A 57671-nucleotide genomic window follows, 5' to 3' on the forward strand; every position below is an offset into this window, starting at 1 on the left:
CCGTTAACCGTATGATCGAACATGGAGTTAAAGGTGTAGAATTTATAGCTGTTAATACAGATGCACAAGCTCTTAATTTATCAAAAGCAAAGAGCAAGATACAAATCGGTGCAACATTGACAAAAGGTTTAGGATCAGGGGCAAATCCAGAGGTAGGTAAACAAGCAGTTAAAGAAAGCAAAGAGCAGATCCAAGAAGCATTAAAAGGTACAGACATGGTACTCATTACAGCCGGAATGGGCGGCGGTATAGGAACGGGTGCTGCCCCTGTCATTGCTCAAATTGCCCGTGAGCTTGACATACTAACCATTGGCGTTGTAACACTTCCGTTTGCGTTTGAGGGCAATAAGCGTGCAACACAAGCAGCAGGAGGGATCTCCTTAATGAAGAAAGCAGTGGACACATTAATTGTCATTCCAAACGATCGCTTATTGGAGATTTTACATAAAAATACACCAATGCTTGAAGCATTTCTTGAAGCGGATAATGTTATTCGCCAAAGTATCCAAGGTATATCGGATTTAATTTCTGTACCAGGTTTAATCAACATTGATTTTGCAGACGTGAAAACAATCATGTCCAATAAAGGGTCTGCCTTAATAGGCATTGGCAGAGCAACAGGTAAATATCGCGCTGCGGAAGCTGCAAAGAAAGCCATTTCCAGTCCGTTACTTAACACTTCCATCGACGGAGCCCAAGGTGTGCTAATGAAACTCACAGGCGCCAATATAAGTCTATATGAAGTACAAGAGGCAGCAAATATTGTTACTTCCGAGGCAGACTCAGAGTTAAATATGATTTTCGGTTCTGTTATTAATGAAAACTTAAAAGATGAAATTATAGTAATTATCATTGCTACTGGCTTGAATGATCAGGAGGTTCCATCATTGAAAATGCCTGCCGCCCTTCAATAACAGAAATGGAAAAACGGCTGTCACACGAGTTTTGATGCAAAATACGATTATTATAATTCACCAAGACCAAAGTTAGTGAAAGTCAAATAGTAGGTATGGAGCAAGAATTATCTGAAAGTCCAGAAGATGGGACATAAATAGTATTAAGCTCCTTTTAACCTTTTCATATCCATAAAAAAGGTATGGAACCTGAAAACAGTAATAGATTGGTTTGTTTTCCCGCATTTTCTATTAATGGACTGCTTTCTTCCACATATCATATTGAACGGAAATGAATGGTTTGGGAAACATGGGAAAGTGGATTGATATGGATTCAAACAAAATACTTTGAGCCTATTACCCCGATTTTCATGTTGTTTCACCGCTAAAATCAAATAGTATTTTTATTATATGGAAAAATCTTATTAGCACTTAAAAAAATTCACCAAAAATCATGCTTTGTAAAGTGAAAGTCCATCTCGTCTCTGTTTGAAATTTAAGAATGGGGACCTCTTTACGGAGGTCCCCATTAATGAAGGCAAGGTTTCTTGTTCAAAGGTACAATTCATTACGGAATATCATGTCCCATCGAGCTAGTAAATATGTTAAACCATTGCTCTTTTTCCATGCTTAAGTTTAGTGAATCGATGGCGCTGTCCAACCGTTCTTTCTTACCGGACCCAACGATTGGCATGATTTTTGCGGGATGCCTCAACAGCCAGGCATACATCACTTCATCCATTCCATTGGCACCGATTTCTTCTTTCACGGTTTCTAACGTTTTTCTTAAACGGACAGCCTTTTCGTTCGATTCCTCAAAGATGCTGCCTCCTGCAAGCGGTGACCATGCCATAGGCGCAACGCCCTTTTCCTGACATAAGTTCAAGGTTCCGTCTTCGAAGTTTTCAAGATTGTATGCCGAAAGCTCCAGCTGATTCGTCACAAGCGGATAGTCTAGATATGATTGGAGCATATCCCATTGCGGTTTTTTGAAGTTCGATACTCCAAAGTTCCGGACCTTTCCTGATTCCTTTAATTGATTAAACGCCTCTGCCGTTTCCGCCGGGTCCATCAGGGGATCCGGACGATGGATAAGTAATAAATCAATATAATCCGTTTTAAGATTCATAAGGGATTGTTCAACAGACTTTATGATATGGGTTTTACTAGTATCGTAATGGTGACTTTTATGGGAAGGACGGTTTTCTGATTGAAGAACGATGCCACATTTCGTAACAATCTCCATTTTATCGCGTAATGAAGGCTTTAATGAAAGTGCGTTCCCAAAAATCTCCTCACACGTATAGCTTCCATATATATCGGCGTGATCATATGTAGTGACGCCCCGATCCATTCCGTGTTCAATAAGAGATAGGATATCCTCGGCAGAAATTCTCCAATCTGCCAATCTCCACATTCCGTGTACAATGCGTGAAAGACTAAGATCTTCAGTTAGATTGACTCTTTGCATGTTTTTCTCCCCTTTTATAACATGATTGCGGTTGCTAATTAGTTGTTTGTTTTTCTATCATGACTGCCCTTCGTTAATCAGTGACAGTATCTATGGCTACTGTCATGAACCTAGTATAATTTAAATTTTCGGAGAATCCTAATCTTGAGTGACCCTTATCTGCCATATTCATTTAACTTAGGTTCATGAAGGAGGATATCTCCGCCTTCTCGTTGAAGTTCTCACGTTATGAACATAAGAAAAAGGCTGCCGCAGCAACCTCCTGAATATTGTTAGTTCTTTTGTGTTTTCTTGTGTAATTCCACGATTTCTATCGCTAAATCTTTTGTTGTCATGGAAGTCATCAAGTGATCTTGAGCATGGATCAAGAGCATTGGAATATCGAATTTCTCACCATTCACTTCTTGTTGAATCAATGCGGTTTGGATTTTATGTGCAGCAACAAACTCATTTTCCGCTTCCTTTAATTTATCCTGGGCATCGCTTGATTTACCTTGTTTTTGCAAGGCGATGGCCTCCATTGCACAACTGCGGGCATTCCCGCTATGGAGAATTAATTGAAATGATAATTCTGATAGATCCTCTTTTGTTTTTGTCATTTTACCACTCCTTTTGATAGTATTTTATTTTGAAATTAATTGGAGGGCCGTACGCAATACTTCCTTGCCATTACAAGTTCCATAATGCATTGGATTTATCGTATCTACAGGTATTCCTTTTTCATCCCCTATTTTCTTTATATCATTAAGTTGATACCGAACTTGAGGGCCTAAAAGAATAACATCCACCTCATTTATATGGTTTCTTACTTCCATAGTGGCAACAGCCTGGATTTTCACGCTCAATCCTTCTTCCACCGCCGCTTTCTCCATCTTATTAACCAAAAGACTAGTGGACATACCTGCAGAACAGCATAATAAAATATTCATCATTATTCCTCCTTATAAATTAGGGTCAGGTTATTTAATCAATCTAAATGTGCCCCATGGTTTAATATAATCCAGTAAAAAAAGTTCCTCTTTTACAACATGGGCGACTGCATTTTTACGTTCATCCAATGGCATATCCCTTAAGATGACTTGAAGTTCGCCTTTGTATTTTCCAAAAGAATCATTGCCGATGAAAACGGCCCCTTTGCGCTGTGGGATACTTTCCCGGACTGCAAAATCTTCATTCGCATATTTTTTCCGGACCTCCACTGAACGGACCATATACTCGCTGATATCACCACGGCGAAGGTGTAATTCATCCAGTACAACTTTTTGCTCAATTGGTGACGCATCCGAATGGAGTTCCACTTTCAACTCGATCATGTCACGCTGTAAGGCCCCCAGCATTCTTAGTTCCTCTTCACTAGCGTAAGCATTCCCAATGATGACATCATCAATTAAACCCGTTGCCCATAGATGCTTGGCTTGTACATCAATTGAAAGTTCACGGTGCTGTTCTAATGTGCATAATCCATCATTTATACTCCAAGGACCTATATCACCGGTCTGTGAAGTAACGAATGCAGCTGTACGAATGCCATGTTCTTTAAACCGTTTACTGCAGGCGATGAAGAAGTCGTAAGGAAGACCTGTGAATTTTTGGGGATAGAAATTATGACAGCCAATGATTTGATTTTTATTGCCCTGATGCGTCAGAATGTTCGATAAATAATCAACATCATTACTCATATTCAATTCGATTTTCAATCCATAAGGATTATAGGTCATTTTAGCTTCTTTCAAGCCATCGAATCCAAGATCCAGACGAACGCCGTCAGCTCCCATTTCTGCGAAAAAACTTAAATCATCATAGCTAATATCAAACTTATCGAAAACAGCTGGAGCAACATCAAGTATGACTTCCATATGTAGAGCTTTCGCATAAGAAATAATATTTTTATATTCTTCCATGACAATTTCATATGGTTTTGAAACCGATAATAAACACGTGAATATTCGTTCAAAACCATAACTATGGGCAAGTTTAATATATTGCTTGTCTTTATCCGGTGTAGAGTGTTCCGGATAAATTGAAATACCTAATCTTCTCATAAGCTATCATTCACTCCTTTTCTACTTTCTTTCCATTGAGCCCGCTTAGTTTGTAATCCCATTAAATAGTCACGGTAGCGGGAGGATACCATTACAGAACAAATAATCGTTGGTACAATGACAATCAAATAATAAGTCGATCCCATTGCGGTAAATAGAAAGATTGAAAAGCTAATGATTAAAATAGACAGGCCAACCGATTTCCATGGTGTTAAACTTTCACCTAGCCGAGTACGGGAAAAAATGATTTGCGCCCCGACAAATGATAGAATGGCGAATATTATTTCAGGCATATTTAATGCCCGCTTTCTTTTCTTCCGGTCCAGCTTCTATTTTATTTTCATCACGTAGATGCTGCTTCTCGAACATCTTGAAAAATGGAAAATAGATCATTAATGAGATGACAAAATTCAATAAAACGAGAACCCCGGCCATGATTGTCCAATTAGTACTGATGACAGCGGCAATTGGACTAAAGACCGTAAACGGCAGTTTAGCCATTATCATCGGTATTAACCCTAATTGAAAGAATGTATAAGAGACGATGACATTTACCAAAGGGGCAACGATGAATGGAACCATTAAAATGGGGTTCATGACAATCGGCGCTCCAAAAATGATAGGTTCGTTAATATTAAAAATCCCTGGAACAAAGGACAGCTTACCAAGCTCTTTCAAATACTTGGATTTTGAAAATAGGAATAGTACAACAAGTGATAATGTCGATCCCGCCCCGCCAATCCAGACGAACCATTGAATGAATTGTTCGGTAAATAGATTGGGCAAATTCGCCGCATTACCCGTTCTTGCAAATGCATCCATATTCTCGAGAATCGCCGAATCCCACATCGGCCGTATGATTGGACCCAATATTGCCGGTCCATGAATACCAAGAGACCAAAAGAAAACGATGAGAAAGACTGTAAGCAAACCTCCTATTAAACTATTGCCAACCAATAAATTTTTGAGAGGTGACACCAAAGTAGTGATGATCGAGTTAATGTCAAAGCCCAAACCATATCGAATGCCCCAGAAAAGAAGGACCACGACCAATGTTGGAATCAGGGCTGCAAAGGAATTCGAAACCATTGGCGGAACGCTTTCCGGTAATTTGATTTTTATATCGCGTTTAATCAAAAAATGAAAAATCTCAACTGAAATCAAGGATGTTACTATTGCACCGAATAAAGAGGCTGCGCTTAAAGAGCTGATAGGTAACCAGCGACCGGCTTCTATTACTCCTGGAACGGATTCCATGACTTGGGTAGGCACAACACATGTAATCAGAAAAGCTAAGACTGATAGAAGGCCTGCACTGAGCTGATCTAATTTATAATGTCCTGCAAGCGCTGACCCCACCCCAAAAGCTGCATATAAAGCCATTGCTCCGACCGTAAACCGAAACGGAACATCCAAAGCGGCACGATAAGGTGCAATCCATTCGTCATACCCATTGATTGGAAAATTCAACAAAATAACAAAGAATGATCCAATGATCGTCAGTGGAAGTGTTGCCAGAACACCGTGCCTGATTGCCAGCAGATGTCTTTGTGAACCAATTTTGTTTGCGACTGGAAGCACTTTCATTTCGAGTATCCCCATAAAATTATTCAATAACTTTTCCCCCTTTTGATTAAAAGTCTGAAAAAACACACAATTACAATAAATAAACATTATAACGTTATATTCATTATGTCAATATTTTTATTAAAAATATGGTTTATGTTATTAACTTTGAAATCCAAGAATACATAGTGCAGTTATAAATCCGCTGTTGATAAAAGAGGTGGAAACCCTTCTCGTGACTCCCCAAGTGCAAAAAAAAAGAAAACTGGAAAATTGATCACTGCCAATTTCCTGCTTTCTTTTTTGAAATCACTTTTCACTTCCAGAATTGAGTGCAAAGATGAACCAAAGCCTACATACATTTCCCTACACTATATTTGTTAACCCTCAATTAAAGGTATATGATAGATTAAAAGACTGAAGGTGGAACGGCCTATCAATTCTGAAACGAGAAAACCAATAAACATTACCCTCAATCCGTACTTGAATAATAGACTCGCTAATTTGGCTGAAGAAAGAGGTATCCCCATCGAAAGACTGATGGATAAAGCGGTAGACTTGCTGCTTGAATACATGGAAGATAATGATACCGTTAATCAGGTGAAATACAGTAATAACGAAGCGATTGAAAAGAATAATGAATTGATTGCAAAAAGCAGAGAGTTCATAAATAAAAAACAAGCACATAACCCCTAGGTAAAGTACTTGTTTCATACTGTAGGCAAACTTGATGAAAATCGATTTTGCCTACAGTTTTTTATGGTTTTTATAATTTGAACGTTGGATTTTCACTCCAGGCACTCGCTTTTCGCGGGCGGACAGCCCTCGGCGCCTTTAAACCTGCGCGGTCTCCCCTAGACTCTGATCTTCATGGAATGAATAAAACTAGAGTATCGAAATGATCTCAAATCATGATTCTATTCACCATCCCACTGCGGATTCCAAACGACCTCCCAAAGGTGTCCATCAGGGTCTTGAAAGTGTGCAGAGTATCCTCCCCAGAAAGTGTCATGTGCCGGATCGGTTATGATCGCTCCAGCTTTTTTTGCTTTTTCCAACACCATATCCACTTCCTCTTTACTGCCTACATTGTGACCAAGGGTAAATTCAGTAGGGCTTGCCGGAGACAAAGGAACCTTGGCCTCATGAGCTATATCCCTTCGATTCCATATGGCAAGCTTTAAGCAACCTTGCAGGTCGAAAAAGGCAACGGCTCCATGCTCAAATTCTTTGCCCACTATTCCTTTTGTTTGAAATCCCAGGCCATCCCGATAGAATTCCAGCGATTTTTCCAAATCATCCACACCTAATGTAATGACAGTAATACGTGGTTTCATGATTGCCCTCCTTCTTACTTACTTTCTCCTTCTAAATTTCATTTATTTTATCTAATTGAATCCCAATCAAGATGAGTCTTCCCTTCATATACTTGGTTAATTTTAACATCCCCCATCTTTTTTTTCATTAATTTCACTAATCCATTTTATTAGTATTTAAAGTGTAATCTATCTCTCTACTTTAACCGCTCTTTATCAATCAAATGGCCCCTCTCGATTGAGAAGGGCCTTTTATGGTTTGCACTTATTCTTCAAGCTCTTTTTTCTTGTTCAAGAGTTGGAGGTATTCCCTATCCAATTCCGCTTTTTCCTCTTCCTTCATAACACTGGACAGTTTACCAAGTGTCTCGATGATTTGCACTTCAATCATAAGAAGCTCAGCCTGTTTATCTTCAAGGCCATCCTTGCGAGTGGCTGATTTTGTTGATTCCTTATTTATAGCACATACTCTCGGGGGTTCTTTTTCAAATGAAAGTGAATGTGTTGCAAGCGATTGAATCAATGAACGATCATGAGTCACAAAAACGATCGTTCCTGGATATGCTTTTAACACTTCTGTTAAAGCCTCTTTAGTATGAATATCCAGGTAATTTGTAGGTTCATCCAAAACCAGTACATTATAGTTTCCCAAAAAAACTTTTGCTAGGGAAGCCCTGACTTTTTCCCCACCGCTTAAAAGTGATACTTGTTTGTGAACGTCATTTCCTTTAAAAGCTAATCGTGATAAAAGTGTACGAATAAAGGCTTGATTGTAGGGACTGTCCTCCAATATATTTTCGAGAACCGTTTTACTTTCATTTAAATTTTCTTGTTGTTGGGCAAAAAATCCAATCTTTGCTGGCATCGCGACATATAAATCTGGGTGCCTTTCCACTATCTTTTTCAATAAAGTCGTTTTTCCTGAACCATTTTGACCATTGATGGCGAGTCTGCAAGCTAAGGGGACATCTCCAAAAATATGTTGTTTCAGCACCCGTGACCCGACTTTCAGGGAACAGCCATTAAATCGAATGACCCTTTTGCTATGCAAAGATGGAAATTCTGAAATATCAAAGATGATGGGGGTATCTTCCCTCGGTTTTTCTTTTTTTGCTAATTTTTCGATTCGAGTTTCGATCGCTTCAGCAGAACGGTTCAATTTCGCCTTCTGTTTCCCGGAGCTCCGTTTATGCAGCCTTGCTTCTGAGTTACCCATTCGTTTAGGGGCTTTCCTAATTGAATCGGATTTGGCTTGGAGGTTTTGTGCAGCCTGTTTCAACCGGTTCTTTTCGCGGGTATACTCTTCATATTGCTTATTTTTCTTTTCTGTTTTTGCCTGCTTTTGTTCTATATACGCTTCGTAATTCCCTTCATATACCGTTACCTTGCCTTGCTCAACTTCCCATATTGTTGTACATAGATGATTCAAGAATGCTTTATCATGTGAAGTAAGCAAAATAGCGCCATTAAAAGATTTTAAATCTTTTTCCAATTGTTCAATTCCGAATATATCCAAATGGCTGGTAGGTTCATCCGCGATCAATACATCCGCATTGGAAGAAAGGGCTGCGGCGATTTTTCTTCGGGTTCGTTCACCGCCGCTTATGATTTCTTGATTCTCATCGGGCAGTTTCCATATACTCGTTAATACCCCGCTTATTTCTTGTTCAGTTTCTTCCATCTGCGGGATATAGCTGACCGTTCCATAGCTCTCGATATGACCGGAATCGGGTTCCCTCACTCCCGCTAGTATAGAAAGCAGGGTCGTTTTACCTTCTCCATTCCTGCCAACCAAACCAACACGGTCATGACTGTAAAGATGAAGTGTATCAACAGAAAGAACTTCACGGCTTCCGTAGCTTTTCTTTAAATCATTCGCTTTTAAAAATAACATAAAAAAATCCCCCTCCATTTTTCTAGAGAGAGATCGCCTGTTACTAAATTAATATACATAAACCAAATATACCTCATCTGATTGGATATCAGAAAAAGTGGTTGTATATGAATTAGTACCTATAAACGAACAGACGAATCCCATCTCTAAACATAATCATTAAAAATCTCACATGGGCATCTAAAAAGATTCTTGTTCAAATGAAAAAATAAATTCACTTTACTTACCGATAAATCCGGTAAGCAAACAAAGTGACGGCTTATTTGCATTGAACATATCTAACCGATTACACCCATTGAAATTGATTCAGATTTACTGTTTATTTGATAAGATTACTGCTTCATTGTATAAGGTACCTTTTCCTTCCAATGTAATGAATTAATGATTGCATATTATTTATATGTTTGTAAAGCAGATTTATACCTTTTTTATTCATTCATAATGAAAGAGAGAGTTAATTGGGCTCTACATGGACATGAACATCATACACTCCATGATCTTTCATCATCACTTTTTCTACATGTGTCGCTATATCATGTGCTTCTTTAATATCCAAGGTAGAATTGACAAGGATCACAACATCAATCACTTCATTGTTCCCGTAATTTCTTCCTTTAATTTCTTTTATCCCCTTGACTCCATCCACATTTGTAATTACATCTTTATATAGATGAATTTTATTTTCATCAAAACCGTCAGAAAGTTCATGTGAGGCTTGACTGAATATATCCCAGGCTGTTTTGCATATTAATAATCCAACAATGATGGCCGTAAGGGGATCAAGCCATGGCATGTTTAATTGGGATCCGAAAATCCCTATAGCTGTTCCTATACTTACCCAAGCATCGGAAATATTATCTTTCGAAGCTGCCATAACGGCTTTACTGTTAATTTTCATAGCAAGCTTTTTATTATATCGGTATACAAAATACATAGCTATTGCTGATAAAACACCTACATATCCGGCAATAATGTCGGGTGATTCCTCTCCACCTTTAAGCATGGAAGCAACAGCATCTATCAATACTTGTACACCAACGGCAAACATGATAAATGAAGCTACCATTGATGCAATCGTTTCACTCTTCCAATGACCATAACCATGATCTTTATCGGGGGGTCTTTGAGCTAGCCTTAAACCGATCAATACGGCAAGGGACGCGATAATATCAGTCGTGTTGTTCAACCCATCCGCTTTTAAAGCCGCTGAGTCGCTTATGTATCCGATAGCCAGCTTTATGATTGATAGACAAATATAAGCAATAATACTGATGATTGCACCACGTTCGCCTAATTTGAGGTCATTATATTTTTGTTCTTCCATTCAACTTCCCCCCACAATTAAGTACCTGAATATCATATCAACTTAAAAATGGGTGGGTCTATAGCAACCTTTTTGTATCGCTTTATATAAGTAAGTGATAGATAACTATGTTGCATATGGCAAACTATCTGAATAGAATAATATTAATGAACCTTTGATTATAAAGCCCAACGGGCGGTTATCACTTTTTCCGATAATTTTAAGTGTTCTTTTTACAAATTCAACTGTAAACCCCAGTTACCTTCGCTTGGAAGGTTAACTGGGGTTCTTAATTTCTACAAATGAATCACTAAGCTATTTTTGGGAGATCTACAACTTTTTGTAACAGATATTAGGTGATTGATTTAAGAAGTACCGTTCGATTTATAGTAATAGCTGACGATTGTGTAAGTTTCATGATGTTAGTGTGTCACTTGATGCGATTAGTTGCATCTTTCAATAAACAAATCTTCATGGATTGCCACCCATTGTATTACCCAAATACCTTTTAAATTTGTCATGGATAATTTCCCCCACTTATTGCAAGATAGTAATATTAACTTAAACTCCCCTGACCCGATAGTTCAAGAAATTAAAATCCAGCTACAAGACGCTCTGATTTTCAGCTAAATAAACATGTAGGATAAAAACCATCCAGACAATAATTTCTGATTAACCATGTTTAGTATCGATATTTGATAAACAGTAGCCGGGCTGCATAGACCCGTTGACTTATTAAAAAGTTATAAAGTAGTTAAGAACATTGAGAGTGCAGGAAAATAAGTAATAATTAATAAGTCACAAATCATCACAATAATGAAAGGCACAATTGATTTAATTAACTTGTCATATGATACATTAGCTATCCCTTTTACAATAAAAAGATCTAACCCTACAGGGGGAGTTATAAGCCCTATAGAAAGATTGACAACCATGATCAAACCAAAAAATATTGGATCAATCCCAACCCCCACAGCGATAGGTAGAAGTAAAGGCGTTAGTATAGTAATAGCGGCAGATGCGTTCAAAAAGCATCCAGCGATAAAGAAAATAATATTAAACATAATTAGTAAAATATATTTGTTTTCAGAAAAGCTTGTAACAAGCTGGGTGAGAAGTTGTGGGATTTGCTCTGCTGTTAACAGCCAACCAAATAAGTTGGCACCTGCTATGATAAAGACAACCATCGCTGTCATTTTCCCTGCATTAAGAAATGCAATCGGAATGTCTTTCCAGTCCATATCTTTGTAGACAAATTTATTTATTATAAAAGCATACGCTGCAGCTATAGCAGCAGCTTCAGTCGGGGTGAAAATCCCTCCACGAATTCCAAAAATAATAATTAGAGGTAAAACTAAAGCCAATATTCCTTCAAAAAAGGTTTTTTTGAAGGAGGCAAATTCAAATTTACCTACCTCTTCAGAATACCCATTCTTTTTTGTGAGCCAATAGTTTAACATCATTATAGACAATCCGATTAATATCCCCGGGATAATTCCTGCAGTAAATAAATCCCCAATAGATACTCCCGCAGTTACACCATAAACAATCATTGGTATGGAGGGTGGAATAACTACCGCAATCGTCCCTGCACTCGCAACAGTAGCAGCTGCAAAACCTTTATCATATCCTTTCTCCTCCATCATTGGAATCATCATTTTCCCAACAGCCGCTGTGTCAGCTGCCCCTGAACCAGAAATTCCAGCAAAAAACATACTGGTTAGAGTAGAAACTTGCGCCAATCCAGCTCTTACCCAACCCATGGTGGCAAATGCAAAGCCTGCTATTCTACGCCCCATGCTACCTGACATCATGAATTCACCTGTAAGCATGAAAAAAGGAATGGCTAGTAGTGGAAAGGAATCTACCGAAGTTATCAGTCTTTGAGGAATTACTTCTAATGGAATATAATAGATGCTGGACATAAATCCGGCAACTGAAGCCAAAATAAGGGAAATGGCAATGGGAACGCCGATAATCATTAAGAAGAATAATACAAAAAGGACGATAATAGCTACTGTCATTAATACTCCACCTCAATTTCATATATTGGTATTTTTATGGATTTCTTCATAAACATCTTCTTTTACATTTTTAATCGATACCAAACCAAGTAAATGAACCGAAGAGTGAACCAGACAGGACAAGGAACAGATGAGGACAGCTCCGTAAATAAAAGTCATATTTATTCCTAACGACGGTGAAATTTGTTGACTAGTAAACTTCAATATACTCCATCCATATACAATTAAAAATAGAAACAGGAACGTATTTACTATTTCAATAAACGCCAATAACTTATTTTTGAATATTTCAGGTAAATAATGGTGTAATATTTCTACTTGTGCGTGGCCCTTGCTCTTGTAAACTATCCCAATTCCTAAAAAGACAATCCAAACAAACAAATATCGAATGAGCTCCTCGATCCAGGTTAAATTAAATATAGAAAAATCGACCATAGGAAGAGCATTTTTCACCATCAAACTCTGTAAAATAAAACGTGAAATCACTTGATATACTGTTGACAAAAAGGCAATGACAAAGAAAAAAATTAGGAAGAAACGACTTATTTGATTAATTTTCCCACTCAAATTCCCCATAAATACTTTCAATATAAATCCCCCTAAACTTTATTTAAGGCTCTCAACTTTCAAATACAAGTCTTTGCCTAAAGAAGACTCAAATTCCTTATACACAGGTTTAACTGCCTCCCTAAAAGACTCTAAATCAGGGTTTTCTTCAATTTGAATTCCGCTTTTTCTTAACTCTCCCAATATCTTTTTTTCATCCTTTATCGCTACTTTTCTCTCATATTGGATAGCCTCCTGTGAAGATTCTTTTACGATTTTTTGTAGATCCAGGGGTAAAGTATCAAACGTGGTTTTACTCATGATAAAAACAGCTGCATCATAATTATGAGAAGTTAATGTTAGATATTTTTGAACTTCATTCAATTTATTCAAATAAATTTGTGCGAGTGGATTCTCCTGCCCGTCCACAACCTTTTGTTCTAATGCGGTATAAAGTTCCCCAAATGGTACAGGTACTGGGTTAGAGTCGAGAGCCTTAATAAAAGAAAGATATGGTGGAGATTCCTGAACTCTTAGTTTTAAATTGGAGGCATCTTTACTAGTTTTTATTGGCTTTTTATTGTTTGTCATATGTCTCCAACCGTTTTCCATATAACCTAAATTGATTAAACCTCTAGTTTCCAAATCGGCAGCAATTTCTTTTCCAATCTCCCCATCTAAAACTCTGAAAGCTTGTTCACGACTTTCAAATAAATAAGGTAAATTAAGTAGATTAAATTTTGGTGCAAAATTTGTAACAGGAGCTACTGAACCAATGTGGAAATGAATGGACCCTATTTGAGCTCCTTCAATCTGATCCCTTCCATTTCCTAATTGACTACTAGGAAAAATGTCAACTTTTATTCTCCCTTCAGATCTTTTTTCTACTTCCTCTTTGAACTTTAAGGCACCTTTGTGATAAGGGTGAACCTCAGTCTGTAAATGTCCTAACCTTAACACATATTCGGCACTTTTCTCCTTACTTGTTACAGCATTGGAGCAACCACCAAGAATGAAAATTAAAACAATAAGAATGGAAGCATATCTTTTCATGTAACATCCTCCTAACATTTTGTAATCCCTTTCATTAATAAAGTTGACTTGCCTAATTCCGTACATTTAAAACTAAAATATCATTTCAAATCTAAGTTGTTCGGTCACCCAACCATTAAACTTATTTTATTGATAATTTCCAAAAAAATCAATAACTTTTTAAGTTATTTATTGAATATTCAAAAAACATTACAGTTTTCACAAAACAAAAATCAATTAAAGTCAGTATTTTTAAAATATTTAATTTTTAATTTTAAAATTTCGTTGATAAAGATTGCAGAAAATGATTTAATTAAATTATTGGTTGGGTCACTGAGCCACATTGTTGCTAAATTCCAATTTAAAGTTAAAGGAGGATAAAATTTGAGTAGCTTAGCAAGGGGAAAAATAAATGAAAAGTCTATACCCCCTCCCAGTCCTAACCCCAAACCTTATTTAAAATATATAGGTTTTATAAAGGGACTTTTATTAACAGCTGCAATAGCCTTTATCGCTGGGATTGTTATAAAGATTCCCATTTTTTCGGTAATGGGGAGCATGATTATATCGATCATTTTGGGTATGGCATGGAAAGCAACAATAGATGTTCCACAAGGTTCAACAACTGGGATAACATTTAGCAGTAAAATATTACTGCGTGCAGGAATTATTTTGATGGGTTTAAGGTTAGATTTACAACAGATTATTTCAGCAGGCTTTTCCATAGTTTTGATTGATGTAATAGTAATTTCTTTTACACTGGGTTTTATGTTGTATTTAGGAAAACTGCTTTCTATTGACCGACATTTATCAGCCCTAATCGCAGTCGGAACTGCAGTATGTGGAGCAGCAGCCATTGTCGCTATCGCACCATTAATAGGAGCCAAGAAAGAAACGACGGCCATATCTGTTGCCTTTATCGCAATTCTAGGAACAGTAGTAACGATTGTATACACTTTTATATACCCTGTCCTTGATTTAAGTAGTTATAAATATGGTGTATTAGCTGGCTCAACTCTACATGAGTTAGCTCATGTAATTGCCGCTGCAGCTCCAGGTGGAGATGCAAGCAGTGATACAGCGATTCTTGTAAAGCTAGGGCGAGTAACCCTTCTAATTCCTGTAGCGATCATTTTCGGAATTTTTTTCAAAAAAAGTCACCCTGTAAATATTAAGAAAAGAGGTTTGAAGGAATTACCCATACCTTGGTTCATTTTTGGCTTTTTAGCAATGTGTATTTTGAATACATGGGGGGTTTTTTCAGAGTCCATTACAGAAGTATTAATTACATTAAGTATTTATCTATTATCCATGGCTATGGCTGGTCTTGGTTTAAGTGTCAACTTCAAAGAGTTTAAAAAGTTGAATCGCAATGTTTTGCTAACAGGCTCAATTGGCTCTCTTGCCTTAATAATTTTAGGATTTTTTCTTACCAAAATTTAATATAGGTATGAGTTGGGAACAATTCAGCTTGCAGATGATTCTTTAACAAAGAGATTTCTGCGAGCATTTTTTATATCACAACGATAAATTAATGCGTTTTCAATAATGCGAGCCGAAATATGGATTGCTTACTATATAAGGTCATGTTTAAATAAAATAAAGGTTGGGTCATGGAATCTCTTTAAATGTCCACCTTTATATAGGCAAATACTGTCTGTATCAAAAAAGATAGGAGAGATATACAATGATCGTCAACAGAAAAGGGGTCTCGGAACAGGTTGCAGATAATATAAAAAAAAGAATTCAAGATGGGGTATATAAAGAAGGTGAAAAAATCCTAGGTGAAAGGGATATGGCCTTAGAACTTCAAGTAAGTAGAAACACGGTTAGAGAAGCTTATAAAATTCTTGAAGCTTATGGGTACTTGACTGTCAAACATGGCACAGGTGTTTTTATTTCTTCACCAGAACACCAAATACAAAAAATGACAGAAGCTTTTTTTGTATCTTCCGATCAGATAAAAGATTTTTTTTCAGTTCGAAAAGTTTTAGAAGAATCCACAGTAAAGTGGTCCATTGAAAACTCTGATTTAGAACAAGTTAATCAATTAGATCGAATTATTAATGAAGCAAAAGAGGTCGCAAAAACTAACACAAACTTTGACAGGTTAGCAGAATTGGACCATAAATTCCACTTAACTCTGGCCAATAACTCTAAAAATATGGTACTTATTAGGATTATGCATTTTCTCATCGACTTATTGTCTGAATCTCGAATGAAAACGATTCAAATCCCAGGACGTGCTATACAATCCGTACAGGAACATAGCAAAATTCTTGAAGCCATTAAACAAAAAGATATCGTATTGGCACAAAGGTACATGAAAGAGCATTTAGAAAGTGTTGAGAAATCTATTACCGAGAACAATTAATTTATTTAAAAGGCTGTTCATTATAAGACACTTGATCTTTGTTATTATGACATGCACGTCATTAATAGCAAGGTAAAAGGTTTTATATGAACAGCCTTTATATTATTAAGTCAGTAGGTCTGTTTTCATGGGGCATGGAAAAGGGATGTCAAACTGTTCACCCAATCTAACCAGTTCTCCTAAAACACTGTCCGGCAATTGAATTCCTTCTTTTAAACTATTTAGAGCCTCCTGTCTTCTTCGTTCCCCAGGATATCGTATCTCACTACTTTCCAGAGCTTTAGGGACCTCTTTCATTTCTTTTAATAGCATGTTAATAGATAGAAAAAATACCTCAAGATCAATAAATTTTTCAATATCCAATAAAATAAAAAAGTGCCCGACATTTGCAGGTTCAATCTCTTTTTCATCATATAAATTTTTTACTTTTGGCCCAAAAGCAGCCCCTGATAGTACACCTGTCAAAATCTCTACAGCTAAGGCTAAAGCCGCTCCTTTAGCTCCGCCCAGAGGTAACACCGACCCCTCAAGAGCAGCTTCTGCGCTAGTAGTCGGCTGACCTTCTCTATCTATTGCCCAGCCTTCAGGTATTTCTTTTCCTTGATTAGCAGCTAAGATAATTTTCCCCCTTGCTACTATACTTGTAGATAAATCAATGATTACCGGCTTATCATCATCTGTTGGAAATCCAAAAGCGATAGGGTTTGTACCAAAGAATGCTTTTTTTCCTCCCCAAGGAGCAATGCCTGGAGGTGAATTAGTAAATCCGATACATACTAGATTTTGCTCAGCCGCTAATTTACAAAAATATGAAGCTGTACCAAAATGATTACTATTTTTAATAGCGATGGCAGCTGTACCTGTACTTTTAGCCATTTCAATACCTTTTAAAATAGAATGGTAACTGATTACGTGCCCGAGACCATTGTCTCCATCAACCACCAATACAGAAGGGCTTTTTTCTTGAAGTTGAATATTAGGTGATATATTTATTCTGTTATCTAAAAATCTTTTAGAATAAATTGGAAGTCTACTAATACCATGGCTGTCTACCCCTTCCATATTCGCTGTAACTAATGAATCTGCCACTACACCAGAATCCAATTTTGACATTCCCATTTTCCCCAATAGTTCTTCACAAAATCTCTTTAACGCTGATTCATTATACCTTTTCACTAAGATCCTCCTCTGAAATCGACTTTTATTCATCTCAATCTTCTAAAAAGAATCCCCCTACTAGAAATGTGTAGGGAGACTGCTTTTAGTTATGCACTTCGATATAGTTTTGTCATTACAAACTCTTTATGTCCAAGTGCTTCTGCACTTGTCAGTCGCCCATTCACAGTTCTGCAAATCATTTCCATCAATTGGTCACCAGCTTCTTCAAGTGAAATTTGGCGAGATAGTAAACCTTGTACATCTACATCAATATGTTCACTCATGGTACCTGCCGTAATTGGATTTGCTGTGATTTTCACTACTGGTTCAACTGGATTACCAATAATATTTCCTTGCCCGGTTGGGAAAAGATGAAGGACAGCTCCGCCAGCGGCCATTAGAGTAATACATTCAGCTGCTGCTGATGAAGTATCCATGAAATATAATCCATTTCCATTCTCAGGGTTTTCAGCTGGTTCAAGTACTCCTATTATTTGCTTTGTTCCAGTTTTAGCAATATTGCCAAGGGCTTTTTCCTCGATTGTGGATAGGCCGCCAGCGATATTTCCTTGTGTTGGCTGTGAGCCTAGAAGATCTACACCTTTTGATTCAATTTCCCCTACGTAATCTTCATAAACGGATGTGAACTTTTCTTTCAATTCAGGAGTGGCCATACGATTATAAATGATGTGCTCTCCTCCAGTTAGCTCCGATGTTTCACCGAAGAATACTGTAGCTCCGGCATCCACAAGGCGATCAACCGCTTGTGAAACTGTTGGACAAGATCCTAATCCTGTTGTGGTATCTGACTCACCGCATTTGATACTGATAGTCAAATCCTTTAATTCAACTGGTACTCTTTGAAGCTCTGAAGCCCACTGTGAATACTCTTTGGCTTTCCAAGAAGCTTTACGAATGGTCTCTAAATCTCCATTACCTTCTATAGAAAAGTATGATACAGGCTTTCCTGTTTCAGCAATACCATCTGCGATTTTCTTAGACCAATTTTCTTCGATACCAATTACTATAACTGCTGCAACATTTGGATTAGATCCGATTCCAATCATTGTTCTAAAATGCAGGTCCAAATCCGGACCATACTGCAATCTTCCATAAGCATGTGGAAGAGCTAAAGTTCCTTGAATTTGTTTTGCTACTGCTTCACAAGCTGCATTCGAAATGTCGTCTACAGGTAGAAGAATTACATGATTACGAACGCCTACTTTACCGTTTTCTCTTCGATATCCATAAATTTGTTGTTCCATCTTTACCACCTCGCCGTTTTAATATTGTGTGTATGGACGTAATCGCCCACCACCCATGATTTCGTTGTTAGACCAATTTGAACACCATATTTTAGTACAGGTTCTGCTGCATTTAGATTAACAAGAGAGATTTTGTGCCCTAAAGGGATATCATCTAGGGATTCAACTTCCACTGCCGTATTATCATCCATATAGATACCAACTACTTTCTCCCCTTTTTGAATCGGGGTTGTAGCCACACCTACATGATCACCTTGGTGGTGAATTAGAAATTTGTGAGTGGATAACAATGGTTGAGCTTCAGGATTATTTTTCACGGGTGTTTCCGTATGACTATTCTTGCTCATTAATTTTCCTCCTTTGTATTGGTATGGTGACCCAACCAATATTTATATTCTTATTTAACCACCAATAAATTGTATAGTCAATAACATTTTTAAATTTTCTGAATATTGTCTTTGTTTTTTCACTTTAAAAATTTTATTCATGCATCAAACAATGCATAAGGACACTTTTCCACTCAATACTTTAATTATTTCTTTTGCCACTAATGAAGAAGTACGGATTTGAGATTCATTAGTTAGACCCGCGATGTGTGGTGTGATAAAAGCATTATTACAATCAAGTAGAGGGTGTCCAAGATCAAGAGGTTCTACTTCAAGAACATCTAAAAAAGCACCGGAAATCATGTTGTGATTCAATGCTTCTGCAAGAGCATTTTCATCTATGATTCCTCCTCGGGCAGTATTAATAATATAAGAGGTTGGCTTCATTAATTTCAGCTCATTTTGTCCAATCAAAGAATAAGTTTGAGATGTCAATGGCACATGGAGTGAAACAAAATCTGATTTAGACAATACATCATTAAGCAATGATTTGATTTCAACACCTGTCTCAGATAAAATATGGTCATATTCGGTCACAAACGGATCATAGCCTATTACATTCATTCCAAAAGCTTTAGCCCTTTTTGACACCCGATGAGAAATCTCACCCAAACCAACTAAACCAATTGTTTTCTGATACAACTCCCCGCAAGTATACTTTTTTCTGTTCCAATTTCCTTCTCTTACATCTAACTCAGCTAAATGAAGAGGTCTCTGAACGTTTAACATTGCAGTAATAACGTATTCAGCCACAGATGTTGCATTGGCATGTTTTGCATAAACAACTTTTATGTTTTTTTCTTTAGCTATTTTTAAATCTATATTATCCAGGCCCACACCAAGTCTACCTACTGCTTTTAAATTAATTCCCGAATTCAATAAATCATGATCTACTTTTGTTTGATTTCTTACAATTACAGCATCGAAACGAGGAATAATCTCCAGTAATTGTTCCCTCTTACTCCATAAGGTTTCATCATATTCAATCTCAAAACCTTGGTCCGCCAGTTCCTTTATTCCTTCTTTCCAAATGAGTTCTGTAATTAATATTTTCATAACTAACCCCTCTCTTATATGTGTTCCAAAAGCATATATATTAATATCTTAAATATCTCTTAATTTTTTGATCTTATTACTACAAAAAACTCTTTTGAATAGAAAGATAGAAAACAAACAACCTTATAATATGGCTGCCCATTTAAACGACAGCTTCGCTCCCCTTTCGTCTCCTTACGATTTTGACTCTACTTTTTTTTGAAATGTCTGATATACGGCTGCAGCATCTTTGTTTCCTAAATCCATATTTTGTGCTTCTTGAAGATGAACCAATGCCAATTTACTAAACTGGGCAGTATAATTTATTGTTTCTGCCATCTTTACACCAAGACGTACATCTTTTTCGGCTAAATCCACAGAAAACATTGGTGTATAATCATTTTGCAAAATTAACGGCCCTCTCAAATTTAATTGGGCTGAATTTGCCCCAGTATCATGCAATAACTCTTTGAATTGTGATGGATCGATTCCTGCTTGGATAGCCAATTGAAACCCCTCACTCATTACTGATAAATTTGCCATTCCCACCATATTACTAATTAGTTTAAAAGCCGTTGATTGTTCAACATCTCCCAAGTACGACACAGGTCGCCCAATTTTTTCTAACATTTCTTTGTGACAGTTAAAAACAACTTCTTTGCCCCCAGCAAAAATGGGTTCTGTACCTTCTTCCGCTTGAGCAGGCCCCTTGCCTAGAGGACAGGCTAAATATTCTACACTATATTTTTCTGCCTCATCCGCGATCACTCTCGCCGTATCAGGGTCAATGGTACTAACGTCAATCAGTACAGCCCCCGGTTTCATCGCTTGAAGAAGTTTATCGTTTTCAATTAACAATTCAAGTAAATGTTTTGGCAAAGGCAAACTTGTAAAAACTAAATCTGCATTAGAAGCTATTTCAATCGGAGAAGCAGCACTTCTCCCCCCTAATTTCATCACTGCTCGTACAGCTTCAGGGTTAATATCGTATAACATTAATTTGTAACCTGAACGAATAAGATTCTTTGCAAGTCCACTCCCCATTTTACCTAGCCCAATAAACCCAATTTCCATATCATTTTTCCCCCTTAAAATTTAATTGAAATATATTTAGTCTCAAGATATTCTTCTACGCCCTGATGTCCACCTTCTCTTCCTAGGCCACTTTGTTTCACCCCTCCAAAAGGTGCTTGAACCACAGTTGGTGTGGCATCATTCACGCCAACTATTCCATACTCTAATTTTTCAGCTACCCTGATGCTTCTTCCTAAATCATTTGTGTAAAAATATGCTGCGAGTCCATAATCTGTTTTATTTGCCGCCTCAATCACTTCTTCTTCTGACTCAAAAGTATAAATTGGTGCTACTGGACCGAAAGTTTCTTCATAAGAAATCTCCATATCGGGGGAGGCATTTGATATAAGTGTAGGTTCAAAAAATAATTCATTAGCATTCCAACGCTTTCCGCCAGTTAAGAGGACCCCTCCTTTTTCCAAAGCATCTTCCACTTGATACTCCACTTTTTTGATGGCTTCTTCATCTACAAGTGGTCCTACTTCTGTTGATTCCTCAATGCCATCCCCAATTTTTAGACTATTCACTTTTTCAGTTAACAGAATTTCAAATCGATCTTTTACTGATTTTTGCACATAGAGACGGTTTAAACAGATACAAGTCTGACCACTATTTCTATATTTACTTATAATAACTCCTTCAGCTGCTTCCTCAAGGTTTGCATCTTCAAAAACAATAAATGGAGCATGACCTCCCAATTCCATTGATACCTTCTTAACTTGCTGAGATGAATTTTCAATAAGCTTTTTCCCAACAGCAGTTGATCCAGTAAATGTGATTTTTTTGATAGCTGGATTTTCCATCATTTCATTTCCGATATGTTTAGAGCTTCCAATGACTAAATTGAGTACACCTTTCGGAAATTTAACTTGTTCAATCAGTTCAAAAAGACGAATAGCACTGCTAGGAGTTTTACTGGCTGGCTTTACAACAAATGTACAACCTGCAGCCAATGCTGGTCCCAGTTTTCTTGTTAACATCGAAACAGGAAAATTCCATGGAGTGATTGCTCCTACTGGTCCAATGGGTTGTTTTAATACCTGCAAGCGTTTGGATGGACTTGATGAAGGAATGCTTTCACCGTATATTCGTTTTCCTTCTTCCGCATTCCATAATAAGTATTCTGCCGCTAACTCAATTTCTCCCCTAGCTTCTTTAATCGGCTTACCCATTTCAAGTGTGATCAATTTAGCTAAACTTTCTTTTTCTTTAAGCATTAATTCATATAATTTCGTTAGATAAACTGCACGTTCTTTAGCAGTTAATACAGCCCATTTTGGGAAAGCGTCATTCGCCGCCTTAATTGCCTTCCTAGTTTCTTCGGTAGATCCGTAAGCAACTGTTGCTACAACTTTATTAGTAGCAGGATTCAAAACATCGTACGTTTCACCTGAAAAAGCCTCAGTCCACTCGCCATTGATAAAAAGTTTTTTTGCTTTAGTTTTTATAATATTGTTCAAGATTTTACGCCCCTTTAAATATATTTAAAGATAGAATATTCAAATAATTTTTCACTTTAAAATCTTAATTTCATCTACTATATGAACTTCACTTTTTAGTTTTTCAATTTCTGAAATATCTTTTTTAAATGTTTCTTTTGCAAAGAGAGTAGCTATCAAGGAAATAAGCGAAGCACATACTAAGAAAAGTGAAATGTATAAAACTCCGCCTTCCCATAGCAATAATGATGTAGCAATTAGAGGAGTAAACCCTCCAATAATACCTGATACTTGATATACGAATGACAAGCCACTATAACGTACATGGGTACCAAACATTTCTGTAAAGAAGACCGATTGGATACTAAATAAAGCTGTTGTACCAAAAACGTAACCTAGCGTAATAGCTAGATAAATGATAACCGCAACCCCTGAGTTGACTAAGGAGAAAAAAGGGAAAGCGAAGAGTACTAAAAAAGATGTCCCAAATAGATATACTGGCTTCCTACCTATTCGATCAGATAAAGCACCAAATAAAGGTGAAACGACTACTGCAACGGCTGATGCTACAAATACTCCAGTTAATGCTACATTGCTTGAAAGTCCTAATTTTGTGTTAACATAAGAGATGACAAAAACGTTGAACAAATTAAAACTTACGGTTTCACCTATCCTTGCCCCAAATGCAATTAAAATACTTTTCGGATATGCCCTGAACAATTCTACTATTGGCAGTTTTACTTCCTTACCAGTCTCTTTTAGTTCTTGAAAAGCAGGAGTCTCCTTTACGCTAAATCGTATAAATGTACCTACACCCAAAAGAATAATACTGATGATGAAAGGAATCCGCCATCCCCAAGCTAAAAATTGTGCTTCAGGTAATAAAGTTACTAATGTAAAAGTACCGGAAGCTAACAACAAACCTAGAGGAGTAGCGGATTGTAATAATGCTCCCCAAAATCCTCTTTGATTTCTTGGGGCATGTTCTATCATTAACAAGGAAGCTCCTCCATACTCTCCACCGAGCGCAAACCCCTGAAATAGACGCAGAGCTACTAACAAGATTGGCGCCCATACTCCGATTGATTCATACGTTGGTAATAAACCTATTGCAAAAGTAGATCCGCCCATCATTAAAAGGGTAATTACGAGAATAGATTTCCTTCCGACTTTATCGCCAAAGTGCCCAAACACTAGTCCTCCAAGAGGCCTTGCTAAGAAACCTATTGCAAATGATGCAAAAGCGGCAATAGTACCAACTGTTGGATCTAAATCGGGGAAAAATAACTTGTTTAACACAATTGCCGAAGCAGTCCCATAAAGGAAGAAATCGTACCATTCCATCAACGCACCCACAAAGCTAGCACCTGCTACCCTCTTCATCGAGGTTTCATTATTACTCATCACATCATTCTCCTTATACTATTGATGTTTACTCCCTCTCACTTTTAAAGCGCTTACAAATGCACTAAGAAAACTAATCACTATATCAATCATTAAACAGTAATATCTAGATCCGCTTTCACCTCCTCTATTGGTTGGGTGACCCAACCAATAATAATATTAAAACACACTTTCTCTTTTAGAACAATACAATTTCTAAATATTCACACTATTTACCCTGAAGAGTCACAATACCTTCAAACTAAAAAACCACTTTCTAATTTAACAAAGAATTTTAGATTTCAATTATTTTTCTATAGAACCCTTATATAAAAAATAGATTCTTAAATTTGTTAATCACTTAAAGTTAAACGATTAACCTTATTTATAAAAAAATAACAAAAAAAATCGGATAATTCAATACAAATATTTCATTTTCTAGAAAATGTTATATGGAATAATTGTATTTTATGATCATTTCGTTGTTTTCCCCAAAAAAATATGATAAATTATTAATTGATAATTGCCCATGAAGAAAAACGATTAACTTTGCTACAGATGGTAGGGAGATTAAATGAAAATAACAATAAAAGATATAGCAAGAGAAGCTGGGGTTTCTACTGCTACAGTGTCCCATGTAATTAATGGGACAAAGAATATCTCTGAAGGTAAGACTAAACTAATCAAAGGAATAATTGATAAATATAATTATGTTCCTGATATCAGAGCGAAGAACTTACGCAATCTAAAGACTAAAACAGCTGGTTTAGTTGTCTCCTCATTTCCGGACTCTCATGTATCAGGCATTGTAAATGGAGTAGGAAAACGAGCTCGGGAATTAGGCTATCAGATGCTTTTTATCAACACAATTGAAGATCAAGAATACGAGAAAGAAACCATTAAACTTCTCAGCTCCCATATGGTAGATGGGATTATAATCACTCCTTCTAAGATGGACTCACAATATTTAAAAAAGTACATAGAACAAAATCTTCCAATTACTCAAGTGCTTCGATATGATCCAAATCTGCCGCAAATCCCAAAAGTGACGATGGATGATTTTCAAGCTGGGTATGATGCAACTGTTCATTTATTACAACACGGTCATCACTATATAGGGTTGATCTATGCCACAGCAGATGTCACTTCTACTATTGGAAGAATTGAAGGTTATAAGGCTGCGTTAAAGGATTACCATTTAACTTTTAATGAAAGTTACCTAGAAACTGGGAATGCTACGGTAGAAGGCGGGCTGAAAGCAACTAAATCTTTAATTAATCGTGAAAAACAAATTACCTCATTATTTATATTAAACGACTTAATGACAGTTGGTGCTATACAAGGATTAACGGCCCTTTCACTTAAATGCCCTGAGGATATAGCTCTAATAGGTTTTGGAGATTTTCCAGCTGCAAATATCACTTGTCCTCCGATTACTAATATTAGTATGTCTTCAGAAACAGTTGGTCAAACCGCCTTTGATGTACTGTTAAATAAAATAAATAACCCTTCTTATTCCAGACACATTCAAATTCCTGCTTCACTAATGATTAGGAGATCTTGTGGTTGCTAAGTAAGAGTCTGTTAATTTTACTGTTAATAATATATTAAACGGTTCTGGTGCAAAAAAACATTTGATAGAAACATAGGACCTACACGGCTTGTTTCATCCCCAGATGATAATGCAATTCCAAAAACAACTTGCTTATAAATTTGACTTCATTTTGGACAGACTTCAGCGATTTGGAGAAGTTGTCCTTTTTTTCATCATATGCATCGATTCAATACCAATCATTATAGAAGTGGCTGTTTCCTATGGCTTGAATCCCACCATAGAACGCACACGCTTCTATACGAACGATGATCTTGTTCCACCTTATGTTGTTAAGGTACCGTATTCGTGGTGATGCCTGAAGGCGTTAAAACCAGACCACTTTAATGACTGAAGGATACGATGGATTTTTATCAATCGTAACGTCATGTTGTTAAATGGAAAATGTACTTGACTCTCTCCTTTTGCAGCATTCCGACCAACAACTAGTTGCATTGTTTTTACTCCTATACTTATACTTACTAACCAGTACCCCTAGTACTCCATGCAGTTACATAGCTTGGCTTGTTATACGAGATCTACGTCCCAACGAGCCTAAAACATGTTTCTACAAGTATGGTGATGACAGTTAACTCCACGGGACCATGTCCCATACACCCGGACGTTCTACCCTGGTTACTGATATAATTCACAAAATGATGGAATTTAAATCCAAATTCATATGTTTTGTTTTACTTCCTATCAACAACGCTTCACATATTGCTGGAAATCGGAGAAAATGTCTGGGACATAATCTCCTTCAAATAATAAAAAGATTGTTTGTATCCCCACCCAACATAACTTGGTCGGCAATATGTTGCATAAGGTAAACTATCTGAAAAGAATGATATTGATGAATCCCTAACGAAATCCCCGGATGACATCCCAGCAAAATATCCTAATTCAAATGGGATTCATATGTATTTTCGACTGTAAAACTAAATAAAGTTCCGCATTCATTCGATTCCAAATTATATTTTATATGTAGTGTCTTAGCTATATCCTCAATTATTTTTAAGCCAAGCCCCTTACTTTCACTTTCGATATCAAAACCAATTCCATTATCCTTGATACTGACCACATTATTTTCAATGGTTATCACAAGTTTATCAGCCTTCGAATGGTTTAATACATTTTGGAAGACGTTATCGAATAACCTTTGCAGCCACAAGTCATTACTCATCCATTCCAACTCTCCATTTAAAGGATGATATATTAAATTCAATACCATGCATGTTATACAAATAGCCCCATTTTTTAACCATCATTTCTAATAAAGCGTGCATATTCACTTTATCATTCAAGATATAAGAATTATCTAATTCATCCGTGGATTGAATATTATATTCATTTGTTAATTCGGAAATATAATTTATTTGTTGATATAGTGATTGTAATAGTGGAGCTTGTTCCGTACATTGGCCTTCTAAATAAAATAATTGTAATCTTACTGCTGTTATCATTGATTTTGATTCTACCTTTTTTTATATGTACATTCATGATATTTTGATTCCTATCTTCGAGCTGCCATAAATATTAGACCAGTGAATTTCATTAGAAAAAGGCTGCGCCAAAGCAGCCCTAACTATTTAAGGAAAGCAACCCTCTACCATATTCCTACGCATAAATAATATTATATGTCGGTTTAATCACACCATTTGGGAATTGTTTCATTTCAACTAAATCTAATTTTAGACTTGGCTTAACACTGCCGAAAAGAGGAATGCCTTCATCGATTATGACTGGATTCACTTTAAGCACCAATTGATCAATGAGTTTATGTTTCAATAACGATCCAGCCAGTTCTCCGCCCCCGCAAAGCCATAGCTTTCCGTCACCTTGCTGTTTGAGGTTTTCAATAAACGCAACGGCGTTTCCCTCGATAAGCTCTACCTCCTCATTCGATTCAAACTGAAGGGAGCTCGAAAATATATAATGTTTCAAACCCTTATAACCTGGTTCACCCGGTTTGGCTCCGAATTGAAATCCAAATTCATATGTTTTACTTCCCATCAACACCGCTTCATATTGCTGGATATCGGATAAAAAGTCCGGGACATGATCTCCTTCAAATAAGAATAAAGAATGATTGATATCCCCTTCCAACATTGCTTGGTCTGCAATGAAATGATCAAGTGAAACGGCTACATGATATACCAATTGTGCCACTTAGCATCCCTCCAATAGAGAATACACATTTTACACGTACTTTATTTCATTAGCCTCATATGGTATCAGATAGCCATATCGATTATTCTTTTGATATGGTATTCATTTGTTTCGACACCCAATTGAGTACATAGGTATTCATTTAGTCTGAGGAATTCTGGGATCATACGTCTCAACGTTTTAATAATTTCATTTGAATTGCGGCCACAATCCCAACTTTCCAACAGGGATAACTGCTTTCCAGCTAACTTACTTCTATTGCCCTCAATTTTTGTCCATACTCCATAGGGAACATCTAAATGCTCTTCCATTTCCATATACCAACCAGACACAATCAGCCACCGTATCCTATCAAGATTGGATAGTGCATAAAGCATTTCTCTTCTCATAACGGCCCTGTAGGTTTCATGGACAAATGCAAGCAGCTTTCCTCTCCAATGCTCAACTTCATCAGGTGTAGGTTTATACACTTTCTCTGCCGATTCTTTTATAATAGGACTCATAATATTAAAAGGATCATAGATGACTTCTACCTCTTTTAACCAAATGGAGGGAACAATTTCCTCAGGTGCATGATACCAGCTATCAACTTTTACAAAGGTATTATAATGAGTGACGACATACGGTGAATAAGGATTGCAGTCTTCGTGAAATGAAACATCTCCCCAATTATTGGCTCTATCCCTTTTTCCCTTTAAAAATTCTGCTTTACGTTTTGGATTAACAATGGTGTGCAAATCTATATCGGAGTATTGATCATCGTTTCCTTTTGCTAATGAACCAGCAATGTAAATAGCCCAAACATCAGGATCTGCCGATAAATCTTTTAATGCATTTTCCAAAAGAATATCGCGTTGTTCCGGTAAAAATGCATCTCTTTCTATATGGTTGCTAACGAATCCCACACACAAGACCATCTCCTTTTTTTGTAAAACCGTCAAAGTAATATATATTCGTGAATCAGAATAAAATCCCTTTAGCAGAATTGCCGTGTCAGAGATATATACTGCTTTTTACCTCCTTGTTTTCTTTGCTGAGTACCTCTTTACCGGGCGACTATCCTCATTCTCGCCTATGTGGTATTATTTTGAATATTAAGTTAAAAGGAGGCATCATTTCATGTTATTTGCAAATACTCCCGAACCGCCCTATTATGCTTGCATTTTCACTTCGCAAAGAAGCGATAAGGATGCCGCAAGCTATAATTCAACCGCGGAATTCATGGATGAACTTGCCGCTCAACAAGATGGCTATTTAGGAGTCGAAAGCGTAAGAGATCAAAACGGGTTAGGAATTACCGTATCCTATTGGAAGTCCTTGGATGCCATAAAGCTTTGGAAGGAAAATGCCGCTCACAAAAAGGCACAAGAAAAAGGTATGAAAGATTGGTACTCGTCATACACCACCCGAATTTGTAAGGTTGAAAGAGATTATACAAGCAAATGAGTAAACTAAGATTTATGAATATATAGTTATAAAAAAAACCGCTCTACTATTTTGGATTTTAAATTCGAACGTTGATTTTCATTCCAGGCACTCGCTTTCCGCGGGCGGTCCGGGAGCCTCCTCGGCGCTCTTCGCGCCTGTGGAGTCTCCCTTGGACGCGCTTTTCCCGCAGGAGTCTCGTACCTTCCATTTCAATCAACTAGATTTTTTTTCACTTTAGGATGTTCATCCAAAACCATGTTCAAGACTAATTCCCATTATGAATTTTTACTGTTTTGTGAAACACTTATTAAATTCGACAATTTCACCATACCCTTGGAGAGTAACTTTCAGATACCAAAGCCGCTTGCGGTTAGAACTTTTTTTAACTGAAATCAAACTAGTTTTCCATTGAGTTTGTCTTCAGATCGCTAAAATCCCAATTGGTAATTATCCCTTTCAGTAAAATCGTAAAAGGGCTTCGGGATGAGTGCATTCCGAAATCCACTTTTGTCGACAAACAGGGACCGCTTCTTAAACGATCTTCATAATGAATTAATTAAAAGGAAATGCCGTTAAGATCTTCCTTTATGAGTGAGTACATGTATAAATCATCGAATTTGCCACGGGTAAATTCATAATGCCTAAGAAGTCCTTCTCTTCTAAATCCTTGTTTTTCCACTAGTTTTTGGGATGGGTGATTATCAGGTTCAATTAAAGCTTCAATCCTTTCCAGGTGAAAGTGGCGATAACCATACATAACAACGGCTTCCAATGTTTCACTCGCAATGCCTTTTCCCCAATGGTCTTTACTTAATTCATATCCAATTTCAGCACGATGGTGTTTGGTTACCATATTCAGATAACCACAACTTCCTATAACCTTACCGGAATCTTTTAATGTAATTCCCCATCTAATTCCCGAACCTTTTTCGAAAATAGATTCATACCACTTAATTTCATCCCATACATCATTTACTGTCTCGAATGGATCTAACCCCATTGGCTTCACCACATCTTTATCAGATAGATATTTGAACATGTCACCCGCATCTTCCAGTGTCACTTCCCTTAATATCAATCGTTTGGTTTCAATAACCGGAAATACCTTCACCATTCAATTTCCCCCCTCCAAACTCCCATTTCCATATTTAACTATTTAATCATTACCTAATTAAAGTCGATAATCAACGCATTATTGCTTAAAAATTAATGTTAATAACTAAAAGGCGTCCCTACTTTCGTAGAAACGCCTTTTTTCGTTTACTTCATTATTTTCGGTTCCTTTACTGCTGAGATCATTAAAAACATGGGCCTTCGATTTTCATCTTTCATTTCAGGAACAATTTTTAACATGTCATCAGAAGGCATCGGTTCCTTTACTACCTTAATGCTGAACAAAAATTCAATATGAGGCAAAAAAAAAAACAGCCATTAATATTGTTGTCTTTTAATTTAACAACAATAAATAGGCAGCCCTGTTTTGTTGTCCATCATTGTCCATATAGGACCCTTCCCACCTTTTGTACATAGTCTGAAAGGGTAAACAAAAAAAGGAGGATTTCTTGAATGTATAATTACACTTACTACCCTAATAATGTGCATTATTATATAGATGGAGAACGAATACCTGGCCCGGGCGGCGGTCAATGGGACGGACACGGTGGCGGTCATGGCGGCGGTCAATGGGACGGACACGGTGGTGGTCATGGCGGCGGTCAATGGGACGGACACGGTGGCGGTCATGGCGGCGGTCAATGGGGCGGACACGGTGGCGGTCATGGCGGCGGTCAATGGGGCGGACACGGTGGCGGTCATGGCGGCGGTCATTGGGAACACGGACAATGGATTCCACGCTGTAGGAGAGTATGGGTTCCCGGATTTGGTTGGAATTGGATTTGTAGATGGTGAAAAAAAGACAGCTTATGCTGTCTCAGTTTGTAGACAAAAGGGGTTCGGAATTAAAAAATTCCGACCCCTTTTTGAAATTCCTTTGAATTTTCGCCTAAAGTTAAGAGATTGGGGCTCAACGAGCCCACTATGTTAGGCCATTTTTGGACCTCGCCATGTCCCATTGGCCATCTTCTTTAAATGAATGGCAGCGAAAGTAAGCATCGCCTGCATCGACAATTTTTTAAGTCCCCTTAAAGGAGTCCAACGCATACACGCTCAATCGTTTCTTTACGTTTTGCATATATAGGTTTTGCATCTTAATGACGACGCAGATGATCTGCTTCTTCCACATGTGTTTGCCAGATATGCCGCGTCGCAACTTTTTGACAGTCCTTGCTTTTCACTTCATTATTTTCGGTTCCTTTACTGCTGAGATCATTAAAAACATGGGCCTTCGATTTTCATCTTTCATTTCAGGAACACTTTTTAACATGTCATCAGAAGGCATTGGTTCCTTTACTGCCTTTATGCTGAAACCTGCACCAATCAAGTCATTCATATATGTTGAAATCGTTCGATGATACTTTACTACGTTTTCGGTTAAGAAGGTTGTTTCTCTTACACCTTCGTACTGATAGTTGTCAACTGGCCAATGCAGATGATTGCCGTGGTCATCGTCATACCAAGCTTGTTCGTTGCGAGAAGTAAAGATTGGATGTTCAACCGAGAAAACAAAAGTGCCTCCAGGCTTTAAACAATCATGGACCTTTTTGCAGATTGCCTCATATGACTTAATGTAATGAAAAGCCAATGAACTGATAACGACATCAAATTCAGATCCGGAAAAATCGATATCTTCAATCGGCATTTTAATATATGAAATACAAGGGTCATCCGTTTTTTCACGTGCTCTTTGAAGCATATTGTCGGAAATATCCACACCAACGACGGAACTTGCCTGTTGTTCTCGGGCAAATCGGCAATGCCAGCCGAAACCGCAGCCCAAATCAAGTACCGTTTTATTACGTAGATTTGGCATTAGCTCTTTTAATACATGCCATTCTCCGGCAGCTTCGAGTCCTTTGACTGATCGTGGCATTTGCTCATACGCAGAAAAGAAATTTGCATCATCATATTTGTTTTGTTTCATAACTCATACATCTCCTATAATTCAAGATAGCCTCCTAAGATTAATACCACATCTATTACAGGAGGCTACCTATCTCCTTCTCACCATTTTTTTCACCTCATTATCTTGATGGATCACTGTCCTAATACTAACACATTGCTTGTTTTCCTACCCTCCCACCTAAAGAACAAAATACTTCAAATTATTGTTATCCTTGATTTCAAATTTAGGCATTAGGCCTTATCTCCTAATGTCTTTTTTAGTAATAAGTCTTTTTTACTCATCCTTAATAAGTTATCGAGAAGATAAGCAAACTATACCTTATTGCAGCTTATACGGAATCTCCCCTACCTAGGCTTATTTCTCAAAAATTACCCAGGTAGTAAGTAAAGAATACATGTTTAACCATTATTCTTAAATTGCTTAATCTAATTTAAAGGGGTGAATATATTATGAGAATGAAAAAAGCATTTATAGGTCTCTCACTCTTATGTATGATTGTTCCTGGTATTGCCAAGTCAGCCGATTCTTTAAATTCCGTTGCTGAAAATGATCGGAGCAGTATCGTTGCAAATTGGAAATTCACAAAACAACATGTTAAAAGCGGTTCAATCGATAAAGGTAATTTAATTATAGAAGATACAAGCAAACATGGAAATGATTTAGAGTTAGTGACGATAGGGGATCCTGCCTCGCCCGAATTAAAAAAAATGTTGAAATGGTCTGAAGAAGATTATTACGCTCAGGATAAAGTTGATAGCTTGAAATTCGCCAATTACGAAAACGCCCCTGCAGGAAGATATTTTAAAACCATACGGGATGCACCTATCAATTCAGAGAATTTCGATAGGGGTTTTACCATTGAATTGGTATTTAAGATGCCAAGGAAACCCAAAAGTGCCATGGGGCTTTTTTCAAGACAAGGACAGGCGGCAGATCTTAATAAAATGGAAGGTGAGAAAAAAATCCTTTCTGCTTTATCTATATCCAGTGATCAAAAATTGCACTGGACAAGCCATCCATCCAATTTGAACTATAATGTAAGCAATTGGTCTCGTTCTTTAAATGCTGGTGAATGGTACCATTTGGCAGTCGTTAATGATGGTAGCACAACGACTCTAACTTTAAATGGCGTTAGTGATTATGGAGAATCAGAAAAGGCCATAGGTATTGCAGCATTAAAAGGTAAAGGCTGGAATATCGGTGCAACAGAGTGGGGAAATAAGTTGGATGCGCTTTTCGGAGGGAATATCCAGGAAATACGAATTGCCAACAAGGCATTAACTGAAAAAGAATGGCTAGTACAGGATGCTCGTGACGATGAACCCTTTGAAGGATCAAACAAGTCCTTCCCCATTCTAACGAATAAGAAGAATTACAATTTCCTCTTTATTCCAGATACACAGAAATATTCAAGCCAAAATCCTGAGATTTTCAATAGTCAAATGAACTGGATATCCAATAACACCAAGAAGAACAATATTATCATGAATACATTTGTTGGGGACATTGTCGATAGTGATTCAGAAAAACAATGGCAGAATTCGCTCAGAGCCATATCCCTTTTGGATAAAAAGGAAATTCCATATATGATGGCGGCTGGGAATCATGACTATGCTGCCGGAGATCCTTTTTTAACACATTATGGGCCACAGCGTTTTATGAATAAAAACTACTATAAGGGGTCGGCTCCCTCTGGATATAGCTCATATGCAATCGCTAAGGCAGGGAGTTATGAATACTTAGTTTTAATCGTGGATATGAAAAATCTCCATAAGGACTTGGAATGGTCAAAAAAAGTTCTGGAACGGCATAAAGATAAACCGACAATCCTCGTCTCACATGATATTATTTTTCCGAAAGTTAAAGATGATAAAACCATTGCCGCCGATTCGTCCAATGGCCGGCTGATATGGGATGAACTTGTAACGAACCATAATCAAGTGTTCATGACGGTTAATGGACATTTTTATGGGATAGCGCATCGGGTAAAACAAAACTCAGCAGGAAATGATGTCATTCAAATGCTGGTCAATTACCAAACGAATTATCGAGGGGGAAATGGCTGGCTAAGGCTTGTAGAATTTGATGAAAAGAAAAATGTATTATTATTCCGTACTTATTCCCCATATGTTGACGGAATGACTAGGAAAGAAAAGTCCTATATTGATTATAAATTTTTAACAGGTGAAAATAATTCATTTAAATTGGAATGGGACTTTAAACATAGATTTAATTTCAGGTAATGAACAGGTCGGAAAAATCCAATTCCCCAGGTGTATCTGATTAACCTCATCAACCTGGGTGAATTCCTTTTATTAGGATGCCCTCCTATGTGTTGAGTCGTCCAAGAAGGATATACGTTCATTCATGATGATCTGGGATGCTGCTATTTTTTCTAGTTTTCATGCTGCTTTTTTCACCACTGATTTATACTTTCCGAAACCATTAACGACAAGGACCCCCAATATCGCAATACTGCCGCCAATGACTGAAAGGGTACTAGGTACTTCCCGCAGCCAAACCCAAGCGACGAAAATGGCAATCACAGGTTCAATGTACAACAAACTGGAAACGGAACTGGCTTTTCCTAATGATAAAGCGACTGCCCAAGTTACATAACCGATGGCCGCAGGGAAAATACCAACAAAAATCGCTGATAAATGACCTTCCAAAGTAGCATGTTGAATTTCTTGAAATAGCCCAGGAAAAAATATAAAAAAGGGTATTGTACCGATCCATGTGAAATAAGCTGTCAATTCAATCGGATTATAACGGCTAAACAGTGGCTTTTGGAAAACAAAAAACACCGCAGAAGCAATAGCTGACATCAGTACTAAAAAAGCTCCTTCAGAAATAGTCAGGGAAGGTCCTGCGGTACCTAATGTTATTAAGGTGATCCCTGTGAATCCAATTCCCAAACCAATCCATCCGTATAGTCCGAGGTGTTCTTTTAAAACGAACGCAGCAATGATCGCGATGAAGACAGGTGCTGAACCGATCAGCATTCCAGCCGTTCCCGCCGAAACCGTTTGTTCCCCGAATGTCACCCCGATATGGTAAATACTAATGCCAATAAATGCAAGGATCGAAATCCTCAACAAATCCTCTTTTTTCGGGAGTCGAAATTTCACCCCAGGCCAGAGAGCATAAAGGATAAAAACTCCTGATGCTATAAGATAACGAACAAGTACCAAATGACCGGCTGAATATCCGCCATGTAAGCTTGCACGAATAGCAGCGAATGTAGAGCCCCAAATAATAACTGTTATAGATGCCAATAAAAATGCCTTTGTGTTCAAAACCTATTCCTCCCAACCATCCCTATAAATTGAAGGTATCATGGATACGTGAGAACTTCAATAAAATTTCTATCTCGCTGTGAAGTGTTACAGTAAAATAACGAATTTAAGTACATTCTGAGTTGTAACCATCGCTGAAGAAATTCTATTCCATTTGGGATTGGATTTGAGAGCTTTGTTAAAAGATGGATCAGGTTTGAAAAGCATACTAAACAAAATAGTTATATAGTCAAAACAAGTTGATTGGAGCGGATGTGCGAGACTCCTGCGGGAAAAGCGTTTCCAGAGAGGCCCCGAAGGCGCAATTGCGCTGAGGGCGGACTGCCTGCGGAAAGGGAGCGGATTTCTGAAATCGTCTGAAACGTCTTTTAAATAAAAAAGCTGTAGCCAAACTCTCTTTTTATGTTTTTTTTATTGTTTTATGAATACGTTATTGGATTGAAGAAATTTGCGACACTCCTGCCGAATTACTGGCTAGGCCAAGACACCGCAGACGCTTGCGTCGAGGAGGCTTGGCAGGCAGTCGGCGGAAAGGGAGCGGATTTCTGAAATCGACTGAAACGTCTTTCAAATAAAAAAGCTGTAGCCAAACTCTCTTTTTATGTTTTTTTTATTGTTTTATGAATACGTTATTGGATTGAAGAAATTTGCGACACTCCTGCCGAATTACTGGCTAGCCGAGACACCGCAGACGCTAGGCGAGGAGGCTTGGCAGGCAGTCGGCGGAAAGGGAGCGAATTTCTGAAATCAACTGGAACGTTTTTTAATAAAAAAAACGCAGCCAAACTCGATTCGAGTTTGGCTACAGTTTAGTTGATTGGAATGGAAGGTACGAGACTCCTGCGGGAAAAGCGAGGCCAAGGGAGACCCCACAGGCGCAAATAGCGCCGAGGAGGCTCCCGGACAGCCCGCGGAAAGCGAGTGCCTGGAATGGAAATCAACGTTCAAACCGCGGACAAACTCGATTTTCATTGAGTTTGGATACAGAATTAATTTAATTAACTATTTTCAGGTTTCCAAGATGAAAAGCGTCTTTCAATAATGCCTAATAATGAAGTAAGAATGATTCCCGTAATCGTAATGACTAACACGCCAACAAACATGCGATCTGTTTGTAGATTTTGACCATTGCTTGTCAATTGGTATCCGATACCAGCTGTCGAAGCGAATAATTCACCTACAACCACTGCAATTAATCCTTGACCTATACCTAAGCGAATACCGTTTAAAAGGAATGGTACCGTCGAAGGCAATGCAATTGTTTTAAAAATTTGAAATTCACTTGCACTAAATGTCCTTGCTGCTTTTATTAAGTTTTGATCTAATGTTAACATAGCTTTTTGAGCGCTCATCACTATTGGAAAGAAGGCCATCAAAAATACGATAACAATTTTTGATGCTGGCCCTATTCCGAATGCAATGATGATCACTGGTAATAGTGCTACTTTAGGAGTTACATATAATCCTGAAATGAAAGGGTTAACCACTGCATTAAAGGTAGAGTTCCAACCTGATAACACACCTATTGGGATTCCAATAAGTATGGCTAAAACAAAGCCTGAAACAAATTCGTAACCACTTACCTTCATATTTTCCCAAAAGGAAACTTCTTGGACCATTAAAACTGCCGCTTGTGCAATTTCAATTGGTGAGCTTATGAACAATGGATTTATCCATTCATTTTGAGAGGCAGTTTCCCAAAGCAACAGGAATAGTAAAACAGAAGCAACACTGATAAAAAATGACTTTTTTTCTTTTTTCATTTTCTTCGCCTTTTTTATCTTTTGCTTTGATTGTGTAAGTTCTATCATACCCTTCGTCATAGTGTTCTCCTTTCACATTAATTATTTCTCTTTATTATCGAAACCTTGTTTAGAAGACTCCTGTTCAATAATGGACCAAATATGATCTACAAACTCTAAAAATTCCGGGCTGCGCTTCACATGGAGATCTCTTGGTCTAGGTATATCAACATCAACAACCTCCACTACACGTCCTGGTCTTGCCCCAAAAACAAAAACTCTATCAGCTAAAAATACCGCTTCATCAATTTGGTGTGTAATGAAAAGACTTGTCTTTTTTGTCTCATCCCATATTCTAAGTAACTCACCTTGCATAAATTCCCTAGTTTGTGCGTCCAATGCCGAAAATGGTTCATCCAATAATATTAATGATGGGTTTACCGTTAATGCCCGAGCCAAGTTTACCCGTTGCTGCATCCCACCTGACAATTCATGTGGATAATGATTTTCATAACCTTTTAAACCGACCATTTCAATAAATTCTTTGGCCTCTTTCTTTTTCTCTGCGGTTATTTGCTTTAACAGTTCAACTCCATAAAGAACATTTTCCAAAACAGTTCTCCAAGGTAATAGACTCGGGTTTTGAAAAACCATTGCCCTGTCCTTGCCGGGACCATCAATTTTTTGCTGATCTAATAGTATTTCTCCCTTACTTGGCTTTAGCAATCCAACTACAGTATTTAAAAAAGTGGTTTTTCCACAGCCGCTCGGCCCAACAATACATATAAATTCACCATCTTTAATGTTTAAATTTATATTCTGCAGGGCAATCACTTCTGCACCAGTTTTGTTATTTACGTAAGTAACATCTAAAAAACGAGTAGACAATTTAAAGTTTTCCAGTTGTGCATTTTCCATCTACCTATCATCTCCTTTCCATTCTAATTATTTTTTAAAAGCCTCTTCTATATAACTATTTGTCCAAATAACATCTTCAGTTGTATCCTGTTTAGTAGAAACGCCTGATATCTTGCCAAATTCAACTAATGGATCCTGGGCATTATCCCAAGCTTCTTGATTCATTTCCCCATAGCCTTTAAAAGTGTTTTTCAATCCGATTAATGATTCCTCTAGAATATCAACATCTATTCCATCAAAATAAGATTCGATCGATTCGGCTGCCTCTCTTGGGTTATTACGTGTGAATTCCATACCTTTCCCTATTGCCCGAACTACTTTCAATGATGTTTCATGATTTTCTTCTAAGTATTCTTTTTTAGCAAATACAGCTTCCCAAACCATATTCCCATACATTGGCTCTTCACTTGTATTGATTACAATGTCTCCTATATCTTTACTTTCCGCTTGTAAACCCATTGGGGGTGATGCTATTCCCCCGTCAACAATCCCCTCCTGCATACCGCCAATCTTCGATCCATCTCCTGCTAATTTGACGGTTTTAAGAGTATTGGGATCAACTCCATGCATTTGCATTAAATGACGGGTGTATACGTCTCCAGAATCTCCAACAAGGTTTGTACCAATAGTTGCGCCTTTCAATGAAGCCACTCTATCTTCAAGTGATGAGTCTTTAGAAACATTCTTTTTCTTTTGATATTGTTTAGAGAGTGTAATTTGATAGGTTAGCGCAGAATTTAAAGATTGAATTGCCAATAAATCTTCACCTTTGTCAAGAGGAGTAAACATACTTCGAGGACCCGAGACCGCAAACTGAGCTTCGCCTGATAATACAGAAGCGATTACTTGTGCTCCTCCACCACCAGAAACAATCTCAGCTTCAATTCCTTCCTTTTCAAAAAAACCTTGCTCTATTGCTACATACAATGGGGCAACCGACAATAATCGTGCAGGTTCCGTAAAAGTAAGCTTAACCGCTTTTCCTCCTGAATTCCCTTTGTTTTCTGTAGTTGTTTCGTCACTTGGACCGCATGCAGATACTATTAACACCAAACAAAGCAGAACGAACGCCAATTTATTCTTAAACATATTACTTACCTCCCTAAATCAAATATTTTTAACATTTAATTCACTAACTAACTATATTCCTCCTCTATTTTAGTTTTATATACAAAACATAATTTCATATACATATCAATTCTAAATCAGCTGTCCCTTATGGGTCAATCGTAATTTTGGAATATTTAGATAATTAAGCAAATTACTGCACAAAAAAACACTCATTAAAATCATGAGTGCCCTTTAACTCTTGAGATGCAATTTTCTGCCAAATAAAGAAAAAAACTTAATGCTTCAGCAATTTAAAAAAGATTGCAGTATAAGAATCGAAGTCAGTACTAGAATATGTTTTTGTTAAGGTTACCCCATTATACACATAATCCCACATTGTATCATCATTAGAACCATCGCTGGGTACTTGCACTGTACAAATGCCCTTGATTCCCCAGTCGATTTCATTAACATCCTTCAAGCCTGCTATTGGATCAATGAAGAGGATATTAAATTTCCCCTGTATCATTTCAGACAAGACGGATGGTAATTCCACTGCTTCGTGAACGGAAATTGCCCCCACCTAACGAATTAAGATGGAATTGCCATTTGACATTATTTCAATATACTTATTTATTCGGTAATTGAGTTTTTCAAGCAGGGTAAAGATGAGTCCAATCTTGATTAGGTATCATAGAGAAATCATGAACTGAAATAACATTATAATAGGTATCTTCCAATAAAATGCGCTTTTTGCTGCTTGCCGCACTCATCTGAAAAAACCACTTCTCCATCATCAAGATAAAAAGCGATGCCATCTACCTGCTTCATATTCTTAAGATCCATAAATCCGACAAATCTGTTCTTCAATATTCTGCTTACATCCGGGAGCGAATTAAATTCAACCCAATCAAGGGGAAATGAAGACCGCCTTAAATTAAGGGAAGGTCCACACCAACTGCCAAGGCTAATGATTACATCATAAGATCCTTTTATATCTTATAATTTCAATTCAGTCATCCGCTCTACTAATTTCCCTATTTCACCGAGGTAACTAATTTTATTGCCAGTCTTTTTCACTTTGTTCTGGAATTATATACACAATCCAGCCATAACGAATTTTCAGTTCTTCAGCCATTATTTCGGCAGTTTCTTTATCCGGAAATGTGCCTGTTATTAAGCGGAAACGGTTATTTTCCGGGTTAATTATTTTTTCTCTCATAGCTTGTACCTCCTTTTTTATATCCTATGAAGCTTCATGGAAATCTGTATAGTACTTAATAGATTACTAACAGCCCTTTTTATGTACATGAAAAATAAAAAAATCCTAACTTTGATAAAGTGGACTTGTTGGGAACTTGGGGGATTATTGGAAATGCAAAAGAAAATTATGGAGAAGTGAATGACTATCTAAATATTGTCCCCTTTCCACCTTTTATTGTAGGGTCAATAATCTTTTTCTACCTCCTCAATCGCTTGATTATATCACCCACTTCAAAAGCAAGATGCCTAAGCCCTCTTGCTTCAGGATAAGTTGGACAATTGGGCTGTAAGAAAAAAGAGAACAATTCCGGCTGATATTCCCCTCCGACTATTTGGGGTACCGGTATGATCTTAAACGAGAAGCTATGAAACTCAAAAGAGTTTTTCAATAGGGTGGTGAGTCAAATATTCAAAGTCATTACTTTCTTCTTATTGAAAAATATCTCAATTTATGTCAATTGAAACCAAATTATGAGTTTGTTATCTTAGTTAATGAACCGGTTCATGACTAGTTTATGTATGAATATTAGTCACAATAAAAGGAGAGATGAAACCATGACACAAGTACGTAACTCAACAAGCGCAGTGGAGCAGTATGCTAATCTCATCCCCATGAGTGAAATTGCTTCGAACGCAGATCAATTATTTCCTTTTCCAATCTTTAATAGTTTACGACAAAAAACTCCTGTAAGGTACGACGAGGCTCGAAGCTGCTGGGATGTATTTCGATATGAGGACGTTCATTATATTCTAAAAAATCCAAAACTGTTTTCATCGGAACGAGGGTCTGGAACTCTTCAAGGAAGCATTTTGACAATGGACCCTCCTAGACACACAAAAATGAGAAACTTAGTGAACAAGGCATTCACTCCTAAAGCAGTGAAGGATTTAAAAAATAAAATCGAAGAGGTGACACTTTACCTTCTCGATCAAGTTAATGAGAAGGGGACTATGGATCTCGTTCATAACCTTGCTGGTCCGTTGCCTGTCATAATAATTGCCGAATTATTGGGGGTCCCTGCTAAGGATCGGGATCTTTTTAAAACCTATTCTGATGTTCTCGTGGCAGGCGCCAAAGATAATTCAAATGAAGCCTTTCAAAGAATGGCACAGAAACGTAAGGAAGGAAGTGAGTTTCTTAAAGAATATTTCAAAAAAATAATTTTAGAGAGAAAAGTAAATCCAGAAGAAGATTTAATTTCACTATTATTAGCAGCAAAAATTGATGGGGAAAAATTAACAGAAGAAGAGGTACTATCTTTCTGTGTTTTATTATTAGTTGCGGGAAATGAAACAACAACTAATTTGATTACAAATGCCGTACGCTATATGACAGAAGATAAAAACATTCAAGAACAAGCTAGGACAAATCTGCCTTTAATACCAAAATTGGTTGAAGAAACACTACGCTTTTATCCTCCAATACAGGCAATTGGCCGTGTTACAAAGGAACAAGTCAAAGTTGGGGGCAAAACAATCCAAAAGGGGGAACAAGTAATTTGCTGGGTCGCTTCGGCAAACCGGGATGAACAAAAGTTTGCAGAGCCTAATCGGTTCACATTAGAAAGGAAATTAAATCCTCATTTGAGTTTCGGGTTTGGTATTCATTTTTGTTTAGGTGCCCCGCTTGCACGTCTAGAAGCAGAAGTAGCTCTCGTGACACTATTAAGTACATTTGCAAAATTGGAAGATGTAAAAGGGACTGAGCTGGAGGCGATTCCAAGTCCGTTCGTTTTTGGAGTGAAAGAACTTCCTTTAAAATTCACAAGACAATGAGCCTTGCTGCCTGAGAATATATAGATTAGGTAATACAAAAAACTATCAATAACAAAAAATGAATTTTTAATAACCTCAATGAAAAAGAAGTATATTAAAATTACGACCTTTTAAAATTGAATATTTGGAAAGCATTTATTGGAGAAGATATTAAATCCTACATTTATCCAGTTATTAAAAATTCCATTGTACTAGGTTGAAAAAAACTTAATATATAATACGGATTTCATGACATAAAAAATACAGAAACAAAAATGGAAATCACAAATGAGTTCCATTTTTGTTTTGAGTACTATTTTGTTTTAGGGCACCTTGATGAAAGACTTTTCTTATAAAAATATACATAACCCTATTGCAAATACTACTTTCCATATATTTCAAGAGGCAAATCATCCGGATCACAAAAAAAGGTAAACCTTTTTCCTGTTAACTCATCAACACGGATAGGTTCGACTGGAATGTTTTCTTTTTCCAAATCGTCAATCGCTCGATTAATATCTTCCACTTCAAAAGCAAGATGTCTAAGCCCTCTTGCTTCAGGATAACTGGACGATTTGGGCTATCAGGAAATGAGAACAATTCAAGCTAAATTTCCCCTCCGACCATTAAATCCAATTTATACGACTGCCTATCTGACCGATATGTCTCCTTCACGATATCACATCCTAATTTTTCATAATCGGAACAAATTATTGACATGATGTATTTTTTTTACCTTCATTTGTTTCCTCCCTAAGAACATTGGTTATTTTAATAATCTAATTTTACCAAATTTATCCATTTATAAAAAATTAGATTTCAGTGCTTCCTTCGGAATATACTGCACCATACTGGTACATCCATTTCCCTTTCACCTGGATATAGGTCTTTACAAAGGGCGTATAATATAAGTTAATCTAAAAAACGTATAATAAAAAAGGAGCCTTCCCCTCCTACTCTCTAGATCAATAATATAGATTCCTAGAACGCTGATTATGTTTATTAACTTTGTATATTGGTGTACTTGGTTGTAGTTTAAAATAAAGTCGTTACGTTTTCTAGTTGTAAACCAACTCCCACTTCCTCGCCAAATAAATTAAAGGGGATGTTTTGAATTACGGCCATTTTTCAGAGTGTTAACTATCATTCTCAAGCATATGCTTATATTTACATGCATGATGTCCTTTTTGTTCGTATAATAGGACAAAGGGGAATTAAGATGAGTCTAATTTACAAGAAGAGGAGCAATTTGTTCTGTGGAAACAAAAGGCGAAGAAATAAACTGCTTAGCATTAAAAGTCAAAGAGATTATTCAATCTTCTGGATGTCAAAATGAAGATGTAATCTTTCTTTGCATTGGTTCAGACCGATCAGTTGGGGATTCATTAGGCCCTTTAGTCGGGACAATGCTTAAAGAACATACGGTGCCTTATCGTGTTTACGGTACTTTGGAAAATCCCGTTCATGCATTTAATTTAAAAGACACATTGAAAAAAATTAAAAAACAATTCAAAAAGCCTCTTATTTTTAGTGTGGATGCTTGTTTAGGGAATCAAAACCAGGTCGGTTATGTTTTTTTGAAGGATGGACCTCTTGTCCCTGGGAAAGCTTTAAAAAAAGTATTGCCGGAAGTTGGAGATTATCATATTACAGGAATGGTCAATTATATAGATCCGCTGCCAACGATGCAATTTTTAAATGATACCCGTCTATACACGGTTATGAACCTTGCGAAAACAATCGTAAAAATAATTACTCAAGCTAGCGGCGAGACTTCTGGAATTAAATAAAAGAATGGGCTGTGCCAAAACCACTAATAATAATTGGTTTTGGCACAGCCCTACTTTGTTTGAGTTCGAAGAATTTATTAGATAACATTGTACTTAAATAATAGCCCCTGTCAAGATAGCAACAATGATAAGGACTAATGAACAAATTAGAGCCCATTTAAATGCATACCGCTGTAGTTCCCCGATATCCGTTTTTACCATCCCTACTAGTAAAAGAGTCGAGGCCACGAGTGGACTTAAGAAATGTACAGGCTGGCCCAGTACGGAAGCTCTGGCAATTTCTAAAGGACTCACTCCATAAGCTTCTCCTGCTTCTGCAAGAATTGGCAAAACACCAAAGTAGTAAGCATCATTGGATAAAACGAACGTAAATGGCATGCTGGTGAACGCAACGACCATCGGTAAAAAAGAGCCTAAAGAATCCGGAATGATGGCCACTAATGAATTTGCAATGGCATCTACCATTTTCGTTCCGGAAAAGATCCCTGTGAAAATACCAGCCGCAAATACTAGTGTGACGACGGTAATAGCATTTCCTGCATGTGACACGATTCGCTCTTTTTGCTGTTCTAGATTAGGGTAATTAATGATTGAAGCAAGCACAAAACCGATTAGAAACAACACAGGTACCGGCACTAAGCCCATTACAAGAATGACCATAACCGTGAGCGTCAACAAAAGATTGACCCATATTAATTTAGGGCGCTTTAAATCGTCTTGTATGGCGGAAGCTACCGCTGCTTCAGCTAGAGCTCCTTTCATTTCAGGTGCAGCTTTGATATGAACAACACCAAGCCTTTTGCGCTCTTTTTTCCCAAGTACGTAAGCGGTAAAAAGAATAGCTGCAATACCTGCGAATAGTGTTGGGATAATCGGAACAAAGAATTCATTTGCATCCAGACCTAAAGATGCTATTGCTCTTGTTGCAGGTCCTCCCCAAGGAGTCATGCCACTCATAATACTTACAGCCAGCATAGAAATAGTGGCAAGAATAAGTGGATTCATACCAAGGCGTAAGTAAAGAGGCAGCATAGCGGAAATCGTAATCATATGAGTCGTGGTACCATCACCATCCAAGGCAACGGTCATTGCGATTACTGCTGTACCTATCGCTATTTTTACCGGATCCCCTTTTACGATTTTTAACATGGTTTTAATGAGTGGATCAAATAATCCAGCGTCAATCAGAACTCCGAAAAACAAAATAGCGAACAATAGCAAAGCGGCTGAAGGTGCGACAACCTTTATTCCATCGAGCATCATATCTCCGAGCTCTGGACCAAATCCGCCAATTAATGCAAAGATAATTGGAATGACCACTAGAGAATTAACAGGTGATAACCGTTTAGACATGATTAAATAAGTGAAGACAACGACCATTGAAATTCCAAGTAACGTAAGAATATGAATCCCCCCTATTAAAGAAACCGCTTACAAGTCAGATGAGAAGTTTGAATAACTAAAAATATTACATATCATTCTGATTCCCTGTTGCTTTATTTTCTATTTTTAGAATAGTTCATATCATCAAATAAGTGAAATACATATTTTTTTTACTTTTTCGAAAAAAAAACTTATAATCCATTTTATATTAAATTAAGAAATCCAAAAAAGCACTATGAAATTTTCAATAATTTCATAGTGCTTTTTCGTTAAAGATTGGAATTTTTATTCAAGAAATCAATAAAGTTTTTCACAGTAGAGAGTTTTAATGAATCCTGGTTATACATTAACCATGTATTTCTTAATACCGGCTTCCCATTTTTGTAGGATAACCCGTATGTATGCAAATTATCTGAAGGCTGCAGGCATATTTCTGGCAGAATGGAAACACCAAGATCATTTTTGACCATCTCTTTGCACGTCTCCTGCCGATCCGTTTCCATAGTTACAAATGGTGGCTCTGGAAATCTATCATGCCACCAGCCATTTATTAAGTTTTTTAAAGAACTGTCGGTCTTATAATTTATGAATGGAAGTTCCGGCAAATTATCCAAGTCTACCTCTTTCTTAGAAATTAAACAAAGTCTTTCTTTATGCAGTAACGATTTGATTCCATACCATTCATAATTTCCACGCAGTATGCCTAATTGAACACTAGAGGAATCCAGAAGATGCATGATTTCAGTACTCCAGCCTGTATTCACATTAAATTGTACATGAGGATATTGTGTTGAAAACTTTTTCAATATTTCTGGTAGTTTATATTGGGCAAAGTTACTGGAAACGCCAAGCCTTAACGTTCCTCTAACTTCATTTTTCATATTCAGCATATAATCTTTCGTTTTTTGCAACTTTTTCACCATTTCTTCCGCATAGCCCGCTAAATGTATCCCTTCTGAAGTGAACTCAATGCCTCCTTTTATTTTGAAAAATAGGTTTGTGCTAAATTCTTTTTCTAAATTTTTAAGCCGGTACGTAAGCGCCGGCTGCGATATATATAAACGCTCTGCGGCACGGCTAATGTTTTTTTCTTCATATAGTACCCTTATCGCAATCCAATCTTTTTCGTCCACTTAACCATCTCCCGATTTTTGGATTATAAGTTTTTTTATCATTTTCACTTAAAAAATATGTATTTTACTTATGAATGAACTTATCATACTATATTTTCAAAGGAACCGGTAGTGCTATAAATATTGATTTGGGAAAAGGTGGTTATACAATGAAAGTACCTGTAGTTGTAATGCGCGGCGGGACAAGTAAAGGTGTGTTCCTTAACTTTGAACATATGCCTTCGAATCGCTCACTCTGGGAAGATTTTTTACTTGACGTGATGGGCAGTCCGGATCGGAGACAGATCGATGGTCTTGGAGGAGCGAATTCATTGACAAGTAAAGCAGCGATCATCAAAAAATCAGAATCACCGGAATTCGATGTGGAATATACATTTGCGCAAATCAGCATCGATAATCAAATGGTTGATTTTAAAGGAAATTGTGGGAATATTTCATCTGCTGTAGGACCTTACGCAATTGAGCAAGGATTAGTCCCTATACAAGAACCTGTTACAACGGTGAAAATTTTTAACACGAATACACAAAAACTGATTATTGCAGAAGTTGAGGTTGAAAATGGACAAGTGAAAAAAGAAGGCAGCTGCTCAATTCCAGGCGTGCCTGGTAAAGGATCACCTATCTATCTTTCTTTTACTCGTGCTGAAGGAGCAGTTACAGGAAAACTTTTCCCTACAGGAAATCCGATTGACATGATTAAAACGAAGGATCGACTGATTCAAGTTTCAATCATTGATGTTGCCAATCCACTTGTTTTTGTAAGGGCACAGGATATTGGTCTAAACGGAAGCGAATTGCCCACTGATTATTCAAAGGAAAAATTAAATGAGCTAGAAGAAATCCGGTCGATTGCAGCTGAAATGTGTCAATTTTCCGATAAGAAATCAGCAACTGTCAAATCTCCTGCTGTGCCTAAAATGACCCTAATTGCTCCTCCTATGGATTACGTCGACCTAAACGGATCGGAAAGAAAAGCGTCAGAGATGGATTTGATGATCAGAATGATGTCGATGCAAAAGCCCCATCAAGCGCTTGCTATTACAGGAGCCATCTGTGCAACTGCAGGAGCTTACTTACAGGAAACGATTTTATCTGATATGGTGAACATTAAACAGGAAATTTTTCGATTAGCCCACCCGGCAGGGATCATGGAAACAAAAGTTGATTTTTTGGCAGGACACATACGCGCTATTAAAGTGGTACGCACAGCGAGAATCATTTTAGAGGGATACGTGTACACGAAAAAAAATTACGAGCTTTCCTATCAATTAGCTTGATTTGAATTGATTTGCAAATTACAGCAAAAAAAATTATCTATCACTTGGAGGCTTTTCAATGTGGGTCATCACTGTCTTTTTAAAAGGAAATATTAAAATTTTTGAATTTGACACAGAAAAAGAAGCGAAAGAACTATTCAAAAATATGAAAGGCACTAAAATTCTTTCCGAAATAGTTTACTTCAATGATCCTTGTTTTGTATAAATGAGTTTTCAATAGAGCCCAGACTATAATGTATCTCCAACTAACCGATGCCTACAAAATTCAATTATAAAATTTTGAATAGATGAAAATTTTCCGGGGGGAGCGCTCACCCTTATACAAGTTAGGATATAATATTTGAAGTACCAAACAGCCAAGAACTTTTTTAAGCCTTGGCTGTTTTTCATTCTTCTATTTAATGTATCCCTAGATTTTTTGGGCAAATTCTTATCTAATTAACTATGCAAGGAAAAGACTCAATGATTATTGACCGCTTCAACCTTTTCTTGAATATAGTGGGCTGCGGATGAACCAGCTAATTTTCCAAAGACTGCTCCAGACATTAACCCGGATCCACCAGGATAGTTTTCATAAAAAATCCCCCCAATCATTTCACCAGCCGCAAAGAGACCATTAATCGGTTGTTCTTCTTTGTTTAACACATGACCCGTAACATCTACATGCAAACCACCGAACGAGAACGTAATTCCGCACGTTACAGGGAAAGCATAGAATGGCCCTTGCTCAATTCGAAGTGCCCAGTTGGATTTAGGAGGGGTAATTCCTTTCGTTCCTTTGCCATCTTTCTCTGCGGGTCTATACTTGCCATCTTGTACTGCACTGTTATATTCTTCGATCGTTTTAAGGAATTGTGTTTGATTGACCGGCAGTAAACTAGCCAACTCTCCAAGCGTATCTGCTTTATAAATAGTCGCTTCTTCAAGGTCATATTCTTTACGCAGCATCGGGCGTACCTGTGCATCATAAATTTGATATGCCACATGTCCAGGCTGTTTTAATACCTCACGGCCGTATTTGGCATAGGTGTAATTTCGCAAATCTGCTCCTTCATCAACAAACCGTTTTCCTTCATTATTAAGCATGACGCTGTACGGATAAGAATGCTTTTTAAAAATATCTCCCGGCTTCGTGAAATCCCCTACTTTTGGCGCATTATAATCTGTCCCAATCGAATGACATCCAGACCACTGCCCAAATTTCTGAGCCCCTACTGCCATAGCCATGGAAATGCCGTCTCCTGTGTTGAACTCGGTTCCACGAACAATTGCCGCTTCCCATTCTTCACCAATATTTTCACATCTCATTTTCTTATTGGCTTCAAAGCCGCCACAAGCCAAAATCACACCGGATGTCTGAACTGTTACCATTGTTTGATCCTTCTCAACAACGACACCGGATATTGTGTTATTCTCTGATACAAGCTCCACAGCACGTGAATCGTACCAAACGTCAATGCCAATTTCCTCTGTCCGCGCAAAGAGCTGTCTCATTAAGCCCACGCCTTTATCTTCCGTTTTGATAGGCAGTCCTCCCCAGAAATTGCGCTTGCCAGCTTGTACGAAAGATTGATTTTCATAATTCAATTCAAATTTTATTCCCTGATCACGCATCCACGCAATTGTTTCATACGATTTAGTAACCAGCTGTTTTGCTAATTCGGGATTACTTTGTCCACCTGTTACTCGCATTAAATCATTGTAATAGTCGGATTCCGTGTATTCAGGCATTACAATTAAATCGGATTCTTCATCTGTTAATTCAGGTATTACTTTTCTGATTGCGTCTAAATTATTGTATGCTACACGAATGGCTCCATCCGTGAAGAAAGAGTTCCCTCCACGCTTTTCCAATGGTCCTCGTTCTAATACAAGAACTCTAGCACCTCCCTCTTTTGCTGAGATTGCGGCACATAAAGCTGCGTTTCCTGCCCCTACTACAACTACATCATAATTTCGTGTATTTGACATTTTTTCCCCTCCTGTTAAGTAGTGATACTCTTCATGTAAATAATAAGTGAAAATAATGAATAAAAATAATATTGTTTTTTTATTCATTGCCATAGAAAAATTTTATGAAGGAATGCTGGAAAGGCAAAACTATAGTAAGTCTATTGATTTACATAAAAAGATAGATTTCTTTTTTCAATAGTTGTATTATACTTTTAGAAATCAAATAAATTATCATTATTTATAATTACCCATAAATATTTTTTATGGTTAAAGGAGAAAAATTTTATGGATGAAAAAGACTGGCTTATATTAATTACTCTTTACGAAGAAAGAAATATAACAAAAGCAGCACAACGACTATTTATTTCTCAGCCAGCTTTATCCTATCGTATAAAACAGCTGGAGAAAGAATTCAAAACAAATTTAATCTCTAGAGGCAAAAGAGGTGTCGAGTTTACAGTTGAAGGGGAATACCTCGTTCAATACTCGAAGAATATGCGTAAGCAATTAGGAGCTGCAAAAGAACATATTTCAAATTTGGATAAAAAAGTAAAAGGAACTTTGCGCTTGGGTGTATCTGGATTGTTTGCCCGTTATAAACTACCAGTATTATTAAAAGAATTTCTAACCCTATATCCAGAGGTTGAAATCAGTTTGAAAACTGGATGGAGTTCTCAAATTCATCAGATGCTTCAAAAAGAAGAAGCACACCTCGGCATCGTTAGAGGTCCTTACAAATGGCAGGAAAATAAAGTGTTGTTTCAAGAAGAAAAGATTTGCATTGCCTCCAGTAAAAAAATTGAATTAAAAGAACTTCCTTTTCTTCCTAGAGTTAATTATCAGACAGACCAATCGTTAAGAAATACTATTGAAAACTGGTGGCAGGAAACATTTGCGTCACCACCTAAGATTTCAATGGAGGTAGATCGGATTGAAACATGTAAGGAACTGGTTCTTAATGGTTTAGGATATGCCATTTTACCAGAAATCTGTATTAAAGATGATGAACCACTGTATACTTTCCCCATTGTATTAAGCGATAATAGCTTTTTGCTTAGAGAAACTTGGGTTTTTTATCGGGATGTGACTATGGATTTGGCACAAGTAAAAGCATTTATTGATTTTCTTAATGATTCTAAACAATAGAAATAAGACGAATCGAAATAAAACTAATTCAAAGGAAGAGAATTAATATGAAAAAGTGGGATTTAAATGATGCAAGCAAGACAATCCAATTTTCAGCTGCACTTCTAACTGCTTTTATTGGAGGCAGTCTTTTCTCTCTTATCAGATTGCCAATCCCCTGGCTTCTAGGTCCAATGGCAGCCCTATTAATTACATCACGTTTCAAAAACGTTAAATTAATTTGGCCCGTTTCGATGAGAAATACAGGATTAATTATTGTAGGTTATTCAATAGGCATCTCTTTTACCAAGAGCTCACTGTCTGATATGATTAGTCACCTTCCCTCAATGTTGATCCTTACAGCCTTAATTGTCCTTGTGTGTGCATGTTCAGCTTTTGTTATGTCAAAATATTCCGGCATTGACTATCCTACATCCTTAACGAGTAGTATTCCTGGAGGTTTGTCACAAATTGTTGTGTTTGCAGAAGAAATGAAAGGTATTGATATTACGACAGTAACCTTTTTCCATGTTACAAGAGTGATAATGGTTGTTTTCTTAGTTCCCTTTTTAATTTTCAGTCCTATTTTTGCAGCGAAAAGTACCAATGACTCATCTAAAATAATGGATAACGTTATTCCTGAGTGGAGTGATTTATTTCCTCTTATCTTTCTGTTCGCGCTTATTTGTTTCCTCGCAGCAAGAATAGGTAAAATATCCAAATTACCAGCTCCTTACTTTTTAGGACCAGTAATCGCTGTTGCGGCAGTAGGCCTTTTTGGTTTGCAGGGACCACCACTTCCTCCTTCACTTCTTGATATATCTCAATTTATGGTTGGCGGTTATATCGGTTTACTATTAAAACCGGAACAACTTGACAACAAAAGAAAAACCTTGTTTTTTGCTTTGATGAACGGACTGATTTTGATCTGCGCAACAATGTTTTTTAGTTTTCTACTGACCCAGTATTATGATTTATCGACTATTACGGGTTTTTTAAGTTTAGCCCCTGGTGGAATGGATCAAATGGGAATCATTGCACAAGAAGTAAATGCTGATGTATCTACTGTTACCAGCTATCAACTATTTCGGATGGCTTTTATTTATGCCGCAGTGCCTCCATTACTAAGATTGGTATTAAAATTAAGTTTAAGAAAAAAAAGACAAGAACAATAACGTTAAAACTAAATGTTAATTAAAAAAGGAGAGAGCTTTGCTCAAGGACACTGAAAGTCTGATTTATAAAGAAAAGAAGGTCATCATTCACAATATTTAGATGATGACCTTCTTTTTAAATACTAAAAAAAATAGCATTAAATTTTTAAAAATTTCTTTATTGTATCACTTATCCTTTGGCTTTCTTTGCTCTCCTCCCTCCAATCTTTTTTAAGAATAAATTATTTTGATACCAACACAAAAAAAATATGTATTTAACTTATTGTTCTCCCTGTATTACCTTTAATGAAGAAAAGCGCATAAGCATAATGTAAAACTTATTAATCTACCAGTTAATTTTTTATGAAGACACGAAATTAATTCTTAGTCATCCAGAGATCAATTGAAAGCGCATTCAATATTTGGGAGGGGATTTAATAATGTTTCTTACAATTTTAGGCATCTCCATGGTTACCGTTTTTACCTATTTAATTATGTCCAAACGTTTATCACCCATTGTTGCTTTAACTTTAGTTCCGATCGTTTTTGCAGGAGTTGGTGGTTTTGGAAGTAAAATTGGCACTATGATGATGGAAGGCATTAAGCTAGTCGCTCCTTCTGCAGCTCTATTATTATTCGCCATATTGTTTTTTGGCATTATGATAGATACGGGCTTATTTGACCCACTTATCAAAAAGTTATTAGAAGTTGTCAAGGGAGACCCTGTCAAAATTTCGATGGGTACCACAATTCTTGCATTACTTGTGGCCCTAGATGGAGACGGTACAACAACGTATATCATTACTGTTTCAGCTATGTATCCACTTTATAAACGAATCGGTATGAATCCATTGGTTTTAGCCACTGTAGCCATGCTGGCTTTAAGTGTTATGAGTGGTATGACCCCCTGGGGAGGACCTGCTACCCGAGCAATAGCAGTATTGGGACTTGATGCATCAGAATTTTTTGTTCCACTTATTCCTACCATGATCGGTGGTGCTCTTTGGGTTATTTTCGTAGCATTTATTTTAGGGAAAAGAGAACGTAAACGACTTGGTGTAATACACATAGAAGAGTTCAAAAATGAAATAGCTGCTACTGTTGAAAATGAAGCCACTGAAACATTTCCTCATATTGACATTAAACGTCCTCGTTTTTTGTGGGTTAACTTATTAATTGTGGTAGGCATTATGGTCATGCTTATTATGGGATTGGTTCCTTCCCCCATTTTATTTTTGGTCGGTTTCGCTATAGCTTTAATGGTTAACTACCCCAATCTGGAAATGCAAAAAAGACGTATCTTAGCACATTCTGGAAACGCTTTAATTGTTGTTCTATTAGTTTTTGCGGCAGGAGTATTTGCAGGAATCTTTTCCGGTACAAAAATGGTTGATGCTATTGCTAATGGACTGGTTGCGATAATACCTGCTTCATTAGGACAGTTTTTTCCTGTCATTGTTGGCATTACAAGTATGCCATTCACATTTGTTTTATCGAATGATGCCTATTATTTTGGAGTTCTCCCTATTCTTGCAGAAGCAGCATCAGCCTATGATATTAGCCCATTGGAAATTGCTCGTGCCTCTATATTGGGACAACCCGCTCATTTAATGAGTCCACTTGTTGCATCAACCATTCTATTAGTTGGCATGGTTGATAAAGACCTTGGAGAATATCAGAAATTCGCATACAAATGGGCCATCTTGACAACGTTAATCTTAACAGTATTAGCTATTATTAGTGGTGCTATTTCTTTTATGTAATTTATAAAAGTCCTTGTATACTTGTTTGCAAGGACTTTTGTGGCATTTTTCAGCTAGATGGTTTTTTGATACAACTTTGTTGTTAGGTAAAGCATGTCCTTCAATTGACTTACTTACCAAGTTCCATTTCTTTTTCAACCGTTCCACAAAACGCTCATTGATATAAGTACGGACAAACTGGTCCTTTTTCCAAATCGATGTCTTTCCTAAAAAGGCTGTTTTCACATACTTTGTTGCTATTTACCAGGTAGTGAGTTGTGGTTGATTTCCCCTCCAGATGCTCGCTTTCCTTGGTACGGGCGGTGAGCATCTGGAGGCGTAAACGCCTGTGGGGTCTCACCTGTCCCGTTGCTCCCGCAGGAGTCTCGCACTTCCGCTCCAATCAACCTTAAATAGTTTCGTTTTAAAAACAACAATCTTTACGAAAAGAGCCTCTAAAAAAACCACCCGCTTAAGGCGTTGATCCTCAGGCAAGTTGGACCATGCCTGGTTCGCCTCCTCTTCCAGTGAACTTTCAACCTTTCTCTGGATCACCATCGCTTGATAATAATAAAAAAGAGAATATATGGTAATCTACTAGAGTTCAATAGATTTTCATGCATTCTCATGTAATAGACTATATTCGGTTTTTTAATAGCAGATTCTGCTTCAGTGCGGTTGTTACTTGCTTGTAGCACTTTTACCATAGTAATAGCCACCATTTCCATGGTTTCCATTTTTACGGTCAATTGCTGAATGTGATTTTTTACTATGAGATTTTTATTTATGGCGGCAGTTTTTGCAGACTTTGATGGTTTGGTTTGTTTCAGTTTTGTGCGGGTAGAGAAGCTTTACTCCTGTTCTTTCACACAGCGGGCATGTCCCTCTGCCATTTGAAGGCAAGTGGCTGATTGATTTTCCTCGGTTTCTTTTTGCCATTCCCCATCATTCCTATTCATAATAATTCTTGTTTCTTTATTAAATGTTGGACTGGCACAAAGGTTGATAGGCATTTGATGGTTTTTAACAATAGAGCCGCAATTCACATGAAATATATTACAACTTTCCTTTTACAAAATTAAACAAACAGCAACAATATTAAACAATATTAAACAATAAAAACAGTTGATTACCAATATACAGTTTATAGGAATTATAATGGAATAAAATCCAGTAATTTTGTACTCCTGAAATTACTGGATTTCGAGTGGCGCAGTACTTTTTAAATAGGAAAATCAGTCTAAAATTCAATCTTCTTAAAACAAAGTATTATATTTTCTCAATAAAATTTTTGTATTTTTAACTGCCCCTGATTTTACGACAAGATATTAAGTACATTCAACTTACAATAAGCTTGTATTAAAATATTTAGCATTTTGGGGGTGCAGTTTTTGACACAACAGAAAAAGCAGAAATGGAAAAGGAATTTAGTGGTGATGACTGCCATAACCGGACTAGGGTTCTCTACATTTTATACAGGCCTAAGTATTCCGGTTGCAGCGGTCGAACAACCTGACCAGCCGATTCCTAAGAAAGAATCGGTCTCAATTGTTCAACTTGTCGTACCAAATGATAAGGCAAAGGACAAGCTTCTTGAGCTTGGAATTGACCTTACCCACAGAATCGAAGCACACGACGGAGTCTATGAAGTGGATGCCGTTGTCACACCAACAGAAATTGCCATGTTAAAGACCTTTGGCATCAATGTAAAAGAGACCCTGATCACCGAAAATCAATGGAGCACACGTGTGGCAGAGCGGCAATCTACTGTCCAGCTGCAAGCCAGTCTGGCAGCTTCCGAGGATACACTTAAAGTCCTTAGGGCAAACCATTTTACCAATCAATCAGGCACCTTCCTATATCTCGAAGTAAAATCAAGCGCCGGTGCGACTGCTAGCACAGCACTTAAAGCAACTTGGACCGAGAACGGTGAGGAAAAATCTGCTACACTTTCTAGATTGGTAGATTACGGTGAATATTTATATCACTATTTACTTTTACCAGTTAGCGCCATTCCTTCATCTGTTAAAATTGAAAGTAACCTTGGAGGAACAGCTACGAGCACCATTACTGAATGGTTAGGGAAAGAGCCGAAACATCCAAAAACAGATTATGTTACGGATTTTGTTGACCACTATATGGCACCAAATGAATTATATGAACGTGCCGAAAAACTTTCAAAAGAATTCCCGAACTTGGTAGAAATCATTGATATGCCAAATAAAACAAATGGTTACAGACGTCTTGCCCAAGCAACTATCGGCGGCACGACCAATCTCGCAGTTGTTGTTTCCTCAAAAGCATGGGGACATGAAGGCGGGAATGATGTATCGGTAGAATTCAAGAATCCCGGAACCAATAATGCACCACTAAAAGTGACTGTGGATGGTACCAAGATTTTAGTAGATTTAGCTACTGATTCGTCAGGAAAGGCAACAAGTACTGCCGCACAAGTGGTTAAAGCACTGAATGAGAATGCTAGCCAACTTGTCACTGCGACTACATACCGCGGTAATACTGGTGCTGGTGTTGTCGCACCAACCACAAATGCTGCGATATTAACTGACGGCTTGAAAGCTGGGGCAGACGTTTCCCGTGATCCTTTCACAGTAAAAGCGATCCGAATCGGCAAGCATCGTGACGGTTCTAAACCAGGTGTTCTTGGATATGCTCAGGAGCATGCCCGTGAATGGGTGACCCCACTCGTAACAATCGAAACGGCGGAAAGACTACTGCGAAACTATAATCAAGATAGTGAGACAAGAAAGCTTGTTGATAATCTTGATATATTCCTTGTACCTTCAGTAAACCCTGATGGTGCTAATTACAGCTTAAATGATTACAATATGCAGCGTAAGAATATGACCAATCACTGTGGTCCCACTGCCTCTGATCCTGGGTACCGAAATAATTGGGGAGTTGACCTTAACCGCAACCATTCTGTTGGTTCCGTTTTTGATGGCTATATTGGCGGAGGTACAAGTTGCACGGGAGATACTTACGCTGGACCAGCTGAAAACTCTGAGCCTGAAGGAAGAAACCTTGTCTGGCTTGCTGACAAAAACCCAAATATTAAGTTTGCAATGAATATTCATAGTTATGGCGGCTACTTCATGTGGTCCCCTGGTGCTTACGATTCAAAACGTACTACACTGCCACGCCCATCAGCTGGTGAAGAAGCGTTTTACTGGGCAGCTTCTAATAACATCTTAAATGATATTCAGGACCACCGCGGAACGGTCATTCTACCTAGTCGTACAGGTCCAATTCCTGACGTACTATACTCTGCTGCAGGTAACTCTGCGGACTACCTATGGTATGAAAAGGGGATTTATGCCTGGAACTTCGAAGTAGGGGCAGATTTATGGAATAAGGATACAAAAAGATGGCAGGCAGTTGGATTCCAGCCAGCCTTTGTAGAAGGTCATGAAGAAGCAATGGAATTTGCCAATGGGTTGATTTCCTCATTTAGCTTTATTGTTTTTTCTTTAATTTTTGCTTCTGTCTTCATGAATTTTTTAAATTTAACCAAATGTCTATAGTCATCCGCCTTCAAAGCAAGCTCAACGCCATATCGATAATCATAGAATACCCATCCATCAGCATATAAAAATCCAAGCCAATATGCTTTTTCCTGGGTATCGATTACTTCGAAAATACTCTCATCAACACTAGT

52 protein-coding genes and 6 pseudogenes (2 of these 58 cut by a window edge) are annotated in these 57671 nt (G+C 37.4%); 17 read left to right on the forward strand and 41 right to left on the reverse strand.

The features are described 5' to 3' along the window. A protein-coding gene (gene ftsZ / locus AC2YHV_RS21800; protein ID WP_487374134.1) for a cell division protein FtsZ crosses the window boundary here: on the forward strand, nt 1-914 show its 3' portion. Its footprint begins 73 nt before the window's first position; the window shows 914 of its 987 coding nt (coding positions 74-987); the start codon falls outside the window, past its left edge; its stop codon occupies nt 912-914. Nucleotides 915-1461: 547 nt separating this feature from the next. Here ftsZ and AC2YHV_RS21805 read toward each other — a convergent pair. From AC2YHV_RS21805 to AC2YHV_RS21830, 6 genes are all read right to left on the reverse strand, one after another. After that, entirely contained in the window at nt 1462-2364 is a 903-nt protein-coding gene (locus AC2YHV_RS21805) for an aldo/keto reductase (RefSeq protein WP_487374135.1), read from the reverse strand. Nucleotides 2365-2636: 272 nt separating this feature from the next. After that, nucleotides 2637-2963: a PTS sugar transporter subunit IIA gene (locus tag AC2YHV_RS21810; RefSeq protein ID WP_278089211.1), complete on the reverse strand. Its 327-nt coding sequence runs from the start codon at nt 2961-2963 to the stop codon at nt 2637-2639. A gap of 24 nt (nt 2964-2987) precedes the next feature. Next, nucleotides 2988-3293, reverse strand: a complete 306-nt coding sequence (locus AC2YHV_RS21815; protein WP_048685915.1) for a PTS sugar transporter subunit IIB — start codon at nt 3291-3293, stop codon at nt 2988-2990. Between the two features lie 30 nt (nt 3294-3323). Further along, nucleotides 3324-4406, reverse strand: a complete 1083-nt coding sequence (locus AC2YHV_RS21820; protein WP_063576675.1) for a DUF871 domain-containing protein — start codon at nt 4404-4406, stop codon at nt 3324-3326. Further along, nucleotides 4403-4699: a hypothetical protein gene (locus AC2YHV_RS21825; RefSeq protein ID WP_057276149.1), complete on the reverse strand. Its 297-nt coding sequence runs from the start codon at nt 4697-4699 to the stop codon at nt 4403-4405. The genes AC2YHV_RS21820 and AC2YHV_RS21825 overlap by 4 nt, the downstream gene beginning before the upstream one ends. Then, nucleotides 4692-6020, reverse strand: coding sequence for a PTS sugar transporter subunit IIC (locus AC2YHV_RS21830; RefSeq protein ID WP_053534585.1), 1329 nt, complete (start codon nt 6018-6020; stop codon nt 4692-4694). Before AC2YHV_RS21830 ends, AC2YHV_RS21825 begins: the two co-directional genes overlap by 8 nt. A 375-nt stretch (nt 6021-6395) precedes the next feature. On the opposite strand from AC2YHV_RS21830, the gene AC2YHV_RS21835 reads away from it, so the two are divergent. Next, nucleotides 6396-6668 carry a ribbon-helix-helix domain-containing protein gene (locus AC2YHV_RS21835; RefSeq protein ID WP_198426235.1) on the forward strand — a complete coding sequence of 91 codons (273 nt, stop codon included), beginning with the start codon at nt 6396-6398 and terminating at the stop codon, nt 6666-6668. A gap of 221 nt (nt 6669-6889) precedes the next feature. On the opposite strand, the gene AC2YHV_RS21840 is transcribed toward AC2YHV_RS21835, so the two are convergent. From AC2YHV_RS21840 to AC2YHV_RS21865, 6 genes are all read right to left on the reverse strand, one after another. Continuing rightward, a complete protein-coding gene (locus AC2YHV_RS21840) occupies nt 6890-7309 on the reverse strand; it encodes a VOC family protein (protein ID WP_063576677.1) in 420 nt (139 codons plus the stop codon). Nucleotides 7310-7553: 244 nt separating this feature from the next. Then, the gene (gene abc-f, locus AC2YHV_RS21845) at nt 7554-9182 is read right to left on the reverse strand and encodes a ribosomal protection-like ABC-F family protein (RefSeq protein ID WP_487374136.1); all 1629 of its coding nucleotides are present in this window, start codon (nt 9180-9182) and stop codon (nt 7554-7556) included. 454 nt (nt 9183-9636) lie between these two features. Next, on the reverse strand, nt 9637-10506 hold the full coding sequence (locus tag AC2YHV_RS21850) for a cation diffusion facilitator family transporter (protein WP_330502457.1): 870 nt from the start codon (nt 10504-10506) through the stop codon (nt 9637-9639). Between the two features lie 722 nt (nt 10507-11228). Further along, nucleotides 11229-12509 carry a TRAP transporter large permease gene (locus tag AC2YHV_RS21855; RefSeq protein WP_487374137.1) on the reverse strand — a complete coding sequence of 427 codons (1281 nt, stop codon included), beginning with the start codon at nt 12507-12509 and terminating at the stop codon, nt 11229-11231. Between the two features lie 18 nt (nt 12510-12527). Next, nucleotides 12528-13097, reverse strand: coding sequence for a TRAP transporter small permease (locus AC2YHV_RS21860; protein ID WP_487374138.1), 570 nt, complete (start codon nt 13095-13097; stop codon nt 12528-12530). Nucleotides 13098-13115: 18 nt separating this feature from the next. Continuing rightward, nucleotides 13116-14108: a TRAP transporter substrate-binding protein gene (locus tag AC2YHV_RS21865; protein ID WP_412995801.1), complete on the reverse strand. Its 993-nt coding sequence runs from the start codon at nt 14106-14108 to the stop codon at nt 13116-13118. 363 nt (nt 14109-14471) lie between these two features. Between AC2YHV_RS21865 and AC2YHV_RS21870 the strand changes: the two genes are divergently transcribed. Beyond that, nucleotides 14472-15530, forward strand: a complete 1059-nt coding sequence (locus tag AC2YHV_RS21870; RefSeq protein WP_230176554.1) for a YeiH family protein — start codon at nt 14472-14474, stop codon at nt 15528-15530. A gap of 244 nt (nt 15531-15774) precedes the next feature. Then, nucleotides 15775-16461: a FadR/GntR family transcriptional regulator gene (locus AC2YHV_RS21875; protein WP_095679735.1), complete on the forward strand. Its 687-nt coding sequence runs from the start codon at nt 15775-15777 to the stop codon at nt 16459-16461. Between the two features lie 105 nt (nt 16462-16566). On the opposite strand, the gene AC2YHV_RS21880 is transcribed toward AC2YHV_RS21875, so the two are convergent. The 7 genes from AC2YHV_RS21880 to AC2YHV_RS21910 form a co-directional block, all read right to left on the reverse strand. Beyond that, nucleotides 16567-17637, reverse strand: coding sequence for an Ldh family oxidoreductase (locus AC2YHV_RS21880; RefSeq protein ID WP_487374139.1), 1071 nt, complete (start codon nt 17635-17637; stop codon nt 16567-16569). 89 nt (nt 17638-17726) lie between these two features. Next, a complete protein-coding gene (locus AC2YHV_RS21885; protein ID WP_487374140.1) occupies nt 17727-18884 on the reverse strand; it encodes a UxaA family hydrolase in 1158 nt (385 codons plus the stop codon). A 2-nt stretch (nt 18885-18886) separates the two neighbouring features. Continuing rightward, the gene (locus tag AC2YHV_RS21890; protein WP_095679738.1) at nt 18887-19231 is read right to left on the reverse strand and encodes a UxaA family hydrolase; all 345 of its coding nucleotides are present in this window, start codon (nt 19229-19231) and stop codon (nt 18887-18889) included. Nucleotides 19232-19375: 144 nt separating this feature from the next. Then, nucleotides 19376-20326, reverse strand: a complete 951-nt coding sequence (locus AC2YHV_RS21895; protein ID WP_487374141.1) for a hydroxyacid dehydrogenase — start codon at nt 20324-20326, stop codon at nt 19376-19378. Nucleotides 20327-20500: 174 nt separating this feature from the next. Further along, nucleotides 20501-21379: an NAD(P)-dependent oxidoreductase gene (locus tag AC2YHV_RS21900; protein WP_095679740.1), complete on the reverse strand. Its 879-nt coding sequence runs from the start codon at nt 21377-21379 to the stop codon at nt 20501-20503. A gap of 14 nt (nt 21380-21393) precedes the next feature. Continuing rightward, nucleotides 21394-22839 (reverse strand): NAD-dependent succinate-semialdehyde dehydrogenase, encoded by a 1446-nt coding sequence (locus AC2YHV_RS21905; RefSeq protein ID WP_487374142.1) that lies wholly within the window; start codon nt 22837-22839, stop codon nt 21394-21396. A gap of 51 nt (nt 22840-22890) precedes the next feature. After that, complete coding sequence (locus AC2YHV_RS21910) at nt 22891-24222, reverse strand: MFS transporter (RefSeq protein ID WP_487374143.1); 1332 nt, start codon at nt 24220-24222, stop codon at nt 22891-22893. Nucleotides 24223-24775: 553 nt separating this feature from the next. On the opposite strand from AC2YHV_RS21910, the gene AC2YHV_RS21915 reads away from it, so the two are divergent. Next, entirely contained in the window at nt 24776-25774 is a 999-nt protein-coding gene (locus AC2YHV_RS21915) for a LacI family DNA-binding transcriptional regulator (RefSeq protein WP_487374144.1), read from the forward strand. A gap of 916 nt (nt 25775-26690) precedes the next feature. Here AC2YHV_RS21915 and AC2YHV_RS21920 read toward each other — a convergent pair. From AC2YHV_RS21920 to AC2YHV_RS21935, 4 genes and pseudogenes are all read right to left on the reverse strand, one after another. Further along, nucleotides 26691-27252 (reverse strand): annotated as a pseudogene (locus AC2YHV_RS21920) (sensor histidine kinase); the annotation flags it as partial. Beyond that, nucleotides 27236-27328: pseudogene (locus AC2YHV_RS21925) on the reverse strand (DNA-binding response regulator); the annotation flags it as partial. The pseudogenes AC2YHV_RS21925 and AC2YHV_RS21920, both read right to left, overlap by 17 nt. 81 nt (nt 27329-27409) lie before the next feature. Beyond that, nucleotides 27410-27961, reverse strand: a complete 552-nt coding sequence (locus AC2YHV_RS21930) for a dihydrofolate reductase family protein (RefSeq protein WP_487374145.1) — start codon at nt 27959-27961, stop codon at nt 27410-27412. A gap of 65 nt (nt 27962-28026) precedes the next feature. Next, complete coding sequence (locus AC2YHV_RS21935; protein ID WP_487374146.1) at nt 28027-28902, reverse strand: hypothetical protein; 876 nt, start codon at nt 28900-28902, stop codon at nt 28027-28029. A 178-nt stretch (nt 28903-29080) separates the two neighbouring features. On the opposite strand from AC2YHV_RS21935, the gene AC2YHV_RS21940 reads away from it, so the two are divergent. Continuing rightward, nucleotides 29081-29407: an antibiotic biosynthesis monooxygenase family protein gene (locus tag AC2YHV_RS21940; protein ID WP_063576684.1), complete on the forward strand. Its 327-nt coding sequence runs from the start codon at nt 29081-29083 to the stop codon at nt 29405-29407. Nucleotides 29408-29945: 538 nt separating this feature from the next. On the opposite strand, the gene AC2YHV_RS21945 is transcribed toward AC2YHV_RS21940, so the two are convergent. Continuing rightward, the gene (locus tag AC2YHV_RS21945; RefSeq protein WP_487374169.1) at nt 29946-30500 is read right to left on the reverse strand and encodes a GNAT family N-acetyltransferase; all 555 of its coding nucleotides are present in this window, start codon (nt 30498-30500) and stop codon (nt 29946-29948) included. Nucleotides 30501-30955: 455 nt separating this feature from the next. Here AC2YHV_RS21945 and AC2YHV_RS21950 point away from each other — a divergent pair, with 455 nt between their 5' ends. Further along, nucleotides 30956-31297: a hypothetical protein gene (locus tag AC2YHV_RS21950; protein ID WP_487374147.1), complete on the forward strand. Its 342-nt coding sequence runs from the start codon at nt 30956-30958 to the stop codon at nt 31295-31297. A gap of 132 nt (nt 31298-31429) precedes the next feature. Here the strand turns inward: AC2YHV_RS21950 and AC2YHV_RS21955 are convergent. Both AC2YHV_RS21955 and AC2YHV_RS21960 read right to left on the reverse strand, forming a co-directional pair. Further along, a pseudogene (locus AC2YHV_RS21955) lies at nt 31430-31680 on the reverse strand (transposase); the annotation flags it as partial. Then, a complete protein-coding gene (locus tag AC2YHV_RS21960; protein ID WP_095680039.1) occupies nt 31680-32429 on the reverse strand; it encodes a class I SAM-dependent methyltransferase in 750 nt (249 codons plus the stop codon). The pseudogene AC2YHV_RS21955 and the gene AC2YHV_RS21960, both read right to left, overlap by 1 nt. A 431-nt stretch (nt 32430-32860) precedes the next feature. Between AC2YHV_RS21960 and AC2YHV_RS21965 the strand changes: the two genes are divergently transcribed. Beyond that, the gene (locus AC2YHV_RS21965) at nt 32861-34654 is read left to right on the forward strand and encodes a laminin G domain-containing metallophosphoesterase family protein (protein ID WP_487374148.1); all 1794 of its coding nucleotides are present in this window, start codon (nt 32861-32863) and stop codon (nt 34652-34654) included. Nucleotides 34655-34813: 159 nt separating this feature from the next. Here the strand turns inward: AC2YHV_RS21965 and AC2YHV_RS21970 are convergent, their stop codons facing one another. Continuing rightward, nucleotides 34814-35710 (reverse strand): DMT family transporter, encoded by an 897-nt coding sequence (locus tag AC2YHV_RS21970; RefSeq protein WP_487374149.1) that lies wholly within the window; start codon nt 35708-35710, stop codon nt 34814-34816. Nucleotides 35711-36323: 613 nt separating this feature from the next. On the opposite strand from AC2YHV_RS21970, the gene AC2YHV_RS21975 reads away from it, so the two are divergent. Next, complete coding sequence (locus AC2YHV_RS21975; protein ID WP_400449807.1) at nt 36324-36455, forward strand: hypothetical protein; 132 nt, start codon at nt 36324-36326, stop codon at nt 36453-36455. Nucleotides 36456-36708: 253 nt separating this feature from the next. Here AC2YHV_RS21975 and AC2YHV_RS21980 read toward each other — a convergent pair whose 3' ends face one another. The 8 genes and pseudogenes from AC2YHV_RS21980 to AC2YHV_RS22015 form a co-directional block, all read right to left on the reverse strand. Then, nucleotides 36709-37533: an ABC transporter permease gene (locus AC2YHV_RS21980; protein WP_063576689.1), complete on the reverse strand. Its 825-nt coding sequence runs from the start codon at nt 37531-37533 to the stop codon at nt 36709-36711. Between the two features lie 21 nt (nt 37534-37554). After that, complete coding sequence (locus tag AC2YHV_RS21985) at nt 37555-38370, reverse strand: ABC transporter ATP-binding protein (protein ID WP_063576690.1); 816 nt, start codon at nt 38368-38370, stop codon at nt 37555-37557. A gap of 27 nt (nt 38371-38397) precedes the next feature. Continuing rightward, a complete protein-coding gene (locus tag AC2YHV_RS21990) occupies nt 38398-39459 on the reverse strand; it encodes an ABC transporter substrate-binding protein (RefSeq protein ID WP_057276164.1) in 1062 nt (353 codons plus the stop codon). Nucleotides 39460-39715: 256 nt separating this feature from the next. Further along, the gene (locus AC2YHV_RS21995; RefSeq protein ID WP_487374150.1) at nt 39716-39958 is read right to left on the reverse strand and encodes a hypothetical protein; all 243 of its coding nucleotides are present in this window, start codon (nt 39956-39958) and stop codon (nt 39716-39718) included. A 182-nt stretch (nt 39959-40140) separates the two neighbouring features. Then, nucleotides 40141-40290 (reverse strand): hypothetical protein, encoded by a 150-nt coding sequence (locus AC2YHV_RS22000; protein ID WP_231892199.1) that lies wholly within the window; start codon nt 40288-40290, stop codon nt 40141-40143. A 15-nt stretch (nt 40291-40305) separates the two neighbouring features. Beyond that, nucleotides 40306-40416: pseudogene (locus tag AC2YHV_RS22005) on the reverse strand (DUF1796 family putative cysteine peptidase); the annotation flags it as partial. A 64-nt stretch (nt 40417-40480) separates the two neighbouring features. Beyond that, entirely contained in the window at nt 40481-40642 is a 162-nt protein-coding gene (locus AC2YHV_RS22010) for a hypothetical protein (protein ID WP_170956404.1), read from the reverse strand. A gap of 259 nt (nt 40643-40901) precedes the next feature. Next, nucleotides 40902-41012, reverse strand: a pseudogene (locus AC2YHV_RS22015) (VOC family protein); the annotation flags it as partial. A 226-nt stretch (nt 41013-41238) separates the two neighbouring features. On the opposite strand from AC2YHV_RS22015, the gene AC2YHV_RS22020 reads away from it, so the two are divergent. Beyond that, nucleotides 41239-42459: a cytochrome P450 gene (locus AC2YHV_RS22020; protein ID WP_430026099.1), complete on the forward strand. Its 1221-nt coding sequence runs from the start codon at nt 41239-41241 to the stop codon at nt 42457-42459. A 361-nt stretch (nt 42460-42820) separates the two neighbouring features. Here AC2YHV_RS22020 and gloA2 read toward each other — a convergent pair. Further along, nucleotides 42821-43180: pseudogene (gloA2, locus tag AC2YHV_RS22025) on the reverse strand (SMU1112c/YaeR family gloxylase I-like metalloprotein). 514 nt (nt 43181-43694) lie between these two features. On the opposite strand from gloA2, the gene yyaC reads away from it, so the two are divergent. Continuing rightward, the gene (yyaC, locus tag AC2YHV_RS22030; protein ID WP_098186968.1) at nt 43695-44228 is read left to right on the forward strand and encodes a spore protease YyaC; all 534 of its coding nucleotides are present in this window, start codon (nt 43695-43697) and stop codon (nt 44226-44228) included. A gap of 93 nt (nt 44229-44321) precedes the next feature. Here yyaC and AC2YHV_RS22035 read toward each other — a convergent pair whose 3' ends face one another. Together AC2YHV_RS22035 and AC2YHV_RS22040 are read right to left on the reverse strand one after the other, a co-directional pair. Continuing rightward, on the reverse strand, nt 44322-45632 hold the full coding sequence (locus AC2YHV_RS22035) for a CitMHS family transporter (protein ID WP_095680033.1): 1311 nt from the start codon (nt 45630-45632) through the stop codon (nt 44322-44324). 248 nt (nt 45633-45880) lie between these two features. Beyond that, nucleotides 45881-46744, reverse strand: coding sequence for a LysR family transcriptional regulator (locus tag AC2YHV_RS22040; RefSeq protein ID WP_034313052.1), 864 nt, complete (start codon nt 46742-46744; stop codon nt 45881-45883). Nucleotides 46745-46893: 149 nt separating this feature from the next. Here AC2YHV_RS22040 and AC2YHV_RS22045 point away from each other — a divergent pair, with 149 nt between their 5' ends. Together AC2YHV_RS22045 and AC2YHV_RS22050 are read left to right on the forward strand one after the other, a co-directional pair. Next, entirely contained in the window at nt 46894-48021 is a 1128-nt protein-coding gene (locus tag AC2YHV_RS22045; protein WP_487374151.1) for a PrpF domain-containing protein, read from the forward strand. Between the two features lie 58 nt (nt 48022-48079). Beyond that, the gene (locus tag AC2YHV_RS22050) at nt 48080-48226 is read left to right on the forward strand and encodes a hypothetical protein (protein ID WP_164468794.1); all 147 of its coding nucleotides are present in this window, start codon (nt 48080-48082) and stop codon (nt 48224-48226) included. A gap of 254 nt (nt 48227-48480) precedes the next feature. Here AC2YHV_RS22050 and tcuA read toward each other — a convergent pair whose 3' ends face one another. Then, on the reverse strand, nt 48481-49992 hold the full coding sequence (gene tcuA / locus AC2YHV_RS22055; protein ID WP_487374152.1) for an FAD-dependent tricarballylate dehydrogenase TcuA: 1512 nt from the start codon (nt 49990-49992) through the stop codon (nt 48481-48483). 267 nt (nt 49993-50259) lie between these two features. On the opposite strand from tcuA, the gene AC2YHV_RS22060 reads away from it, so the two are divergent. The 3 genes from AC2YHV_RS22060 (at nt 50260) to AC2YHV_RS22070 (ending at nt 54016) form a co-directional block, all read left to right on the forward strand. Beyond that, a complete protein-coding gene (locus tag AC2YHV_RS22060) occupies nt 50260-51120 on the forward strand; it encodes a LysR family transcriptional regulator (RefSeq protein ID WP_241637557.1) in 861 nt (286 codons plus the stop codon). 47 nt (nt 51121-51167) lie between these two features. Then, a complete protein-coding gene (locus AC2YHV_RS22065; protein WP_487374153.1) occupies nt 51168-52274 on the forward strand; it encodes an AbrB family transcriptional regulator in 1107 nt (368 codons plus the stop codon). Nucleotides 52275-52693: 419 nt separating this feature from the next. Then, complete coding sequence (locus AC2YHV_RS22070; RefSeq protein WP_487374154.1) at nt 52694-54016, forward strand: CitMHS family transporter; 1323 nt, start codon at nt 52694-52696, stop codon at nt 54014-54016. Nucleotides 54017-54775: 759 nt separating this feature from the next. On the opposite strand, the gene AC2YHV_RS22075 is transcribed toward AC2YHV_RS22070, so the two are convergent. Further along, nucleotides 54776-54934, reverse strand: coding sequence for a hypothetical protein (locus tag AC2YHV_RS22075; RefSeq protein ID WP_487374155.1), 159 nt, complete (start codon nt 54932-54934; stop codon nt 54776-54778). A gap of 452 nt (nt 54935-55386) precedes the next feature. Here AC2YHV_RS22075 and AC2YHV_RS22080 point away from each other — a divergent pair, with 452 nt between their 5' ends. Further along, the gene (locus tag AC2YHV_RS22080) at nt 55387-57537 is read left to right on the forward strand and encodes a M14 family zinc carboxypeptidase (protein ID WP_487374156.1); all 2151 of its coding nucleotides are present in this window, start codon (nt 55387-55389) and stop codon (nt 57535-57537) included. On the opposite strand, the gene AC2YHV_RS22085 is transcribed toward AC2YHV_RS22080, so the two are convergent. Further along, on the reverse strand, nt 57420-57671 hold the 3' portion of the coding sequence (locus tag AC2YHV_RS22085; protein ID WP_487374157.1) for a hypothetical protein. 471 nt of this gene lie beyond the right edge of the window; 252 of the gene's 723 nt are visible here — the last part of the coding sequence; its start codon lies off the right edge, out of view; it ends in the stop codon at nt 57420-57422. The genes AC2YHV_RS22080 and AC2YHV_RS22085 overlap by 118 nt on opposite strands.

It is taken from the genome of Peribacillus sp. SRI_006 (assembly GCF_057586375.1).

What these genes read in the sequence shown, in the direction of transcription:
- AC2YHV_RS22010 (WP_170956404.1), bottom strand. Translation starts at nt 40,642, where the DNA reads ATGAGAGAAAAAATAATTAACCCGGAAAATAACCGTTTCCGCTTAATA.
- AC2YHV_RS21940 (WP_063576684.1), top strand. Translation starts at nt 29,081, where the DNA reads ATGTTATTTGCAAATACTCCCGAACCGCCCTATTATGCTTGCATTTTC.
- AC2YHV_RS21805 (WP_487374135.1), bottom strand. Translation starts at nt 2,364, where the DNA reads ATGCAAAGAGTCAATCTAACTGAAGATCTTAGTCTTTCACGCATTGTA.
- AC2YHV_RS21875 (WP_095679735.1), top strand. Translation starts at nt 15,775, where the DNA reads ATGATCGTCAACAGAAAAGGGGTCTCGGAACAGGTTGCAGATAATATA.
- AC2YHV_RS21825 (WP_057276149.1), bottom strand. Translation starts at nt 4,699, where the DNA reads ATGCCTGAAATAATATTCGCCATTCTATCATTTGTCGGGGCGCAAATC.
- AC2YHV_RS21855 (WP_487374137.1), bottom strand. Translation starts at nt 12,509, where the DNA reads ATGACAGTAGCTATTATCGTCCTTTTTGTATTATTCTTCTTAATGATT.
- AC2YHV_RS21960 (WP_095680039.1), bottom strand. Translation starts at nt 32,429, where the DNA reads ATGAAACAAAACAAATATGATGATGCAAATTTCTTTTCTGCGTATGAG.
- AC2YHV_RS21885 (WP_487374140.1), bottom strand. Translation starts at nt 18,884, where the DNA reads ATGGAACAACAAATTTATGGATATCGAAGAGAAAACGGTAAAGTAGGC.
- AC2YHV_RS21815 (WP_048685915.1), bottom strand. Translation starts at nt 3,293, where the DNA reads ATGAATATTTTATTATGCTGTTCTGCAGGTATGTCCACTAGTCTTTTG.
- AC2YHV_RS21915 (WP_487374144.1), top strand. Translation starts at nt 24,776, where the DNA reads ATGAAAATAACAATAAAAGATATAGCAAGAGAAGCTGGGGTTTCTACT.
- AC2YHV_RS21865 (WP_412995801.1), bottom strand. Translation starts at nt 14,108, where the DNA reads ATGAAAAGATATGCTTCCATTCTTATTGTTTTAATTTTCATTCTTGGT.
- AC2YHV_RS22060 (WP_241637557.1), top strand. Translation starts at nt 50,260, where the DNA reads ATGGATGAAAAAGACTGGCTTATATTAATTACTCTTTACGAAGAAAGA.
- AC2YHV_RS21895 (WP_487374141.1), bottom strand. Translation starts at nt 20,326, where the DNA reads ATGAAAATATTAATTACAGAACTCATTTGGAAAGAAGGAATAAAGGAA.
- AC2YHV_RS22020 (WP_430026099.1), top strand. Translation starts at nt 41,239, where the DNA reads ATGACACAAGTACGTAACTCAACAAGCGCAGTGGAGCAGTATGCTAAT.
- tcuA (WP_487374152.1), bottom strand. Translation starts at nt 49,992, where the DNA reads ATGTCAAATACACGAAATTATGATGTAGTTGTAGTAGGGGCAGGAAAC.
- AC2YHV_RS21900 (WP_095679740.1), bottom strand. Translation starts at nt 21,379, where the DNA reads ATGGAAATTGGGTTTATTGGGCTAGGTAAAATGGGGAGTGGACTTGCA.
- AC2YHV_RS21820 (WP_063576675.1), bottom strand. Translation starts at nt 4,406, where the DNA reads ATGAGAAGATTAGGTATTTCAATTTATCCGGAACACTCTACACCGGAT.
- AC2YHV_RS21965 (WP_487374148.1), top strand. Translation starts at nt 32,861, where the DNA reads ATGAGAATGAAAAAAGCATTTATAGGTCTCTCACTCTTATGTATGATT.
- AC2YHV_RS22045 (WP_487374151.1), top strand. Translation starts at nt 46,894, where the DNA reads ATGAAAGTACCTGTAGTTGTAATGCGCGGCGGGACAAGTAAAGGTGTG.
- AC2YHV_RS21950 (WP_487374147.1), top strand. Translation starts at nt 30,956, where the DNA reads ATGTATAATTACACTTACTACCCTAATAATGTGCATTATTATATAGAT.
- AC2YHV_RS22050 (WP_164468794.1), top strand. Translation starts at nt 48,080, where the DNA reads ATGTGGGTCATCACTGTCTTTTTAAAAGGAAATATTAAAATTTTTGAA.
- AC2YHV_RS21910 (WP_487374143.1), bottom strand. Translation starts at nt 24,222, where the DNA reads ATGAGTAATAATGAAACCTCGATGAAGAGGGTAGCAGGTGCTAGCTTT.
- AC2YHV_RS21990 (WP_057276164.1), bottom strand. Translation starts at nt 39,459, where the DNA reads ATGTTTAAGAATAAATTGGCGTTCGTTCTGCTTTGTTTGGTGTTAATA.
- AC2YHV_RS21850 (WP_330502457.1), bottom strand. Translation starts at nt 10,506, where the DNA reads ATGGAAGAACAAAAATATAATGACCTCAAATTAGGCGAACGTGGTGCA.
- abc-f (WP_487374136.1), bottom strand. Translation starts at nt 9,182, where the DNA reads ATGTTATTTTTAAAAGCGAATGATTTAAAGAAAAGCTACGGAAGCCGT.
- AC2YHV_RS22075 (WP_487374155.1), bottom strand. Translation starts at nt 54,934, where the DNA reads ATGGCAAAAAGAAACCGAGGAAAATCAATCAGCCACTTGCCTTCAAAT.
- AC2YHV_RS21840 (WP_063576677.1), bottom strand. Translation starts at nt 7,309, where the DNA reads ATGAAACCACGTATTACTGTCATTACATTAGGTGTGGATGATTTGGAA.
- AC2YHV_RS21810 (WP_278089211.1), bottom strand. Translation starts at nt 2,963, where the DNA reads ATGACAAAAACAAAAGAGGATCTATCAGAATTATCATTTCAATTAATT.
- AC2YHV_RS21890 (WP_095679738.1), bottom strand. Translation starts at nt 19,231, where the DNA reads ATGAGCAAGAATAGTCATACGGAAACACCCGTGAAAAATAATCCTGAA.
- AC2YHV_RS22065 (WP_487374153.1), top strand. Translation starts at nt 51,168, where the DNA reads ATGAAAAAGTGGGATTTAAATGATGCAAGCAAGACAATCCAATTTTCA.
- AC2YHV_RS22070 (WP_487374154.1), top strand. Translation starts at nt 52,694, where the DNA reads ATGTTTCTTACAATTTTAGGCATCTCCATGGTTACCGTTTTTACCTAT.
- AC2YHV_RS21985 (WP_063576690.1), bottom strand. Translation starts at nt 38,370, where the DNA reads ATGGAAAATGCACAACTGGAAAACTTTAAATTGTCTACTCGTTTTTTA.
- AC2YHV_RS21980 (WP_063576689.1), bottom strand. Translation starts at nt 37,533, where the DNA reads ATGACGAAGGGTATGATAGAACTTACACAATCAAAGCAAAAGATAAAA.